The sequence below is a fragment of the Bradyrhizobium sp. SOJA106 genome, from assembly GCF_059448745.1.
Map to the genome: position 1 here is coordinate 114550 of NZ_CM182549.1, position 55125 is coordinate 169674.

Annotated in this window: 56 protein-coding genes, 1 tRNA gene and 1 pseudogene (2 of these 58 cut by a window edge); 31 read left to right on the top strand and 27 right to left on the bottom strand. The window is 65.2% G+C overall.

The window, feature by feature from the left end; translation table 11 throughout:
* The 4 genes from AC5V87_RS00510 to AC5V87_RS00525 all read right to left on the bottom strand — a co-directional run.
* Positions 1-161: the start of an LptA/OstA family protein gene (locus AC5V87_RS00510; RefSeq protein ID WP_495369678.1), read on the bottom strand. It extends 565 nt beyond the left edge of the window; the window shows 161 of its 726 coding nt (coding positions 1-161); it begins with the start codon at positions 159-161; the stop codon falls past the left edge of the window.
* Positions 162-166: 5 nt separating this feature from the next.
* Positions 167-886: an LPS export ABC transporter periplasmic protein LptC gene (gene lptC, locus AC5V87_RS00515; RefSeq protein WP_456841673.1), complete on the bottom strand. Its 720-nt coding sequence runs from the start codon at positions 884-886 to the stop codon at positions 167-169.
* Between the two features lie 227 nt (positions 887-1113).
* Positions 1114-1728: a ribonuclease D gene (locus tag AC5V87_RS00520; RefSeq protein ID WP_456841674.1), complete on the bottom strand. Its 615-nt coding sequence runs from the start codon at positions 1726-1728 to the stop codon at positions 1114-1116.
* Positions 1729-1830: 102 nt separating this feature from the next.
* Complete coding sequence (locus AC5V87_RS00525) at positions 1831-3165, bottom strand: UbiA family prenyltransferase (RefSeq protein WP_495369679.1); 1335 nt, start codon at positions 3163-3165, stop codon at positions 1831-1833.
* A gap of 303 nt (positions 3166-3468) precedes the next feature.
* Here AC5V87_RS00525 and AC5V87_RS00530 point away from each other — a divergent pair, with 303 nt between their 5' ends.
* Positions 3469-4740: an MFS transporter gene (locus AC5V87_RS00530; protein WP_495369680.1), complete on the top strand. Its 1272-nt coding sequence runs from the start codon at positions 3469-3471 to the stop codon at positions 4738-4740.
* Positions 4741-4854: 114 nt separating this feature from the next.
* On the opposite strand, the gene AC5V87_RS00535 is transcribed toward AC5V87_RS00530, so the two are convergent.
* Positions 4855-4941 (bottom strand) — tRNA-Leu (locus AC5V87_RS00535).
* Between the two features lie 149 nt (positions 4942-5090).
* Here AC5V87_RS00535 and AC5V87_RS00540 point away from each other — a divergent pair.
* Positions 5091-6056: a complex I NDUFA9 subunit family protein gene (locus AC5V87_RS00540; protein ID WP_495369681.1), complete on the top strand. Its 966-nt coding sequence runs from the start codon at positions 5091-5093 to the stop codon at positions 6054-6056.
* Positions 6057-6142: 86 nt separating this feature from the next.
* Here AC5V87_RS00540 and AC5V87_RS00545 read toward each other — a convergent pair whose 3' ends face one another.
* The 3 genes from AC5V87_RS00545 to AC5V87_RS00555 form a co-directional block, all read right to left on the bottom strand.
* Positions 6143-6883, bottom strand: coding sequence for an SDR family oxidoreductase (locus AC5V87_RS00545; protein WP_495369682.1), 741 nt, complete (start codon positions 6881-6883; stop codon positions 6143-6145).
* 3 nt (positions 6884-6886) lie between these two features.
* A complete protein-coding gene (locus AC5V87_RS00550; RefSeq protein WP_495369683.1) occupies positions 6887-8212 on the bottom strand; it encodes an FAD-binding oxidoreductase in 1326 nt (441 codons plus the stop codon).
* A 192-nt stretch (positions 8213-8404) separates the two neighbouring features.
* Positions 8405-9211 (bottom strand): undecaprenyl-diphosphate phosphatase, encoded by an 807-nt coding sequence (locus AC5V87_RS00555; RefSeq protein ID WP_456841680.1) that lies wholly within the window; start codon positions 9209-9211, stop codon positions 8405-8407.
* Positions 9212-9380: 169 nt separating this feature from the next.
* Here AC5V87_RS00555 and AC5V87_RS00560 point away from each other — a divergent pair, with 169 nt between their 5' ends.
* The 3 genes from AC5V87_RS00560 to AC5V87_RS00570 all read left to right on the top strand — a co-directional run bounded on the left by AC5V87_RS00560 (position 9381) and on the right by AC5V87_RS00570 (position 12177).
* Positions 9381-10073, top strand: coding sequence for a glutathione S-transferase family protein (locus AC5V87_RS00560; RefSeq protein ID WP_495369684.1), 693 nt, complete (start codon positions 9381-9383; stop codon positions 10071-10073).
* Complete coding sequence (queG, locus tag AC5V87_RS00565) at positions 10022-11197, top strand: tRNA epoxyqueuosine(34) reductase QueG (protein ID WP_495369685.1); 1176 nt, start codon at positions 10022-10024, stop codon at positions 11195-11197. Before AC5V87_RS00560 ends, queG begins: the two co-directional genes overlap by 52 nt.
* A gap of 191 nt (positions 11198-11388) precedes the next feature.
* Positions 11389-12177: an acyl-CoA thioesterase domain-containing protein gene (locus AC5V87_RS00570; RefSeq protein ID WP_495369686.1), complete on the top strand. Its 789-nt coding sequence runs from the start codon at positions 11389-11391 to the stop codon at positions 12175-12177.
* A gap of 119 nt (positions 12178-12296) precedes the next feature.
* Here the strand turns inward: AC5V87_RS00570 and AC5V87_RS00575 are convergent, their stop codons facing one another.
* A complete protein-coding gene (locus AC5V87_RS00575; protein WP_495369687.1) occupies positions 12297-12764 on the bottom strand; it encodes a nuclear transport factor 2 family protein in 468 nt (155 codons plus the stop codon).
* A 73-nt stretch (positions 12765-12837) separates the two neighbouring features.
* Positions 12838-13638 (bottom strand): alpha/beta hydrolase, encoded by an 801-nt coding sequence (locus AC5V87_RS00580; protein ID WP_495369688.1) that lies wholly within the window; start codon positions 13636-13638, stop codon positions 12838-12840.
* A gap of 251 nt (positions 13639-13889) precedes the next feature.
* On the opposite strand from AC5V87_RS00580, the gene infC reads away from it, so the two are divergent.
* The 3 genes from infC (at position 13890) to rplT (ending at position 15437) form a co-directional block, all read left to right on the top strand.
* Positions 13890-14429: a translation initiation factor IF-3 gene (gene infC / locus AC5V87_RS00585; RefSeq protein WP_027574769.1), complete on the top strand. Its 540-nt coding sequence runs from the start codon at positions 13890-13892 to the stop codon at positions 14427-14429.
* A 367-nt stretch (positions 14430-14796) separates the two neighbouring features.
* A complete protein-coding gene (gene rpmI / locus AC5V87_RS00590) occupies positions 14797-14997 on the top strand; it encodes a 50S ribosomal protein L35 (RefSeq protein WP_008539890.1) in 201 nt (66 codons plus the stop codon).
* An 80-nt stretch (positions 14998-15077) separates the two neighbouring features.
* Positions 15078-15437, top strand: a complete 360-nt coding sequence (gene rplT, locus AC5V87_RS00595; RefSeq protein ID WP_027550107.1) for a 50S ribosomal protein L20 — start codon at positions 15078-15080, stop codon at positions 15435-15437.
* 8 nt (positions 15438-15445) lie between these two features.
* Here the strand turns inward: rplT and AC5V87_RS00600 are convergent, their stop codons facing one another.
* Positions 15446-15856, bottom strand: a complete 411-nt coding sequence (locus AC5V87_RS00600) for a hypothetical protein (protein ID WP_495369689.1) — start codon at positions 15854-15856, stop codon at positions 15446-15448.
* 136 nt (positions 15857-15992) lie between these two features.
* Between AC5V87_RS00600 and pheS the strand changes: the two genes are divergently transcribed.
* The 4 genes from pheS (at position 15993) to AC5V87_RS00620 (ending at position 20926) form a co-directional block, all read left to right on the top strand.
* Complete coding sequence (gene pheS / locus AC5V87_RS00605; protein WP_495369690.1) at positions 15993-17075, top strand: phenylalanine--tRNA ligase subunit alpha; 1083 nt, start codon at positions 15993-15995, stop codon at positions 17073-17075.
* A 209-nt stretch (positions 17076-17284) separates the two neighbouring features.
* Entirely contained in the window at positions 17285-17731 is a 447-nt protein-coding gene (locus AC5V87_RS00610; RefSeq protein ID WP_495369691.1) for an endonuclease domain-containing protein, read from the top strand.
* Complete coding sequence (pheT, locus tag AC5V87_RS00615) at positions 17728-20136, top strand: phenylalanine--tRNA ligase subunit beta (RefSeq protein WP_495369692.1); 2409 nt, start codon at positions 17728-17730, stop codon at positions 20134-20136. The genes AC5V87_RS00610 and pheT overlap by 4 nt, the downstream gene beginning before the upstream one ends.
* Before the next feature lie 19 nt (positions 20137-20155).
* The gene (locus tag AC5V87_RS00620) at positions 20156-20926 is read left to right on the top strand and encodes a sulfite exporter TauE/SafE family protein (protein WP_495369693.1); all 771 of its coding nucleotides are present in this window, start codon (positions 20156-20158) and stop codon (positions 20924-20926) included.
* 390 nt (positions 20927-21316) lie between these two features.
* On the opposite strand, the gene AC5V87_RS00625 is transcribed toward AC5V87_RS00620, so the two are convergent.
* A complete protein-coding gene (locus tag AC5V87_RS00625) occupies positions 21317-22714 on the bottom strand; it encodes a flavin monoamine oxidase family protein (RefSeq protein ID WP_495369694.1) in 1398 nt (465 codons plus the stop codon).
* Positions 22715-22901: 187 nt separating this feature from the next.
* Between AC5V87_RS00625 and AC5V87_RS00630 the strand changes: the two genes are divergently transcribed.
* Positions 22902-23885 (top strand): YiiX/YebB-like N1pC/P60 family cysteine hydrolase, encoded by a 984-nt coding sequence (locus tag AC5V87_RS00630; protein ID WP_456841688.1) that lies wholly within the window; start codon positions 22902-22904, stop codon positions 23883-23885.
* Positions 23886-23951: 66 nt separating this feature from the next.
* Here the strand turns inward: AC5V87_RS00630 and AC5V87_RS00635 are convergent, their stop codons facing one another.
* On the bottom strand, positions 23952-24227 hold the full coding sequence (locus tag AC5V87_RS00635) for a metal-sensitive transcriptional regulator (RefSeq protein ID WP_024338640.1): 276 nt from the start codon (positions 24225-24227) through the stop codon (positions 23952-23954).
* A 51-nt stretch (positions 24228-24278) separates the two neighbouring features.
* Here AC5V87_RS00635 and AC5V87_RS00640 point away from each other — a divergent pair, with 51 nt between their 5' ends.
* From AC5V87_RS00640 to AC5V87_RS00650, 3 genes are all read left to right on the top strand, one after another.
* Positions 24279-26729 carry a heavy metal translocating P-type ATPase gene (locus AC5V87_RS00640; RefSeq protein ID WP_495369695.1) on the top strand — a complete coding sequence of 817 codons (2451 nt, stop codon included), beginning with the start codon at positions 24279-24281 and terminating at the stop codon, positions 26727-26729.
* A gap of 226 nt (positions 26730-26955) precedes the next feature.
* Entirely contained in the window at positions 26956-27402 is a 447-nt protein-coding gene (nikR, locus tag AC5V87_RS00645; protein WP_495369696.1) for a nickel-responsive transcriptional regulator NikR, read from the top strand.
* Positions 27403-27636: 234 nt separating this feature from the next.
* Entirely contained in the window at positions 27637-28377 is a 741-nt protein-coding gene (locus AC5V87_RS00650) for a sulfate transporter family protein (RefSeq protein WP_495369697.1), read from the top strand.
* Between the two features lie 33 nt (positions 28378-28410).
* Here the strand turns inward: AC5V87_RS00650 and AC5V87_RS00655 are convergent.
* A pseudogene (locus AC5V87_RS00655) lies at positions 28411-28696 on the bottom strand (HlyD family secretion protein); the annotation flags it as partial.
* Here AC5V87_RS00655 and AC5V87_RS00660 point away from each other — a divergent pair.
* Positions 28602-28796 (top strand): hypothetical protein, encoded by a 195-nt coding sequence (locus AC5V87_RS00660; protein WP_495372044.1) that lies wholly within the window; start codon positions 28602-28604, stop codon positions 28794-28796. The pseudogene AC5V87_RS00655 and the gene AC5V87_RS00660 sit on opposite strands and share 95 nt — an antisense overlap.
* 39 nt (positions 28797-28835) lie before the next feature.
* Here AC5V87_RS00660 and nth read toward each other — a convergent pair whose 3' ends face one another.
* Positions 28836-29606 carry an endonuclease III gene (gene nth, locus AC5V87_RS00665; RefSeq protein ID WP_456841691.1) on the bottom strand — a complete coding sequence of 257 codons (771 nt, stop codon included), beginning with the start codon at positions 29604-29606 and terminating at the stop codon, positions 28836-28838.
* A gap of 22 nt (positions 29607-29628) precedes the next feature.
* Between nth and AC5V87_RS00670 the strand changes: the two genes are divergently transcribed.
* A complete protein-coding gene (locus AC5V87_RS00670; protein WP_495369698.1) occupies positions 29629-30162 on the top strand; it encodes a DUF2244 domain-containing protein in 534 nt (177 codons plus the stop codon).
* 54 nt (positions 30163-30216) lie between these two features.
* A complete protein-coding gene (locus tag AC5V87_RS00675) occupies positions 30217-31113 on the top strand; it encodes a methylated-DNA--[protein]-cysteine S-methyltransferase (protein WP_456841693.1) in 897 nt (298 codons plus the stop codon).
* A 117-nt stretch (positions 31114-31230) separates the two neighbouring features.
* On the opposite strand, the gene AC5V87_RS00680 is transcribed toward AC5V87_RS00675, so the two are convergent.
* The 8 genes from AC5V87_RS00680 to dnaK form a co-directional block, all read right to left on the bottom strand.
* Positions 31231-31854 (bottom strand): 2,3-bisphosphoglycerate-dependent phosphoglycerate mutase, encoded by a 624-nt coding sequence (locus AC5V87_RS00680; protein ID WP_456841694.1) that lies wholly within the window; start codon positions 31852-31854, stop codon positions 31231-31233.
* 25 nt (positions 31855-31879) lie between these two features.
* Positions 31880-32695 carry a 4-hydroxy-tetrahydrodipicolinate reductase gene (gene dapB, locus AC5V87_RS00685; protein ID WP_495369699.1) on the bottom strand — a complete coding sequence of 272 codons (816 nt, stop codon included), beginning with the start codon at positions 32693-32695 and terminating at the stop codon, positions 31880-31882.
* Between the two features lie 175 nt (positions 32696-32870).
* A complete protein-coding gene (locus AC5V87_RS00690) occupies positions 32871-33182 on the bottom strand; it encodes a DUF1330 domain-containing protein (protein ID WP_456841696.1) in 312 nt (103 codons plus the stop codon).
* Between the two features lie 75 nt (positions 33183-33257).
* Complete coding sequence (gene pyrF, locus AC5V87_RS00695) at positions 33258-33971, bottom strand: orotidine-5'-phosphate decarboxylase (protein ID WP_495369700.1); 714 nt, start codon at positions 33969-33971, stop codon at positions 33258-33260.
* A 5-nt stretch (positions 33972-33976) separates the two neighbouring features.
* Positions 33977-34555: an NADPH-dependent FMN reductase gene (locus AC5V87_RS00700; protein WP_456841698.1), complete on the bottom strand. Its 579-nt coding sequence runs from the start codon at positions 34553-34555 to the stop codon at positions 33977-33979.
* Between the two features lie 57 nt (positions 34556-34612).
* Complete coding sequence (locus AC5V87_RS00705; RefSeq protein WP_027561640.1) at positions 34613-35212, bottom strand: class I SAM-dependent methyltransferase; 600 nt, start codon at positions 35210-35212, stop codon at positions 34613-34615.
* 88 nt (positions 35213-35300) lie between these two features.
* The gene (gene dnaJ, locus AC5V87_RS00710; protein WP_456841699.1) at positions 35301-36437 is read right to left on the bottom strand and encodes a molecular chaperone DnaJ; all 1137 of its coding nucleotides are present in this window, start codon (positions 36435-36437) and stop codon (positions 35301-35303) included.
* Positions 36438-36682: 245 nt separating this feature from the next.
* Positions 36683-38584, bottom strand: a complete 1902-nt coding sequence (gene dnaK / locus AC5V87_RS00715; RefSeq protein ID WP_456841700.1) for a molecular chaperone DnaK — start codon at positions 38582-38584, stop codon at positions 36683-36685.
* A gap of 397 nt (positions 38585-38981) precedes the next feature.
* On the opposite strand from dnaK, the gene AC5V87_RS00720 reads away from it, so the two are divergent.
* Complete coding sequence (locus tag AC5V87_RS00720) at positions 38982-39923, top strand: hypothetical protein (protein WP_495369701.1); 942 nt, start codon at positions 38982-38984, stop codon at positions 39921-39923.
* A gap of 164 nt (positions 39924-40087) precedes the next feature.
* Positions 40088-40810 carry a bifunctional nicotinamidase/pyrazinamidase gene (pncA, locus tag AC5V87_RS00725; RefSeq protein ID WP_495369702.1) on the top strand — a complete coding sequence of 241 codons (723 nt, stop codon included), beginning with the start codon at positions 40088-40090 and terminating at the stop codon, positions 40808-40810.
* Positions 40811-40941: 131 nt separating this feature from the next.
* On the opposite strand, the gene grpE is transcribed toward pncA, so the two are convergent.
* Both grpE and hrcA read right to left on the bottom strand, forming a co-directional pair.
* The gene (gene grpE, locus AC5V87_RS00730; protein WP_456841703.1) at positions 40942-41559 is read right to left on the bottom strand and encodes a nucleotide exchange factor GrpE; all 618 of its coding nucleotides are present in this window, start codon (positions 41557-41559) and stop codon (positions 40942-40944) included.
* 109 nt (positions 41560-41668) lie between these two features.
* Positions 41669-42757 (bottom strand): heat-inducible transcriptional repressor HrcA, encoded by a 1089-nt coding sequence (hrcA, locus tag AC5V87_RS00735; protein ID WP_456841704.1) that lies wholly within the window; start codon positions 42755-42757, stop codon positions 41669-41671.
* Positions 42758-42927: 170 nt separating this feature from the next.
* On the opposite strand from hrcA, the gene rph reads away from it, so the two are divergent.
* The 3 genes from rph to hemW are packed head-to-tail and all read left to right on the top strand — an operon-like array spanning position 42928 to position 45488.
* Positions 42928-43641 (top strand): ribonuclease PH, encoded by a 714-nt coding sequence (rph, locus tag AC5V87_RS00740; RefSeq protein WP_235542105.1) that lies wholly within the window; start codon positions 42928-42930, stop codon positions 43639-43641.
* 10 nt (positions 43642-43651) lie between these two features.
* Positions 43652-44287 carry an RdgB/HAM1 family non-canonical purine NTP pyrophosphatase gene (gene rdgB, locus AC5V87_RS00745; RefSeq protein ID WP_495369703.1) on the top strand — a complete coding sequence of 212 codons (636 nt, stop codon included), beginning with the start codon at positions 43652-43654 and terminating at the stop codon, positions 44285-44287.
* Between the two features lie 16 nt (positions 44288-44303).
* Complete coding sequence (gene hemW, locus AC5V87_RS00750) at positions 44304-45488, top strand: radical SAM family heme chaperone HemW (protein WP_495372017.1); 1185 nt, start codon at positions 44304-44306, stop codon at positions 45486-45488.
* 118 nt (positions 45489-45606) lie between these two features.
* Here hemW and AC5V87_RS00755 read toward each other — a convergent pair whose 3' ends face one another.
* Complete coding sequence (locus AC5V87_RS00755) at positions 45607-46842, bottom strand: penicillin-binding protein activator (RefSeq protein ID WP_495369704.1); 1236 nt, start codon at positions 46840-46842, stop codon at positions 45607-45609.
* A gap of 343 nt (positions 46843-47185) precedes the next feature.
* On the opposite strand from AC5V87_RS00755, the gene rsmI reads away from it, so the two are divergent.
* From rsmI to AC5V87_RS00790, 7 genes are all read left to right on the top strand, one after another.
* Positions 47186-48136, top strand: a complete 951-nt coding sequence (rsmI, locus tag AC5V87_RS00760) for a 16S rRNA (cytidine(1402)-2'-O)-methyltransferase (RefSeq protein ID WP_495369705.1) — start codon at positions 47186-47188, stop codon at positions 48134-48136.
* Positions 48123-48524 carry a YraN family protein gene (locus AC5V87_RS00765; protein ID WP_495369706.1) on the top strand — a complete coding sequence of 134 codons (402 nt, stop codon included), beginning with the start codon at positions 48123-48125 and terminating at the stop codon, positions 48522-48524. Before rsmI ends, AC5V87_RS00765 begins: the two co-directional genes overlap by 14 nt.
* A 10-nt stretch (positions 48525-48534) precedes the next feature.
* Complete coding sequence (gshB, locus tag AC5V87_RS00770) at positions 48535-49479, top strand: glutathione synthase (protein WP_495369707.1); 945 nt, start codon at positions 48535-48537, stop codon at positions 49477-49479.
* Positions 49480-49961: 482 nt separating this feature from the next.
* Complete coding sequence (gene cpaB / locus AC5V87_RS00775; protein WP_456841710.1) at positions 49962-50777, top strand: Flp pilus assembly protein CpaB; 816 nt, start codon at positions 49962-49964, stop codon at positions 50775-50777.
* A gap of 13 nt (positions 50778-50790) precedes the next feature.
* Positions 50791-52314 carry a type II and III secretion system protein family protein gene (locus AC5V87_RS00780; protein WP_495369708.1) on the top strand — a complete coding sequence of 508 codons (1524 nt, stop codon included), beginning with the start codon at positions 50791-50793 and terminating at the stop codon, positions 52312-52314.
* A gap of 50 nt (positions 52315-52364) precedes the next feature.
* Positions 52365-53099 (top strand): CpaD family pilus assembly protein, encoded by a 735-nt coding sequence (locus AC5V87_RS00785; RefSeq protein ID WP_495369709.1) that lies wholly within the window; start codon positions 52365-52367, stop codon positions 53097-53099.
* The gene (locus tag AC5V87_RS00790) at positions 53096-54385 is read left to right on the top strand and encodes a CpaE/TadZ family protein (protein WP_456841713.1); all 1290 of its coding nucleotides are present in this window, start codon (positions 53096-53098) and stop codon (positions 54383-54385) included. The genes AC5V87_RS00785 and AC5V87_RS00790 overlap by 4 nt, the downstream gene beginning before the upstream one ends.
* A 31-nt stretch (positions 54386-54416) precedes the next feature.
* Here the strand turns inward: AC5V87_RS00790 and AC5V87_RS00795 are convergent, their stop codons facing one another.
* Positions 54417-55125: the 3' portion of a tetratricopeptide repeat protein gene (locus AC5V87_RS00795; RefSeq protein WP_495369710.1), read on the bottom strand. Its footprint extends 65 nt past the window's final position; the window shows 709 of its 774 coding nt (coding positions 66-774); its start codon lies off the right edge, out of view; its stop codon occupies positions 54417-54419.

Consider the following 55125-nt stretch of genomic DNA (forward strand, 5'->3'; position numbering starts at 1 on the left):
TGATCGCGGTTCTGCGAAAAGCCCTGCAGCGCGTTCGGCGTGCCCTGTATCGTGCTCTGCGCGATCGCTGCACCTGCCGTCAGCGCGATGCCGACAGCTAGCGCCGTCGCACCGAGGATGGCGCACCCTTTGACTTTGCTGCGCGGAAAAAACCTGATCATGAAAATCATCTTGAATTGGCAGACTTGTTCTTTGACTTCGCCGGTGGCGGCGCTGTCTGCTCGACGGGGGCCGCGGCATCATCCGTGCTGATCTTGTCGAGATGCATCACGACATTGCCCTCGAAGCGAATGACGTCGCCGCCTTCCGTAATTCGTAAGCGATCTGCGGTCAGCGTGCCGTTGGTCAGCTTGACGTCGACGCGCTCGTCCGAGGAGACCGTGCCCTTGCCCATGTCGACGAAGGCCGAGTTCAGCCGCGCCTCGTAGCCGGTCGAGGTGCGCAGGAAGATATCCTTGTGCAGGTCGAGCTGCTGCTGCTTGTTGTCGAAGCGGCCGGTGCGGGCATCGAGGAACAGGGTGGATTGATCCTCCATCAGCACTTTGGCGCGCAGATCGGCGAGATCGACGTGATCGGGATCGGTGATGTCCTGCGTCGCGGCCTTGGCCCAGAGCTCGTAGGGCCGCTGGTCCGGTGTGAAGCCGGACATATGCGGGGTTTCCATCGTGATCTTGGTGCCGGTGACCACGAGACTTCCAGAGTCGAGCTTGATCGGGATCTGGAACGGATTGAGGAAGGTCGAGACGGCGACGATCGCGGCCAGGGACACGATCACCGTCACCGGGACCGCGATGCGCAGAATCCGCACCAGACGGCTGTGGCGCGCCGCGCTGGCAAACTTCGCCGCAAGCGCGGCGTCGTAGGTGGGATTCTGGGCCGAATTCACTGCTGCTCCAGAGTGTGCTCGCTCTGTCCGGTTGGGTGCGCCGCATTGTACCCGGCGCCGCCACGATATGCAGCCGGCGACAGGCCGTTACGAAAGTGTCCGAAACGGGGCGATTACCTCGGTCCGCTTGCTCCCGTCGTTCCGGGGCGATGCAAAGCATCGAACCCGGAATCTCGAGATTCCGGGTTCGGCTCTTCGAGCCGCCCCGGAATGACATCGTAGACGCCTCAGGAATGCGCAAAAATGTCCTCTTCGGCCCAGCCCTGCAGGTCGAGCAGGGCGCGGGTCGGCAGGAATTCGAAACAGGCCTTGGCCAGCGCGGTGCGGCCTTCCCGCACCAGCATGGCATCGAGCCGCTCGCGCAGGGCATGCAGATGCAGCACGTCGGAGGCGGCGTAGGCGAGCTGCGGCTCGGACAGGCTGTCGGAACCCCAGTCGCTGGACTGCTGCTGCTTGGAAAGGTCGATATTGAGCACCTCGCGGACGAGGTCTTTCAGGCCATGGCGATCGGTATAGGTGCGGGTCAGGCGGGAGGCGATCTTGGTGCAGTAGATCGGCCCGGTCATGACACCAAACGTCTGGTACAGCACCGCGATGTCGAACCGCGCGAAGTGGAAGATCTTCGTGATGGCCGGATTGGCCAGCAGGGCCTTCAGGTTCGGCGCGTCGGTGTGCCCCTTGGGGATCTGCACCACGTCGGCGCTGCCGTCGCCGGGCGAGAGCTGCACCACGCAGAGCCGGTCGCGGTGCGGGTTCAGCCCCATGGTCTCGGTGTCGATCGCCACCGCCGAGGTGTAGCGGGACAGGTCCGGCAGGTCGCCGCGGTGCAGGCGTACGGTCATGGTGGGTCAAAACCTCGATCGAATCGGTCTGTCGGCATCATAGGCTAATCGGGTGGCCCGCGATGTAGCCACTGGGGGCGGACCGCGCAAGCGCCTGACAGCTCAGATCGCGGCCAGCATGATGCAGATCATTGCCGCGACCGTGATGCGGCTGGGGCCGTCACGGAAAGCGTAGATGATCGGATCATCAGGCATCTCGCGGCGATGCGCCATCATCAAGGCGCGGCCGAACCAGTAGAGCAGCAGCGGGTTGAGCAGCCACAGCATCCAGGGACGGCCGTACAGCGGCGTCACCGCGGTTGACGACACATAGAGCGAGAACACCGTCACCGCGTTCATCGCGCTCGCCGCCGCCATCGCGGCGATGACATGGAGGTCGGTGATCCTGTAATCGCGGTTGGAGGGATCGGCGAGGCCGGCGCTCTCGCGCATGCTGAGCTCGCTGAAGCGCTTGATCAGCGCGAGCGAGGTGAACACGAACAGCGAGAAAATCAGCAGCCATTCCGACAGCACCACGCCGACGCCGACCGCGCCGGCAACGATGCGCAGGCTGTAGAGGCCGGCGAGCGTGACGACATCGACCAGCATCTTGCGCTTGAGCACGAGCGAATAGGCGATGGTGGTGGCGAGATAGATGCCGAGCACGCCGAGGAACAGCGGCGAGATGCAGAGGCTGGTGGCAACCGCGAACAGCCAGAGGGCAGGGATCGCGAGCAGTGCTGAGGAGATCGGCAGATCGCCTGACGCAAGCGCGCGATGGCGCTTGGTGGGATGCTGGCGGTCGGCGGCAAGATCAAGCAGATCGTTCATCAGATAGGCGCCGGATGCACAGGCCGAGAACGCCATGAACGCCAGCAGCGCATAGCCGAGCGTCGCAAGATTCATCTGATGCGCGGTGATCGCAGGCACGAACACCAGCGTGTTCTTGGCGTATTGGTAGACGCGCAGCGCGTTGGCCCAAATCTTCAGACTAGAAGTCTTCAGGCTGACGCGGCTTCGGCCACGGCTCTCGACGCGTTCGATGGAGCCGCGATCGAACGGCAGTCTGTCACCGGCAGCAAGATCGGCCGGCGTCACGACGCCATCAAAGCCGAGATGCGCGGCGATGCCCGCGGCATGTCGGGCGAAACGGTTCGCCATAAGATAGATCTTCTCGCCCCGCGCCCGCGCCGTCAGCGCCTGGTTCAGCACGCCGGACGCGTAGGGCAGGTGGGCGTAGTCGATGTCGGCCTGCGCGAGGACATCCGTGAGCGCTGCCATGCCTGGTCGTCCGCCCGCGCCGAAGCGGGCCAGCAGGCGGCCGGGGCTGGAGAACAGCGCCTCCATGAGCAGTTCGGAGCGCAGCAGCGCGCCTTCGAGGTCGATGACCAGCGTCCGCGCCGCCGCAACCGACGGCTCGGGCGTGCCAAAATCATGCTGCCGGGCGGGCTGCTCCATCCGAAAACGCTCTCAACTGCCGCTAAACTGACCGGCTTCCGGCCGGGGAGCAGGGAAATGGACGGTGGCGAGCCTAGGGGGCATTCGCTAAGGGCGGCTTAATTCGGCCGGAGAGGGCGGCCGGCCCGACGGCACGGTCAAGTCAAATCGGCGTGTCAGGCTGTTGCATCGATCCCACAACCCGGCGTGAGCTTCGTGTTCCGGCACCGCCTTTGCCGTGTGCGCCGTGGAAATCCTCACCATTCACCCTATCTGCCAGTTTCGCGCGGCGCCGTGCCGCGCCCATCCGCGAACCAGGTGCCCATGACCGAACAGACGCTCGCCGCGCCGATCGATGATCAACAGGAACGGCAGCGTGGCTTTTCGCGCTACCAGTCGCTCCTGATCGCGCTGCTCGCTTTCACGCAATTCACGATCATCCTCGACTTCATCATCATGTCGCCGCTCGGCGCCATCCTGATGCCCGCGCTCAACATCACGGCCACCCAGTTCGGCGTCGCGGTGTCTGCCTATGCGTTCAGCGCAGGAATTTCCGGCGTGCTGGCCGCCGGCTTTGCCGATCGCTTCGATCGGAAGCGCCTCTTGCTGTTCTTCTATGTCGGCTTCACGCTCGGCACCCTGCTCTGCGCCGCCGCGCAGAATTACCATGTGCTGCTGCTCGGGCGGATCGTGACCGGATTGTTCGGCGGCGTGATCGGCTCGGTCGTGCTCGCCATCATCACCGATCTGTTTCCGCTGCATCTGCGCGGCCGCGTGATGGGCTTCGTGCAGACCGCGTTCGCCGCGAGCCAGGTGCTCGGCATTCCCGCCGGCCTGTTTCTCGCCAATCACTGGAACTGGCATGTCTGCTTCGTTGCGATCGTCGGCCTGTCGATCGCGGCGATCGCGGTCATCGTCTTCGCGATGGAGCCGGTCGACGCGCATCTGAAGCTGAAGCAGGACAGAAATCCGTTCCGTCATCTGATCGCGACCGTCGCGGAGCCGCGCTACACGCTGGCCTTCGGGGTCACCGCCTTGCTGGCGACGGGCGGCTACATGCTGATGCCGTTCTCCAGCGCCTTCACCGTGCACAATCTCGGCATCGACATCACGCATCTGCCGACGATCTATCTCGTCTCCGGCCTGTTCAGCATCGTCACCGGGCCGCTGGTCGGCCGCGCCAGCGACGCGTTCGGCAAATACCCGACCTTCGTGTTCGGCAGCGTGGTGTCGGTGATCATGGTGCTGATCTACACCCATCTCGGCCACGTCTCGCTCGTGACCGCGATCCTCGTCAACGTGCTGATGTTCGTCGGCATCTTCTCGCGCATGATCCCGTCGCAGGCGCTGATGTCGGCGATCCCCGATCAAAGCCAGCGCGGCTCCTTCAGCGCGATCAGCGCCTCGCTCCAGCAGCTTTCCGGCGGCCTCGGCTCGGTGCTCGCCGGCGCCATCATCGCGCAGGCGCCTGACGGCTCGCTGCTCCATTTCGACCGGATCGGCTACGTCGTCGTCGCATCGGCCGCCGTCGCGCTGGTGGCGATGTATTTCGTGCAGAAGGCGGCAGCGGAGCGGGCGGGGAAGCGGGTGGTGTGAGGGACAGGGCCGATCTGGTTCCACAAGAACCCACGCGCCGATGATTCTACGATCGCCGCCCTGGCATCCCTAACGATCGGAGGTAGCTCTGTTTTGGGTCCAAACCCCGCAAAATGGTGCCCAGGAAAGGACTCGAACCTTCACGGCCGTTAAGCCACTGGCACCTGAAGCCAGCGCGTCTACCAATTCCACCACCTGGGCATGCCGTTTGGGGCACGGAGGCGGTTACTACGGTTCGGTGACGCCGTTGTCAATTCATGCTTGCCCGGTTTTGGCGATGCGGATTGCGCATCGCAAACCGGCCCGATACAAGCCTGATATCTCGCACGCTTCCTGCAGGAATGGACCCCATGGCATCGAATCTGGACACGCTGGTCACGGTTTTCGGCGGATCGGGGTTTTTGGGCCGGAATGTCGTCCGGGCGCTATGCCGGCGCGATTACCGGGTCCGTGTTGCAGTGCGGCGGCCGGAACTAGCCGGGTACCTCCAGCCCTCGGGCAGGGTCGGGCAGGTCCACACCGTGCAGGCCAATCTGCGCTATCCGGCCTCGGTCGAGGCGGCGCTGCGCGATTCGCATGTCGTGATCAATCTCGTCGGCGTGCTCGCCGAGAGCGGCGCGCAGACCTTTGACGCCGTTCAGGCCAAAGGCGCCGAGACCGTCGCCAAGGCGGCCGCGGCGGCGGGCGCCGGCCTGATCCATGTCTCCGCGATCGGCGCCGATGCCGAATCGCCCTCGCACTATGCCAAGGCCAAGGCGGCCGGCGAGGCGGCGGTGCTGGCCGCGGTGCCATCCGCGACGATCTTCCGCCCTTCCGTCATGTTCGGCCCCGAGGACCAGTTCACCAACCGCTTTGCGGCTCTGGCGCGGATGTCGCCGGTGCTGCCGCTGATCGGCGCCGAGACCAAGATGCAGCCGGTCTATGTCGGCGACGTCGCCACCGCGATCGCGGATGCGGTCGACGGCAAGGCCAAGGCGGGCGCGACCTATGAGCTCGGCGGGCCTGAAGTGCTGACCATGCGCGAGATCATCGAGGCCATCCTCGAGATCACCGACCGCAAGCGGATGCTGGTACCGCTATCGTTCAGGCTCGCCCGCTTCCAGGCCGCCTTCCTGCAATTCGCGCCGGGCGCTTTCAAGCTGACGCCGGACCAGGTCACGCTGCTCGAGCGCGACAATATCGTGTCGGATGCGGCGAAGGCTGCCGGGCTCACGCTGGAAGGCCTCGGCATCACGGCTGATTCACTGGAAGCCATCGCCCCGCAATATCTCTGGCGCTTCCGCGCGGCCGGCCAGTTCCAGCGCATGAGCGTGTGAGACGTCTCTCTCCGTCGTCATGGCCGGGCTTGACGAGTTTGTGGGACGAACGGGGCGAGGGGCAGACCGCCGCTGCGGCCACAGCCTCAAAACTTCAGCTTCTTGAAGATCGCCTCAGGCAGCGCCTTGATGATCAGCATCACGAGGCGCCATTTGCCGCTGACATAGATGACGTCGGTCTTCTTCTCGACGGCCTGAAGAATCGCGTCGCCAACGACAGGCGCTTCGACGGTGAGCGGGCCGATCAGCTTCATGCCTTCCGTCATCTTGGTGCGGACGAAGCCCGGTTTTACGGTGACCACATGCACGCCCCCGCGGCTGGCGCGGGCGCGCAGGCCCGAAAGGAAGGCGGAGAAGCCTGCTTTGGCCGAGCCATAGACATAGTTCGAGGCGCGGCCGCGATCGCCGGCGACAGAGGACACGCCGACGATCGTGCCAGCGCCGCGGCCTAAGAATTTTTCCGCGAACAGGCCGAGGATCAGCGACGGGCCTTCGTAGTTGGAACGCATGATCGTGGTGGCGTGGGCGAGATCGCTCTCGGCATCCTGCTGCACCCCGAGCAGGCCGATGATCGAGATGACGACGTCAGGCAGCGCGGGAAGGGCGGCGACGAAGCCATCGAACGAAGCGGTGTCGAGCACATCGAATTTATGGAGACCCACCTCGACGTTGTAGCGCGCGCGCAGATCGGCCGCATCAGGCTCCAGCACCGCGACGTCGCGGCCGGCGAGGGCGACGTCGTATCCGGTCCTGGCAAAGGCGCGCGCGGCAGCGCGGCCGATATCGGAGGAGCCACCGAGCACCAGAACGGTCTTGCGTGACGTCACGGCTTACACCTCATCGAACAGGCGTTGCGAAAGCTTGGAGCGGATGCTGCCCTTGGGGTCGAGCGATTTGCGGATCGCGTTGAAGCGCGACAAAGCGGGATAGCCGGCCTCGAACGTCGCGCGCGACTGGCGCGCGTCTTTCGCCAGATAAAGCCGGCCGCCGGCCGCAACGACGAGACGATCGATCTCGTCGAGAAAATTCAGGATGTCGCCCTTTACCGGGAAATCCAGCGCCAGCGTGTAGCCGGGCAGCGGAAACGACAAGATGCCGTCACCCTGGCCGAGCTTCTTGAGCACTGCGAGGAAGGAGGCATCGCCGCGCCTTGCGACACGGTCGAGGATCTCGCCGAGCACGGCGCGCGCGCTGGCTTGCGGAATCACGCATTGATGCTGGAGGAAGCCGCGCTTGCCATAAATGCGATTCCAGCCGGCGATCGCGTCGAGCGGGAAGAAATAGGGATAGAGCGAGACCACATGGCTGCCGCCGGCGCGCCGCGCGCCCACGCGGTAGTAGAGCTCGTTGAAGGCGCGGATGCTGAAGCGGTTCAGCGTCATCGACGGCAGGTCGACGGGCACGGCGAAGGCGGGATTCTTGCCGGCGGGAAATGCAGCGGCACCTTCCGCGAGCTCGTCGCGGCGCGCGTGCTCGCCGAGATAGATCAGCGAGCGACCGAGATCACGCCCGCGCGCAGCGCAATCGATCCACGCCACCGAATAGGTCGACGCATCGCCCGCATCCAGCGCGCGCATCGCGGCGTCGAGATCGGATGCGGAGATCACGCGCTCGCGGATCCAGCCCGTTTCCACCGCCCGCAGCCGCATCGTCGCTTCGAGGATGATTCCGGTCAGGCCCATGCCGCCGATGGTCGCAAAGAAGGCATCGGAATGTTCTTCGCGCGAAGCTTCGATGATCTCGCCTTGGCCGGTGCGCAGCAGGATGCTCTCGACATAGCGGCCGAAGCCGCCCTCGCAATGGTGATTCTTGCCGTGCACGTCGGCGGCGATCGCGCCGCCGACCGAAACGAAGCGCGTGCCGGGCACGACGAAAGGCAGGAACCCGCGTGGACCCAAGGTGTCGATCAGATCCGACAGGAGCACGCCGGCTTCGAGACGGATACGCCCGGTCGCGGGATCGAACGACCTGATCCGGTCGAACCCGGTCATCCCGATCGTCCTGACAGCGCCGATCGCGGCATCGCCATAGGCGCGGCCGTTGCCCCGCGCCACGGAGCCGGCCACCACGGCTTCACCCAGCGCCGCGAACGAGCGCGGACGCAGCACGTCGCTATCGACGACTGGAAAGCGCCCCCAGCCGCTGACGAGGGTCATGGTTCAGCTCCGCCTGCGGGCCACCCCGCTCCGGAAACTGCCTAGCCGTCAAAAGCTTACATTGCGTTGAAACCACGCATCCAATCGCGAGCTCGACGCCCACCTCTCCCCGGCGGGGACAACCTCTCCCCCGGCGGGGAGGTGAGCCATAGCACAACGCCGGCCCCGACGTTTGGTCCGGCAGTCGTTACTTTACCGCCCCAGCGCCAGCGCGATCAGGCCGAGGGTGCCGACGATGACGCGCCACCAGGCGAACACCACGAAACCGTGGCGGGTGACGTACTCCAGGAACGTCTTGACCACGATGATCGCGGTGACGAACGACACCACGAAGCCGATGGCGACGATGCCCATGTGGTCCATCGTCATCTCGGAGCGGTTCTTGTAAAAATCGTAGGCAAACGCGCCGATCATGGTGGGGATGGCGAGGAAGAACGAGAACTCCGCTGCTGCGCGCTTGTCGGCGCCCAGGAACATCGCGGCGACGATGCTGGCGCCGGAGCGCGACACGCCCGGGATCATGGCGACGCACTGGGCAATGCCGATATAGAGGTACATCAGCAGCGGGAATTTGGTGGCGTCATGCTCGCGCGGCTTGAGGTCGAGCTTGTCGACCCAGAGCAGGATGGCGCCGCCGACGATCAGCGTGAAGCAGACGACCCAGGGATTGAACAGCACGCTCTTGATGTATTTGCCGGCGACGAGGCCGACGATCACGGCGGGCAGGAACGCCACCAGCACGCCGATCACGAAACGGCGCGCATAGACATCGCCCGTGAACAGGCCGATCGCGACATCCCAGAGCTTCCTGAAGTAGAGCCCGACGATCGCGAGGATCGCACCCAACTGGATCAGAACCGTAAACGAATCCCAGAATGCGCCTTCGCCGAGGCCGAAGAAGCGCTCCGCAAGGAGCAGGTGGCCGGTCGAGGACACGGGAAGGAACTCGGTCACACCCTCGATGATGCCGAGGATCACTGCCCGTATTGCATCTGACATATTTACGGTCCATTTCGGCTGGAAAAGCGGGGCTCTTCTCGCCTATTCCCCCCAATGCTGCAATCGCAAAATGCGACGCCGCGCTCTTGCTTCGCAGTTTTGAGGGACTAGTGTGGCGCCGCACAAACATTGATGGATTCTTAAGCACCATCAAATAGTCAAAGGCTTCATGTTTACACTGTTTCATCATCCGTTCTGTCCGCATTCGCGCTTCATCCGCCTGATCGCGGGCGAATACGGGCTCGATCTGAAGCTGATCGAGGAGCGCAGCTGGGAACGGCGCGAGGCATTTCTGCTGCTCAATGCGGCCGGCACCACGCCCGTGCTGGTGGACGAAGAGCTGCCGCCGATCCCGGGCGCGGCTATCATCGCCGAGTATGTCGATGAGGCCTATGGCGCCGGGATGGGGCCCAAGCGCCTGATGCCGGAGACGACCTTCGAGCGCGTCGAGGTGCGCCGGCTGATGGCCTGGTTCAACGAAAAGTTCTTCGAGGAGGTCTCGCACCCGCTCGTCACCGAGCGCATCTACAAGCGCTTCATGAGCGAGGAGAATGGCGGCGGCCCGCCTTCGGCCGACGTGATGCGCGCGGCCAAGGCCAATGTGCGCTATCATCTGGCCTATATCGGCTGGCTGGCGCAGACGCGCAACTTCCTCGCCGGCGACCGGCTGACTTACGCGGATCTCGCCGCCGCGGCGCATCTTTCGGCGATCGACTATCTGGGCGACGTGCCATGGAGCGAGGACGACGCAGCAAAGGCGTGGTACGCGCGGGTGAAATCCCGCCCGTCGTTCCGTCCGCTGCTCAGCGAATGGCTGGCCGGCGTGCCGGCATCGCGCACCTACGTGGACCTGGATTTCTGAACTGCGATCCAACTGAACTGAAGGCGGCGCTGGCGCGCGAGGCGCGCGCGCTCGGCTTCGACTGCATCGGCATCACAGCGCCTGGCACGATCGAAAAGGCCGGCACGCATTTCCTCGAATTCATCGCCGCGGGCGGCCATGGCGACATGGACTGGCTCGCGAACCAACCGGAGCGCCGCGTCGATCCGCGCGGGCTGTGGGCCGACGTGCGCAGCGTCATCATGCTCGGGGTCAATTACGGCCCCGACTCTGATCCGCTAGCGATCCTGAAGGAGCGCACGCGCGCGGCAATTTCGGTCTATGCGCAGGGCGACGACTATCACGACCTCATCAAGAAACGCCTGAAGGCGCTGGCGCGCTGGCTGGTCGCAACCGCGCCGTCGGAAGTGAAAGTGTTCGTCGACACCGCGGCGGTGATGGAGAAGCCCTTGGCGCAGGCCGCGCATCTCGGCTGGCAGGGCAAGCACACCAATCTGGTCTCGCGCGAGTTCGGCTCATGGCTGTTTCTCGGTGCGATCTACACCACGCTGGAGCTGCCGCGCGATGTCGCCGAGATCGATCATTGCGGCTCGTGCCGGGCCTGCCTCGACATCTGCCCGACGGCGGCTTTTCCCGCGCCCTACAAGCTCGATGCGCGGCGCTGCATCTCCTACCTCACCATCGAGAACAAGGGACCGATCCCGCACGAGTTTCGCAAAGCGATCGGCAACCGCATCTATGGCTGCGACGATTGCCTTGCGGCGTGCCCCTGGAACAAGTTCGCGCAGGAGGCTCGTGAAGCCAAGCTCGCCGCGCGTGATGAATTGCGCGCGCCTGGTCTTGCTGAGCTTTCACGGCTCGACGACGCAGCGTTTCGTGCGCTGTTCACGAAGTCGCCGGTCAAGCGCATCGGCCGCAACCGCTTCTTGCGCAATGTGCTGATTGCGATCGGTAACTCCGGTGAGGTGGTGCTGGCCGAAGAGGCCCGGGGATTGCTCGATGATGCGAGCCCGCTGGTGCGTGGGGCGGCGGTGTGGGCGCTGGGGCAGTTGCTGGAGCGACAAGAGCTTGAAGCGATGAAGAGCGCTGCGTTGGACGGAGAGTCCGACGAGGGCGTGCGTGAGGAGTGGCGAGCCGCCTCTTGATCCACGGCCGCCGCGAAGGCGGGGATCCAGTACGCCGCGGCTTCTCGACTCAATCACCGCCTTCTCGGAGTACTGGATCGCCCGCCTTCGCGGGCGATGACACCTGTGTTGTGGCTGCCTCGCGCGCCCGCTCTCACCACCCTTGATTTCCGCGCCCATTCCCTCAAAAGTCGCGCACCATGACAACAAACATGCCTTTCTTCACGCGCGACGGCGATACATTCCATCCGACGGAAGTGGCCAATGGCCCGTGGGACCCGAAGTCGCTGCACGGACGCGTCATCATCGGGCTGCTCGGCTTTGTCATCGAGGAGCGCCATTCGGGGCCCGAATTCGTGCCGGCGCGCCTCACCGTCGACATGTTCCGGCTGCCGACCATCGACAAGCCGATTCACGTGACGACGCGGCTGGTGCGCGACGGGCTGCGCATCCGAGTGGTGGAGGCCAAATTCTTCTCGGGCGGCGTCAGCATGGCGCGCGCCTCATGCCAGCTGCTACGCAAGACGCAGAATCCCGACGGCAACATCTGGTCGCCGCCGAACTGGGACGTGCCGAAGCCGTCAGACATTCCAAAACCTACCGGTCCCAGGCTCGGCATGAACGGCAAATGGACAACGCGTCCCATCGTTGGCCATATGGGCTCGCTCGGCCCGCGCCGGCTGTGGATGAGCGAGGTGCGCGAGCTCGTCGCCGGCGCGCCGATGACACCGTTCGTGCATGTCGCTGTTGGCGCCGACTTCGCCAGCCCGTTCGCAAACGCCGGCGACAAGGGGCTCGGCTACATCAACAGCGACGTCACGATCTATCTGCACCGGCTGCCGGTGACGAACTGGATCGGCTTCGACGTGGTGAACCACCAGGCCACCGAGGGCGTGGCGATCGGCGAATGCTGGCTCTACGACGAAGAGGGCCCGATCGGCACCGCGACGGTGGCGGCGCTGGCGCAGCGCAAGCCGATGGCGAAGCCGTCGTCGCCGTAGCCCACCGTCATTCCGGGGCATCGCGCAGCGATGAACCCGGAATCTCGAGATTCTCAGGTGCGCAATCGCACACCGTAGTTCGATGCTTCGCATCGCCCCGGAATGACGAAAGGAAAGAACTAGCCAAGATGCCGCTTCATCTCCGGCCGCGCCTTCAGCTCGGCGCCCTGCCTGGCGACAATCTTCGCGATCCGCTCCGGCGCGAACTTCAGGTCGACGAAGGCCGGCGCGGTGTTGGCGACCTCGTGATAACAGGCAATCTTGCCGTCACGCAGCGTCATGATCGCGACGCCCTCGAACATCGCCCGCGCGCCATTCGCTTCCGGCAAGGTTGATCTGTAGCTGAATGTGTAGCGCGCGTAGAGCGTGGTGCCGTCAGAGACAGGATCGTGCATGTCCCAGCGGAAATCGGTCGCCGTGCGATAGAACCAATCGTCGATCAGCGCGGCGATCTTCTCACGGCCAGCGAAGGCGCCGTAGAAAACGTCATGATAGACGCCGTCCTGCGTGAAGAGATCCGCGAAGGCACGTCCGTTGCGCTGCTCGACGGCATCGCAGAAGGCGCGCAGCATGGCGGTCGTGGTCATTGGCGTTTCTTCCTTCCCGTTCTCCGTCATGCCCCGCTTCGCGGGCAATGACAGCGAATTCTAAGGCAACACTTCACCCGATCTCGGCCACCGCGGCAAGAATCCGCGCGATGTCCTGCGGGCGGGAGAGGCGGTGATCGCCGTCCTGGATCATGGTCAGCACGACGTCGTCGGCCGGCAGGCGATGCGTCAAGGCAAACGCATGCTGCCAGGGCACATCTGGGTCCTGAGCGCCTTGCAGGATGCGCACGGGGCAGCCGAGATCGATCGCGCTGCCGAGCACGAGATGATTGCGACCCTCCTCGATCAGGTTCCGCGTGATCGGGTAGGGAGAGCCGTCGCCATAATCCGACGGCCGCAGCCAGAAGCCCTTGGTCTCGATCTCCTTCTTCACCTCGGGCGAGAACTTCTTCCACATCAGCTCTTCGGTGAAATCGGGCGCCGGCGCGATCAGCACGAGGCCCGCCAGCGACGCTTTACCGGAACGCTTCCTGATCTCGCGCGCGAGCAGCAGCGCGATCCAGCCACCCATGGAGGAGCCGACCAGGATCTGCGGTCCCTCGCAGAACCGCTCGAACACCGCGACGCTGTCCTCGAGCCAGCTGCCGATGGTTCCATCGGCGAAATTGCCGCTGGATTCACCATGACCGGAATAGTCGAATCGGACCGCGGCACGTCCGTGCTCCCCGGCCCAGGCATCCAGCGCCTGGGCCTTGCCGCCCTGCATGTCCGATTTGAAGCCGCCGAGCCAGACCAGCCCCGGGCCCTGACCATGTCCTTGTCCGCGCCGGCTGCGCACCGCGATTTTGCGCGCGGACGGACCCTCGCCCACATCGATGAAGTCGAGCACGGCATCGGGAATTGCTTGGGTCATGGAACGTTTACTCTGACTGTGCGGTTTCAGCAGTTCGGGCCGCGCGCGATTGAGCGACCGCTGCCGGCATTGTCCCTTTGGGACGCTTGCGGAACAGAAGCAAGGTGTCTATTTCGATCAGCGTGTCGTCAGGCGTGGCCCAAATGCCTCGCATTTGAGGGTTTTTCGTCTCGTGCACACGCGACTTGCTTGCCCGCAAACGCTTCTTCCTTCAAAATAGCCGCTTCTTTCACAACTTTGGAGAACCACCCATTCGCCGTCCTAATAAAGCTCCGCCCGCTGCCAGCAAAGACGGGCCTCGCATCAATGATGATATTCGCAATGCGCAGATCCAGCTGATCGACCAGACCGGTGAGAACAAAGGCACGGTCGAGACCGTCGTCGCCATCCGGATGGCCCAGGAAGTCGGGATGGATCTGGTCGAGATTTCGCCGAATACCAGCCCTCCGGTCTGCAAGATCATGGACTACGGGAAGTACAAGTATTCCGCTCAGAAGAAAGCCGCGGAAGCCCGCAAGCGGCAGAAGACCGTCGAGATCAAGGAGATCAAGCTCCGCCCGATGATCGACGATCACGATTACGACGTGAAGATGCGCGCGATGCAGCGGTTCTTCGAAGAGGGCGACAAGGTCAAGATCACGCTGCGCTATCGCGGCCGCGAAATGGCGCATCAGGAGATCGGCACCAAGCTTTTGGACAAGATCAAGACCGACGTCGCCGAGCTCGCCAAGGTCGAGCAGGACGCGCGGTTCGAAGGTCGCCAGGTCGTCATGGTGCTGGCACCGCGCTGAGACGAGCTTCAGGGGACTTGAGAATTCGACGGCCCGTTCGGATCTCCGGCGGGCCGTTTGGTTTTGGTGCGCGTTGTCGGAAATTATGGGCCATTTTGGTCCTGCTTCCAGCGACACGGCTGGGACATGAGGGTGACAACTTGCAATAGTCGGCGAGCCGGTTCCGGCGGTTCATCATTGCCAATCGGCCTGTCCTCTGTCATAAGCCCAGCCTTCATCGCCCGGCTGATTTAAGGGCTGCCGTGGCGGTGTTCGTGCGGGTGTCGCGCTTGCTCGCGAAAACCTGAGCACAATCAACGCTCTAACGAGCATTTTTGACGGCCAGCCGCCTTCGCGGGCGGATTTCTGTGGCCATTAGGAGAGCCAAATGCCCAAGCTGAAGACCAAGTCGGGCGCTAAAAAGCGCTTCAAGGTGACTGCCACCGGCAAAGTGATGCACGCCCAGCGCGGCAAGCGTCACGGCATGATCAAGCGGACGAAGAAGCAGATCCGTCAGCTCCGCGGCACCCGCGTGCTGTTCAAGACCGACGGCGACAACGTCAAGAAGTACTTCTTGCCGAACGCCTGATCGCGTCGACGATCACTGCCATCCGTGCCGCGCATCCCGCGGCGATCCGATAACCGAAGTCATCTCTGAAGGATTTTGTCATGTCTCGCGTCAAACGCGGTGTGACCGCCCACGCCAAGCACAAGAAAGTCTACAAGGCCGCCAAGGGCTTCTACGGCCGCCGCAAGAACACCATCCGCGCCGCCAAGCCGGCCGTGGAGAAGGCCCAGCAATACGCCTTCCGCGACCGCAAGCGTCGCAAGCGCACCTTCCGCGCGCTGTGGATCCAGCGTCTCAACGCCGCTGTGCGTCCGTTCGGCCTGACCTACAGCCGATTTATCGACGGTCTCGCCAAGTCGGGCATCACCGTGGACCGCAAGGTGCTGTCGGATCTCGCGATCCGCGAGCCCGCCGCGTTCCAGGCGATCGCCGAGAAGGCCAAAGCCGCACTGGCTGCTTAAGGCCTACGCTAGCGGGCCCTCTGGCCCGCAGCCTTCAGCGCGCGTTGTGAGTAACGCTGGGCGGCCTCCGCCCGGCAGAAGGCTGTCGCCGAGATATACATCGTGCCGGACTTGTTCCGGTATTTCCGGTCGCAGCCTGCCAGCTCGCGCTGATAGCTGAGCTTTTGCGGCGGCTTCAATTGCCCGGCGAAATCGGCCTCGCACTTTTTCTCGACCGCTTCGCCGAGCTGCACCTCGCCGCTGGCGCCGTAGGCGCAGGCCTTAAACAGCTTCATGGCACGGTCGCAGCTCGGTGCCGCGTTGAGGACGGCGACGATGTCGTCCATCGACGTCGATTTGGCCGGGCATTCCTCGGCGGCGTGGGTCACGTTTCCGAAAAGAACCATCGCCAGAGCGGCGAGGCAGGATCGCAGACGCATAGTCCCTCCTTTTGACTTCAGGTTGGTCCCAGCCATGCCCATAGGGTTCAAATGCCCTGCATTTACGACGGCTATTCGGCTTGACGTTCCGGCCCGGCTGCGGCCACAACCGGCAGCCTTTTGAAAGGATCCGACCGTGTCCGACCTCGCAACGCTCGAAACATCCATCCTCGACCAGATCGCTGCCGCCGGCGACGAAGCCGCGCTCGAAGCGGTGCGCGTCGCAGCCCTCGGCAAGAAGGGCTCGATCTCGGCGCTGCTGGCCACCCTCGGCAAGATGTCGCCGGACGAGCGAAAGACGCAAGGGGCCGCGATCAACCAGGCCAAGGACAAGGTCACCGAAGCGCTCGCAGCACGGCGCGACATGCTGAAGTCGGCGGCGCTCGATGCGCGGCTCGCCTCCGAAACCGTCGATGTCACCTTGCCGCTGCGCGATGCGCCGGCCGAGGCCGGCCGCATCCATCCGCTGAGCCAGGTCTGGGACGAGCTGACCACGATCTTCGCGGATATGGGATTCTCGGTCGCCGAAGGCCCCGATATCGAGACCGACGACTACAACTTCACGAAACTGAATTTTCCGGTCGGCCATCCCGCCCGCGAGATGCACGACACCTTCTTCTTCCATCCGAAGGAGGACGGCTCGCGCATGCTGCTGCGAACCCACACCTCGCCAGTGCAGGTGCGCACCATGCTGAGCCAGAAGCCGCCGATCCGCGTGATCTGCCCGGGCCGCACCTACCGCATCGATTCGGACGCGACCCACACGCCCCAATTCCACCAGGTCGAAGGCCTCGTCATCGACAAGCATTCGCATCTTGGCCACCTCAAATGGATCCTGCACGAGTTCTGCAAGGCCTTCTTCGAGGTCGACCACATCAACATGCGCTTCCGGCCGTCGTTCTTCCCGTTCACCGAGCCGTCGCTTGAAGTCGACATCCAGTGCCGGCGCGACAAGGGCGAGATCCGCTTCGGCGAGGGCGAGGACTGGCTCGAGATTCTCGGCTGCGGCATGGTGCATCCGAACGTGCTGCGCGCCTGCGGCATCGATCCCGACGAGTACCAGGGCTTTGCCTGGGGCATGGGCATCGACCGCATCGCCATGCTGAAATACGGCATCGCCGATTTGCGCCAGCTGTTCGACAGCGACGTCCGCTGGCTCTCCCACTACGGCTTCAAGCCGCTGGAAGTGCCGACGCTGGCGGGAGGGCTGAGCACGTGAGGGTGGCAAATGGCCCTACGAAAGCTCTCTCCGTTCCCTCCGCGGAGACAAGCCTCCCCCTGACCCGCAAGCAGGGGAGGGAACGGATAGGGCGTGCGCGTGGTGTTCGTCACAAGGGTACATATCCTCTGTCCACCCGACAGCTCGAACTCCCTCCCCCGCTTGCGGGGGAGGGTTGGGGAGAGGGTGTTTCCTCGATGGGGCTGCCGATGGTCGATCCCAAGCCTCCGAACTGGAAAGTACCGGCTAAGCTGCGCGCGAACGCGCGCGCGCTTCGGCGCAATTCGACCGATGCGGAACGTATCCTCTGGTCGGAGCTGCAGGCCGGCCGATTGAACGGCGCGAGCTTCCGCCGCCAATTCCCGATCGAGCACTACGTCGCCGATTTCATCTGCCACGCGGCCAAACTCGTCATCGAGCTCGATGGCGGCCAACATTTCTCGGACGAAGGCGAGCGCGCCGACGCTCATCGCTCTGCCGCGATCGAAGCGAAGGGCTTCAGGGTGCTCCGCTTCAGCAATCTCGATGTCATGACCAACCGCGCCGGCGTTCTCGAAACAATCGCGACTATCATCGCGGAGAGAGCCCCCACCCCACCCCTCCCCCGCAAGCGGGAGAGGGAGCAGACCGTCTCCGAGGAGAAAGAGCAGCCATGAAATTCACCCTCTCCTGGCTGAAGGATCATCTCGACACCGACGAGCCCTTGGAAAAGCTCGCCGACAAGCTCACCATGATCGGCCTCGAGGTCGAGAACATCGAGGACAAGGCGAAAGCGCTTAAAGCCTTCACCATTGCGAAGGTGATCTCGGCGGAGCAGCATCCGAATGCGGATCGCTTGCGGGTCTGCATGGTCGACACCGGCGACGGTGGCGCGCCGGTGCAGGTCGTGTGCGGCGCGCCGAACGCGCGTGCGGGGCTGGTCAGCGTGTTCTCGCCGCCCGGCACCTACATTCCCGGCAAGGACATCACGCTCGGCGTCGGCACCATCCGCGGCGTCGAGAGCCGCGGCATGCTGTGCTCGGCAGCCGAGCTGCAGATCTCCAACGATCATGACGGCATCATGGAGCTGCCGGCGGATGCGCCGATCGGTGCAGGCTATGCCGAATGGGCCGCGCTCGGCGATCCCGTGGTGGAGATCAATCTGACGCCGAACCGGCAGGACTGCACCGGCGTGCACGGCATCGCGCGCGATCTCGCCGCTGCCGACATGGGCAAGTTCAAGGACCCGACGATCAAGTCGATCAAGGGCGAATTTCCTTGTCCCGTGAAGGTCACCGTCGAGGACGCGACGCTGTGTCCGGGTTTCGCGCTCCGCCTCGTGCGCGGGGTGAAGAACGGCCCGTCGCCGGACTGGCTGCAGAAGCGGCTGACCGCGATCGGGCTGCGCCCGATCAACGCGCTGGTCGACATCACCAACTTCATGACCTACGACCGCGCGCGCCCGCTGCACGTGTTCGACGCCAAGAAGGTGAAGGGCAATCTCGTCGTGCGCCGCGCCCGCGACGGCGAGACCCTGCTGGCGCTCGACGGCCGTACTTACAACCTCGATCCCGCCATCTGCGTGATCGCCGACGAGCACGGCGTCGAATCGCTCGCCGGCATCATGGGCGGCGAAGCCTCGGGCTGCGACGAGAACACGACTGACGTGCTGATAGAGTCGGCGCTGTGGAACGAGATCAACATCGCCCAGACCGGCCGCAAGCTCGGCATCAATTCCGATGCGCGCTACCGCTTCGAGCGCGGCGTCGATCCGGCCTTCATGGTGCCGGGCCTCGAGCTTGCGACCAAGCTCGTGATGGACATGTGCGGCGGCACGCCGTCCGAGAACGTCGTGGTCGGCAAGGCCTTTGGCGACGACCGCGTGATCGATTTCCCGGTGACGGAGGTCAAGCGCCTCTCGGGCATCGAGGTGCCGCAGGCAGAGATGAAGCGCATCCTGACCCACCTCGGCTTCATGATGGCGGGCCCCGGCCCGGTCGTGAAGGTCGCGGTGCCGTCGTGGCGCTCCGACGTGCACGGCAAGGCCGACATCGTCGAGGAGATCGTCCGCATCTTCGGCGTCGACAAGGTGCCGATGACGCCGTTCGAACGCGGTGACGACGCGCGCAAGCCTGTGCTGACCCCGCTGCAGCTCCGCACCCGCCGCGCCAGGCGCGCGCTGGCGAGCCGCGGCATGGTCGAAGCAGTGACCTGGTCGTTCATCAGCAAGACTGCGGCAAATTTGTTCGGCGGCGGTCAGGGCGAGCTCGAAGTGGCGAACCCGATCGCCTCGGACCTCTCCGACATGCGCCCAACCCTCTTGGCGGGACTCATCTCGGCAGCACAGGCCAACGCCGATCGCGGCTATGGCGACGTGGCGTTGTTCGAGGTCGGTCAAGTCTTCAAGGGCGATCGTCCGCAGGATCAGTTCATGGCGGCGAGCGGCGTGCGCCGTGGCCTTGCGTCCTCGGAAGGTCTCGGCCGGCACTGGACGGGCTCGGCGCAGGCCGACGTGTTCGATGCCAAGGCCGATGCGCTGGCGGTGCTGGCGGGCGCCGGTGCGCCGATGCAGGCGCTTCAGATCGTGGCCGGTGGCCCGCCGTGGCTGCATCCGGGCCGCTCCGGCACGATCCAGATCGGGCCGCAGAACGTGCTCGGCACTTTCGGCGAGGTGCACCCGCGCGCGCTCGAGGCACTCGGCGCCGACGGCCCGCTTGTCGTGTTCGAGGTGATCCTAGACCGCATCCCCGAGGCCAAGAAGAAGCCGACCCGCGCGAAGCCTCTGATCGAGCTGTCGGCGTTCCAGCCTGTCACGCGCGATTTCGCATTCATCGTGGACCGTGCCGTGAAGGCGGGCGACATCGTGCGCGCCGCACAGGGCGTCGACAAGAAGCTGATCACCGGCGTGAACGTCTTCGACGTCTACGAGGGCAAGGGGATCGATGACGGCAAGAAGTCGATCGCGATCGCGGTGACGCTCCAGCCGCGCGAGAAGACCCTGACCGATCAGGAGATCGAGGCCGTGGCTGCGAAGATCGTGGCGGAGGTCACGAAGAAGACCGGCGGCACGCTGCGGGCGTGATGCTCTGGAATAATGGAGCATGAGTATCGCCGACTTCCTTCCGAAGGACGTCAGCCTCACCATTGCGATGGCGCTTTGCGCCGTCGCCTTTGTTTCGGGCACCGCGCGCGGCTTCTCCGGCTTCGGCTCGGCGCTGATCTTCATGCCGCTGGCAAGCAGCATCGCCGCGCCGCGTCTCGTTGCTGCGCTGCTGCTCGTGATCGATTTCGTCGCCGCCGCGCCTTTGCTGCCGGATGCGTGGCGGAAGGCGGACCGAAGAGCGGCCGCCGTGATCGTGCTGGGCGCGCTGATCGGCGTGCCCGTCGGCACCTATTTCCTCAGCGTGCTCGAGCCCGTCACCACGCGCTGGATCATCTCCTGCTTCGTCGCAGCGCTGCTGCTCCTGCTGCTGTCAGGCTGGCGCTATCGCGGCAAGGACCACCTCTGGCTCTCGGTCGGCATTGGCGGCCTCTCCGGCTTCTGTAGCGGACTGGCGCAGACCGGCGGCCCGCCGATCATCGGCTACTGGCTCGGTCGGCCCATCGCACCCATCGTCGCACGCGCCAACATCGTGCTGTTCTTCGGCGCCTCGGACTTCTTCTCGATGGTGAGCTACGCGACGACGGGCCTGATCAGCCGCGAGTCGCTCGTGCTCTCGCTGATCGTCGGTCCGGTCTATGCGCTCGGCGTCGCGTTCGGCGCATCGCTGTTCGGTCGCGCCAGCGAAAAGGTGTTTCGCGGGATTTGCTACGTGCTGATCGCGATGGCGGTGATCGCCGGGCTGCCGGTGCTGGATGGGGTGCTTCGCTAAGTCTCACTGGGCTGAGACCCGCCCAGCGCCTCGATGGCGGCGCGTTCCCTTTCTCCTTGTGGGGCGGGGCAATCGCATATGCGGATAATGCTGCAGGTTCGATGTATCTTGTGAGCAGTCGATCGCTCCACAAACTCGTCACGCCCGGGCATAGCCGTCCGCAAGGACGGCGTCGCTTCGCTCGCCTATGTCCCGGGCATCCACGTCTTGTTTTGCAGGAGTGAAGACGTGGATGGCCGGGACAAGCCCGGCCATGACGATGTGGAAACGGTAACGCCAAAAATGACGCCGTTTTCATATGCGATAGCGCTGCCTTGTGGGGGAGGGAACGGAGAGAGCGCTGCTGCCTCGCTCGACGGCCGAGTATGTTGCCGCTTGGTTGCCTCTGCCCTATCCCCGCGGCGCCCGCCGCTTCTTCGTCGACTGCGTCGGCACCTCCTGCTCGTCCCTGATCGCGCCGATCTTGCGCAGGGCTGCATCCGCGGCGCGCTCGCCGCTTTCCCAGGCGCCATCGACGGTGCCCCACAGCGTCTCGTGGGTGGCTTCGCCGGCGAGGAACATGCAGCCGATCGGCTCGGCCAGGACCTTGCGCGAGAGCTGGCCGCCGGGCGAGGCAGCCGACATCGCGCCCATGACATAGGGCGAGGCATTCCAGCGCGTCGCGCTGGTCTTCTGCACGGCGGACGCGGCCTCGCTGCCGAACAGCTTTGTGATCCATTCCTTCGCGAAGGCCGCCATCGCCTTCTCGCCCTGCTCGGAGAGATCGCGGCCGAAGGAGCCGCCGACGTCGATCGAGCACAGCGAGGATCCGCCGATATTGGCGTATAGCAGTGCCGTGCGCGTCGAGTTGCTCTGCTCGATCAGGATGTCGTCGCGCGACAGTCCGAGCGGGTTGCCGGGCAGCTGCAGCATGATGTGATCGTAGCTGCCGAGAGAGAGCTTGGACGCGGCGTCCAGCGTCCGCTTGGGAAGATCGGGCCCGAACTTGATCGCGCCCGAGGTCAGCACGTTGGTCGAGACCGTGATGATGGCCGCACGCGCGGCGATCTTGCCGCTTTGCGTCTCCACGCTGACGTCGCGATTGCTCCAGACGATCCGGCTCGCCGGCGTCGACAATGCCACCGGCGCCTGCTCGCCGAGCCTGGTGATGAGCGTGCCGAGACCCTGGCGGCAGGCGATGGGAGCATTGCGGTCCTGCGCGCGGGCCTTGTCGATCGCGGACAGCTCCTTCAAATCCTTGCCGGCGAAGCTGGCCCCAAGCATGAACTCGGCCGCGCCGGCCCAGTCGCCGAGGTCCTTCGGCAGCGCGGAGGCGCAGGAGGTATCGAGCTTGCCGCGCGCGGCCTCGTCGATGGCGCGGTTGGCGCGCACCAGCGCCGCGAGGAATTCCTCGGTCTCGCCGGCCCGCGCATTGCGGCGGCCGATGCGCATCTTCTGCCCCGCCGGCGCCTGCACCACGTCCAGCCCGGCGGCCCGCGCGAGGCGGATCATCGGATTGGTTTCGGGATTGTGCATCCAGCGGGCGCCGCGGTCGAACGGCGTGTCGAAGGTCTTGGCATCAGTGATGCAGCGGCCGCCGATCTGCGATGCCGCTTCCACCACCACGACCTTGCGGTTGGCCGCCATGATGCGCCGCGCCGCAGCTATCCCCGCGGCGCCGGCCCCGATGACGACAATGTCGGCGTCGCGCGGCAGCGGCGCAGCAGTGGCGCGCAAATCCGGCATCAAGACCGGCATCGCAGCGAAGGCCGCGGACGCCGAAAGGAAACCGCGGCGCGTGATTGTCATGTCATGCTTTCCGGGGACTTGCGGCGAACGGGAACAGCCCGCGAACCTTGCCGCATCTGATGCTGCGCGGCAACCATCATGGTGAATCAATCGTGCTTGATCTCACAGACTGATGAACCGAATTGCAACACGTTTCGACCATGATAGAGATGGAAAAAAAGACGGCCAGAAAGGCCCGGGGGAGCTCATGGGGACGGTCCTAGATTCAGTCGGCAAGCTGATTGCCGCGTACCTCTCGAAGGAGGTGCCGGGCTATGAGCCGTTCACGCCGAGCGACCCGGAGCACCTGCGCGGCGTCATCGAGCCCGGCGATGTGCTGCTGGTCGAGGGCAACAACCGCATCTCCGGCATCATCAAATATCTGACGCAGTCGACCTGGTCGCATGCCGCGCTCTACGTCGGCCCGATCGAAGGTGCGGAAGAGCCCAGCGGCGAACCGCATGTGCTGATCGAGGCCAATATCGGCGAAGGCGTCACCTCGGCGCCGCTGTCAAAATACTTCCCGTATCACACCCGAGTCTGCCGCCCGGTCGGGCTGTCCTATGAGGACCGCACCACGGTCTGCCGCTATGCGATCAACCGCATCGGCTTCGGCTACGACACCAAGAACATCGTCGATCTGATGCGCTTCCTGTTTCCGCTGCCGATACCGCAACGCTGGCGGCGCCGCATGATCGCGCTCGGCTCGGGCGACCCGACCAAGATCATCTGCTCGGCGCTGATCGCGCAGGCGTTCGACGCCGTGCGCTATCCGATCCTGCCCAAGATCACCAAGGCCGGCAGCCGCGCCGCGCGCCGCGAGATCCTGCACATCCGCGATTCCTCGCTCTACATGCCCCGCGACTTCGACATCTCGCCCTATTTCGAAGTCGTCAAACCCACCATCGTGCACGGTTTCGACTACACCTCCCTGCACTGGGCCGACAAGCAGAAGCCGCTCGAGGAGGTAGCGGGCACGTTCAGTGTGTTTCCAGAAACGCTCCGTGCGCCGCCGCTCGTTCCTGAAGCGATTGACGAAGAGACGCCGGCTGAAGTTTCGATTGAGGAAGTGAGCGCGCAGCCGGCGGAGATCACCGGGCGTGTTGCTGTCTCCAGGCATTTCCCGCTGCTGAAGAAGCTGACGATGTATCGCACGCGGCGGCGCCGGCGCACACGCGAGATCGCGGCCTAGGCCCCACTGGGTTATAGCGCGATAACGCCTCAACAATCGTCATGTCGCTCGCATCACGGAGCAGACCTACCGCTCCGCGCGCCCTATCACCGCCATCAGCTCCGCGATCTTCTCGCGCTGATCGGCCTTGTCGCCGCTCGCGATCGCGTGCTCGACGCAATGGGCGACGTGATCCTTCAAAATCTCTTCCTCGACCCGACGCAGCGCGGCGCGGACGGCCGAGATCTGCGTCACGATGTCGATGCAATAGCGGTCTTCCTCGACCATCTTCGAGAGACCCCGAACCTGGCCTTCGATCCGGCCGAGACGTTTTCCGACGGATGCCTTGATGTCCTTGCGCATGCGGCCTATATACCCCTACCGGGTATGGGTTACAAGGACCGGAGTGCGGAAATGAACGACGCCAACCACGAGCACCGTCCCGATGCGGAAACGCAGTCCGGATGCGGCCGTTCCACGAAAGCCCCGGCCGCAAAGCCCACCGCTTCCTCGTGCTGCGGCGGAGATGGCGATCACGCCGCTCACAGTCGTCATCACGCGCACGACCAAGACGCCGCGAAAGTGCTTGATCCCGTCTGCGGCATGACCGTCGATCCCGCGACTTCAAAACACCACCTCGCACATCAGGGCGAGACCTTCCATTTCTGCTCCACCGGGTGCCGCACCAAGTTCGCCGCCGACCCCGCCAAGTATCTGGCCAAGGACAAGGCGCCCGACCCGGAGATGCCCGCGGGCACGATCTACACCTGCCCGATGCATCCGCAGATCCGCCAGGTCGGACCGGGCAGTTGCCCGATCTGCGGCATGGCGCTGGAGCCGGAGATGGCGAGCCTCGAGACAGGCCCCAATCCGGAGCTCGCCGACATGACACGGCGGCTCTGGATCGGCGGCGCCCTGGCGCTGCCGGCCGTGGTGCTGGAGATGGGCGGCCATCTCGCAGGTCCTCACAACTGGATTGACCCGACTCTCTCGAACTGGATCCAGCTCGTGTTCGCAACGCCGGTGGTGCTGTGGGCAGGTTGGCCGTTCTTCGTCCGCGGCTGGCAGTCGCTCGCCACCCGCAACCTCAACATGTTCACGCTGATCGCGATGGGCACCGGCGTTGCCTATGTCTACAGCGTGCTCGGCACCGTCGCGCCGGAGATTTTTCCGGCAACGTTCCGCGGCCATGGCGGCGCGGTCGCCGTCTATTTCGAGGCGGCGGCGGTCATCACTGTCTTGGTTTTGCTCGGGCAGGTGCTGGAGCTGCGCGCCCGCGATGCAACGTCAGGCGCAATCAAGGCATTGCTGCAGCTCGCGCCGAAGACGGCGCGCCGCGTCGACGCCGACGGCAGTGAGCATGAAGTCGAGATCGATACGCTTCACGCCGGCGACCGCTTGCGCGTGCGTCCCGGCGAGAAGGTGCCGGTCGACGGCATCATTCTCGAGGGCCGCTCCTCGCTCGACGAGTCGCTCGTGACGGGCGAATCCATGCCGGTGACCAAGGAGGTCGATGCCAAGGTCATCGCCGGCACGCTGAACCAGTCCGGCAGCTTCATCATGCGCGCCGACAGGGTCGGGCGGGAGACGCTGCTATCACAGATCGTGCAGATGGTCGCCGACGCGCAGCGCTCGCGCGCGCCGATCCAGCGGCTGGCCGATCAAGTTGCCGGCTGGTTCGTGCCGATGGTGATCGTTGTCGCGATCGCCGCCTTTATCGCCTGGGCCTGGTTCGGACCGGAGCCGCGGCTCGCCTTCGGCCTCGTCGCCGCGGTCAGCGTGCTGATCATCGCCTGCCCCTGCGCACTCGGGCTTGCTACCCCAATGTCGATCATGGTCGGCGTCGGCCGCGGTGCGCAGGCGGGCGTGCTGATCAAGAATGCCGAGGCGCTGGAGCGGATGGAGAAGATCGACACGCTGGTGGTCGATAAGACCGGGACGCTGACCGAGGGCAAGCCGAAGGTGGTCGCGATCGTGCCTGCGGCCGGCTTTGCCGAAGACGACATCCTGCGCATTGCGGCCAGCGTCGAGCGCGCCAGCGAGCATCCTCTGGCCGACGCCATCGTGCGCGCTGCGAAGGAGAAGCAACTCGCTCTGGGCCAGGTCGAGCAATTCGATTCGCCAACCGGCAAAGGCGCGACTGGCCGGGTGGACGGCAAGACCGTCGTGCTCGGCAATGCCAGATACTCGGACTCGATCGGCATCGACACCAAGGCGCTCGACACGGAGGCCGAACGGCTGCGCGGCGACGGTGCCACGGTGATCAACATGGCCGTCGACGGCAAGCTCGCCGGCCTGTTCGCGATCGCCGATCCGGTCAAGGCTTCGACGCCGGAAGCGCTGAAGGCGCTCGCGGCCGAGGGCATCAAGGTGATCATGCTCACCGGCGACAACCGCACGACGGCGGAAGCGGTGGCGCGCCGGCTCGGGATCGCCGAGGTCGAGGCCGAGGTGCTGCCGGACCAGAAGAGCGCGGTCGTCACAAAACTGCAAAAGGCCGGGCGCAGCGTCGCAATGGCCGGCGACGGCGTCAACGACGCGCCGGCGTTGGCGGCCGCGGAAGTCGGCATCGCCATGGGCACCGGCACGGACGTGGCAATGGAGAGCGCCGGCGTCACCCTGCTCAAGGGCGACCTCACCGGCATTGTGCGCGCGCGAAAACTGTCGCAGGCGACGATGAGCAATATCAGGCAAAACCTCTTCTTCGCCTTCGTCTACAACGCGGCCGGCATCCCGATCGCCGCCGGGATTCTCTATCCCACGTTCGGCCTCCTGCTCTCGCCGATCATCGCCGCGGCGGCGATGGCGCTGTCTTCGGTCAGCGTGGTCGGGAATGCGCTGCGGCTGCGTGCGACTCGGCTGTGAAGCGTAGTAGCCGCACGAAGGCGCACTCCCTCGCGCCGTTCTTACGGGGCCGCGACGAGCTTCGCTCGCGCTGAGAGGGTTGGGGTGAGGGGCTGTCTGCGCAATCACAGTGAGAATTGGACTCGCGGAGAGTCCCCCTCGCCCGGAATTCAAGCTAGGCTTGAATTCCGACCTCTCCCAGCAAGCGGGGCGAGGTAAGAGGAGCGGTGGCCGCGGAGAGGACCTGATGCAGCGAATTACCATCACGATCGAGGACGAACTCTTGGCGGAGATCGATGCCGCGGCCGAGGCGCGCGGCTACCAGAACCGCTCCGAGATCATCCGCGACCTCGCCCGCGCCGGGCTGCAACAGAGCACGGAAGACACCGCGCAGACCGGCCAGTGCGTGGCGGGTCTCGTCTATGTCTACGACCACGCCGCGCGCGATCTTTCAAAACGCCTGGTGCAGGAATTCCATGGTCACCATGACCTCGCGCTCGCGACCCTGCACGTCCATCTCGATCACGACAATTGCATGGAGATGACCGCGTTGCGCGGCGACGCCGCCGAAGTCAGGCATTTCGCCGACCACATCATCGCCGAACGCGGCGTGCGCTACGGCCGCGTGATGATGATCCCGACGGGCGAGGGGAAACCGGCGAAAGTGCGGAAGCACGGGCACCGGCACGAGTAATCCGTAGCTCGCATGCCCCGGACGAGCGCAGCGCGCACTTACGCGGTGCGCTGCAGAGCGCGGGCCATCTCGCCGCAAGCTCCTGGGTCCCGGCTCGGCAGCGCGTCATTGCATGCCGCGCTACGTCCGGGACACGAGAGCCGCAATCCGCAGACCTCCGCTGGGCTACGCGCCCTTGCCGAAGCCGCATCCGGTGTCTACCTCTCGCGAAGTGCTTACCTGAGAGGGTCCCCCATGCTGGATACCGCCGCAAAGGCGCTGTCGCAAATGCTGTCGCCGCCGATGCGCTCGATCCTGTGGCGATCGATCGGGCTTGCACTGGTGCTGATCACCGTGCTGGCGATCGGCTTGCAGCGGCTGCTCAGCTGGTTTGCGACCTCGGGCGAGGTCTGGCTGGAAGGCCTGCTCGGGCCGGGCTGGCATTCGTCGCTGGAAGTCCTGGCCTGGATCGTCTCGATCGCGGCCGGCCTCGGCGTCGTGTTCGGCGGCGTGTTCCTGATGCCCGCGATCACCTCGCTGGTGGCGAGCCTATTCGTCGACGACGTCGCCGAGATCGTCGAGCGCGAGCATTATCCGGCCGAACGGCCGGGCGTGGCGCTGCCGTTCAACCAGGCGATGTTCGAAGGCATCAAGACCGCGCTGCTGACCATCCTGGTGTATCTCGCGGCCCTGCCGCTGGTGCTATTCGCCGGCGCCGGCTTCCTGATCTTCTTCCTCGCCGCCGCCTGGCTTTTGGGTCGCGAATATTTCGAGCTCGCCGCAATGCGCTTCCGTCCGCCGGAGGAAGCCAAGTCGATGCGGCGCGACAATGCCGCGACCATCTTCACCGCCGGCCTGTTCATCGCTGCTTTCGTTTCGATCCCGGTTGTCAACCTGGCGACGCCGATCTTCGGCATGGCCTTCATGGTCCACATGCACAAGCGCCTGTCAGGTCCGCGGCGAGAGCTGATCGAGCCGGCGCGCCAGATGCGGTGACCTCGATCAGGTCACCTTCACCCCGCACTTGCGCAGCACCGTCTTGGCAAAGCTGAACGGCGCCGGGGCCTGCGCGACCTGCGCCTCGTAATCGGCGGGATCGATCTGGATCAGGAGGGTCACCGGCCTTGACGTGCTGGAAGTCGGTCACTCCTACCGCCAGCACCGCGCCGGAGACGCGGCTCGAAAGCCGCGTCAGATCGGCGCGCACATAGGCGTCATTGGTGGTCTGGACCACGGCATTGCCGACCCATTCGTCGAAGCGCAGCGTCGCCAGTGCGACGAAGCCGAGCGCGGCGACGACGGCGAACAGCGGGATCGCGAGCCGGCTCCAGAGCGAGCTGGCCGGCGGCAGCATGGGCTTGGGCGACGCGGCGGGGGTGGCGGCAGGTGCCGACGGTGCGATCTGCTCTTGTTGACTCACGACGTGACCCTAATGCGCTTCGCTCTCACGACCGTCACACCGTCTTCTCCGGCCAGCGGCAGAGATCGTTGATCAGGCACACCTCGCAGCGCGGCTTGCGCGCGAGGCAAGTATAGCGGCCGTGCAGGATCAGCCAATGATGGGCGTGCAGCATGAACTCGGCCGGGATCACCTTTTCGAGACCAAGCTCGACGTCGAGCGGTGTCTTGCCGGGCGCGATCCCAGTGCGGTTGCCGACGCGGAAGACATGCGTGTCCACGGCCATGGTGTGCTCGCCGAACGCCATGTTGAGCACGACGTTGGCGGTCTTACGCCCGGCGCCGGGTAACGACTCGATCTCCGCGCGCGTGCGCGGCACCTCGCCGCCGAAATCACTGAGCAGCTTGGCCGACAGCGCGATCACGTTCTTCGCCTTGGTGCGATAGAGGCCGATGGTCTTGATGTATTCGCGCAGGCGCTCTTCGCCGAGATCGAGCATCTTTTGCGGCGTGTCGGCGACTTTGAACAATTCCCGTGTCGCCTTGTTGACCCCGGCATCGGTCGCCTGCGCCGACAGCACCACGGCGACCAGCAGCGTGAACGGATTGATGTGCTCGAGCTCGCCCTTCGGCTCGGGATTGGCCTTGCGGAAACGGCTGAAGACCTCGTGAATCTCGGCGGGCGTCCACGGCCTGGTGGCTTTGAGCGATTTCTTGGCGGAGGCCCATTTCTTCGAAGAGGCGTTGGGCTTCGCGACGGCCGGTTTTGCCTTCTTCTTCGGCACCGGCGCTTTGCGCGGGGCCGGCTTGCGGGTGATTTTCGCCATGATCGGGATATACTGAGGGACGATGAGCACAGGCAACGAAATTGAGCGCAAGAATTCTGAAGATCCGCGCGAGGCGCGGATCTTCTCCGCGCTGCTGACGCCGCATCGCTCGCTGAACCGCACCGGCTTCCTCGCGGTGATGCTGTTCCTGAGCGTCGTCAGCTTTGTCACCGGCCTTGCCTTCCTGATGATGGGCGCCTGGCCTGTGTTCGGCTTCTTCGGCCTCGACGTGCTGGTGATCTGGTGGGCCTTCAAGGTCAATTTCCGCGATGCGCGGGCGAGCGAGGAGATCGTGGTCACGCCGTCCGAGCTGCGCGTGCGGCGCGTCAGCCATCGCGGCGCGGTCGCCGAATGGACCTTCAACCCGCTCTGGGTCCGCCTCGACATGGAGGTCGACGAGGACTTTGGCATCGAGCATCTCTATCTGATCTCGCGGGGCCATCAGATCCAGATCGCCCGATTCTTGGGCCCAGAAGAAAAATCTAGTTTTTACAAGGGCTTGATCGAGGCACTGAATGCCGCCAAGCGTGGCCCGACCTACAATCCGGTGACCTGAGCGCAGTCAGAAATCGGGTGGTTTCCTAGCCTCCGCCCTCCTACATTTCCGGTCATGATGACACTCGCCATCCATGACCAGCGCCTGGCCAAGCCGGGCCCCCAGAATGCCGCGCTGCGCGACTACGATTCCGTACGCCGGGCGATCGCGTTCATCTCGGAGAACTGGCGCGCCCAGCCGACCATCGAGGCGATGGCGGATGCCGCCGGCGTCACGCCGGATGAGCTGCACCATCTGTTCCGCCGCTGGGCTTCGATCACGCCGAAGGCTTTCATGCAGGCCCTCACCCTGGACCACGCCAAGGGGCTGCTGCGGGACTCCGCAAGCATCCTCGACGCCGCGCTCGACTCCGGCTTATCGGGGCCGGGCCGGCTGCATGATCTCTTCGTGACGCATGAAGCGATGTCGCCGGGTGAATGGAAGAACGGCGGCGCGGGCCTCACCCTGCGCTACGGCTTCCATCCCTCGCCGTTCGGCACCGCGATCGTGATCGCGACCGATCGCGGCCTGTCGGGCCTCGCCTTTGCGGATCATGGCGAAGAGAAGATCGCACTCGCCGACATGACGCGGCGCTGGCCGAACGCGACCTATGTGGAAGATCACGAAGGCACCGCGCCGCTCGCCCACCGCATCTTCGACCCCAGGATGTGGCGGCCGGATCAGCCGCTGCGCGTGGTCCTGATCGGCACCGATTTCGAGGTGCGGGTGTGGGAGACGCTGCTCAAGATTCCGATGGGGCGCGCGGTGTCCTATTCCGACATCGCCTGCAACATCAACAGCCCGAAGGCCTCGCGCGCCGTCGGCGCTGCGATCGGCAAGAACCCGGTCTCCTTCGTCGTGCCCTGCCACCGCGCCCTCGGCAAGAGCGGCAAGCTCACCGGCTACCACTGGGGCATCACCCGCAAGCAGGCCATGCTGGGCTGGGAAGCCGGGCGGATCGGGATGCAGTGACTTATTCAATGTCGTTCCGGGGCGATGCGAAGCATCGAACTACGGTGCGCAATTGCGCACCTGGGAACCTCGAGATTCTGGATTCGCCCTCCGGGCGCGCCGGAATGACGGTGTCTATCAGCCCGCCAGATCCAGCTTCGAGGCCACGGTCGAATCGGCATTCAGCCGGTAGATGATCGGCACACCGGTCGCGAGCTCGCGCTTCAAAATGCCTTCCGGCGAGAGCTTTTCCAGCACCATGATCAGCGCGCGCAGCGAGTTGCCGTGGGCAGCGACCAGCGTGCGCTTGCCATTGAGCACGCCGGGCAGGATCTCCTGCACGTAGTAAGGCAGCGCGCGTGCGAGCGTGTCCTTCAGGCTTTCGCCGCCGGGCGGCGGCACGTCGTAGGAGCGGCGCCAGATCAGCACCTGATCCTCGCCCCATTTCTTGCGCGCATCGTCCTTGTTGAGGCCGGAGAGATCGCCATAGTCGCGCTCGTTCAGCGCGAGGTTCTTCGAGGTCGGCAGACCTTCTTGCCCGAGCTCGCCGAGGATGAGGTCGAGCGTGTGCTGCGCGCGCGTCAGCACCGAGGTGAAGGCGACGTCGAACACAAGTCCCTGCGATTTCAGCTTGCGACCGGCTTCTTTCGCTTCGGTGACGCCGAGCTCGGTGAGATCAGGGTCCTTCCATCCCGTGAACAGGTTCTTCAGATTCCATTCGCTCTGGCCGTGGCGCACGAGCACGAGGAGACGTTCGCTCATTGAGGATTTCCGTTACTTGCTTGATTCAGATGTCGGCGAGACCGAGCACGTCGGCCATGGAGTAATGCCCGGGGCTCTTGCCATGCGCCCACAGCGCCGCCTTGAGCGCGCCATGGGCGAAGAGCATGCGGTCCTCGGCCTGATGCGACAGCGTCAGGCGCTCGAACGGGCCGAGGAAGGTCACGCTGTGGTCGCCGGCGACGGTGCCGCCGCGCAAGGAGGCGAAACCGATATGGCCCGGCCGGCGCGCGCCGGTGATGCCGTCGCGGCCGCGCTCGGAATGGTCGTCGAGAGTGACGCCGCGGCCGCTGGCTGCGGCCTGGCCCAGCATCAGCGCCGTACCGGAGGGCGCATCGACCTTCATGCGATGATGGGTCTCGACGATCTCGATATCGAAAGTCTCATCGAGCGCCTTGGCGACGCGCTTGACCACGGCGGCGAGCAGATTGACCCCGAGACTCATATTGCCCGACTGCACCACGACGGCGCGGTTAGTCACGCTCTTGATCACGGCGTTGTCGGAGCCCGACAGGCCGGTCGTGCCGATGACATGGACGAGGCCGCGCTCGGCGGCGATCGCGACATTGGCGATGGTGGCTGCAGGCACGGTGAAATCCAGGATGCCATCGGCGTCCTTCGACATCGCCCAGAGATCAGCCGAGAGCTTGATGCCATTGGCCGGCAGGCCTGCGAGCACGCCGGCGTCCTTGCCGAGCAGCTCCGAGCCCGGCGCCTCCAGGGCACCCGCCAGCACCGCGCCTTTGCTCTCGGCAATCGCCCGCGTCAGCGCCCGGCCCATCCGGCCGCCAGCTCCTGCAACAATTAAGCGCACGTCGGACATGGTGTGATCCTCTCTCCGGCCGTTGTAGCGGGGGGATGCAGTTCCGGCAACCGAGGGGGATCGGGGCAGGGGCCGCCACGTTCACCGTCATTCCGGGGCGGCTCGCAGAGCCGAACCCGGAATCTCGAGATTCCGGGTTCGATGCTTCGCATCGCCCCGGAATGACAGTCCCGGCTCAGCCGTCCTGCGGCTGCGGGCCGTCATAGCCCTCGATGATGATGAGGTCGGCGGTCGAGTGCGGCTGGCGCACCTTGATGTTGGCCTGGTATTCCGGCGAGTTGTAGCAGGCGATCGCGGTCTCGTAGTCAGGGAATTCGATCACGACGTTGCGGGTGCGGCTGGCGCCCTCGACGGTGGTGAACTTGCCGGCGCGGACGACGAAGCGGCCGCCCCATTTCTTGAAGATCGGACCGTTGGCGACGGCGTAGGGCTTGTAGCCCTCCTCGTTGCTCACGTCGACGCGTCCGATCCAGTAGCCCTTTGCCATCGTTCTTCTCCCTGGTTGTTCGTGCTCTCTATCTGAGCATGCCCTGATCGGAAAACCGCCTCGCACTTCTCCGCATCACGCTCGGAGCGCCTGCGCTATCTCGACCTGGATAGCATCAGCGATCGCCTTGGGGTCGGCGGCTTCCACCACCGGCCGTCCGACGACGAGATAGTCGGCGCCCGCGACAATCGCACGACCGGGCGTCATGATGCGTTTCTGGTCGCCTGTTACCGAGCCCGCCGGACGGATGCCGGGCGTGACGAGGGTCATCTGGTGGCCGACGATCTTGCGAAGGCCGCCGACTTCCTCGGGCGAGCACACGAGGCCATCGACGCCGAGCACCTGCGCCTGCTGTGCGCGCGCTTCGACCAGCTCTGAGACGCCGAGCCGGTAGCCGGCCGCGTGCAGGTCGTCCTCGTTGTAGGAGGTCAGCACCGTGACGGCGAGGATCTTCAGCTTCGAAGAGCCACGGCCTTCGACGGCGCCCTTCATGGTCTGCGGGTAGGCGTGCACGGTGAGGAAGGTCGCGCCCAACTTCGTGATGCTCTCGACGCCTTGCGTCACGGTGTTGCCGATGTCGTGCAGCTTGAGATCGAGAAAGACCTTCTTGCCCATGTCCGCGAGCTTGGCGACGAGCGGCAGGCCGCCGGCATAAGCGAGCCGATAGCCGATCTTGTAGAAGCTGACGCTGTCGCCGAGCCTCGCGATCATCGCCTCCGCGGCATCGACGCTGGACAGATCGAGCGCGACGATCAGGCGGTCTTTCGGGGCGATCTCGGCTGGCGTCATGTCACTCACATCATGCGTTGGGAAATGTCGATCAACTGCGCGACCAGCTGCTTCAACGCGGCGATATCGTCCTCGTTCTTCAGCCTGTCCATATCGTCATAGGCCTGATCGGCAAAGGCGAGCGCGAGCTGATTGGCAATCACGTTGGCGTGGCAGGAGGTCAGGATCAGCCTGAGCGCCTGGAGCGCGCGCGCAGCACCGAGCCGGCTCTGCGAGGCGCCGGCGAGCGCGAAGGACCGGTTGCGGAATACGTCGCCACGCGTCTCATGCAGCTCCTGCACGCGGCTGACCCAGTCGATCGCGTTCTTCAGCAGCGGCGGCACCGAGGCGTTGTATTCGGGCGTGACGAGCAGGACGCCATGATGCGCACCGATCATGCGCTTGAGGTTGATGGCGTGCTTGGGAATGCCTGACTTGGCCTGAAGATCGCCGTCGTAGATCGGCAGCGGAAAATCGGCGAGCGAGATGCGGGTGACGTCGACGCCGGCTTGGGCAAATTCATAAGCGGCTAGCGCCGCCAGCTTCGCATTGTGCGAACCGGTGCGCAGCGAGCCGGGAATGACCAGGATTTTGGGTGCGGGCATCCGATCCAATGCGTGCGGCGAAACGAGCCCGCCGCGCAAAGGGAAATGCCGGCGGAATTAGTCCTTGCGATACACCCAGACGCGGGCCGGCGGAAGGTTCATCCAGATCCGTTCCGAGGCCTCTGTGGACACGCCGGGCAGCGATTTCGGGATCGGCGGCACCACCGCATAGGTGAATTGGACGAAGGGCGCGCCGGGCGCCAATGCCGTGAAGGCATCGCGGATCAGCCTCAGCCGCGTCAGCATCGGTTTTGTCACCAGCGGCAGGCCCGAGACGACCGCGCTCGCCGGCGCGCTCAGCACGTTCCAGAGCGTGTCGCGCAGGCGGTAGGCATCGCCCTGCACCACCTTGGCTTGCGGATAGCGATCGCGCAGCAGAGCGCAGAAGCCGGGATTGTATTCGACGAGGACGAGACGCTTCTGGTCGACACCGCGCTCGACCAGGGCTGAAGTGATGGCGCCGGTGCCGGGCCCGAGCTCGACCACCGGAGCGTCCGAATCGATATCAACGTAGTGCGCCATGGTCCGGGCCAGGAGCTTGCCCGATGGCATCACCGCCCCCATGTGCAGCGGCTTTTCGATCCACGACCTGAGAAAACGCACCTCGTCATCGAGACGGGGCTTCTTCAACGCACGCGCGGACGATGGCAATGGCATGTCAGGACCGGACGGGACCGCGCGACCGCGGCGTGTCAGAAAATGGTCATAAACAGGTATAGGCCGAAGGCGGCACGGTCAAGACAAGTCAGTTCGCCCGATTACTGAAGAGATCCTTCACCTTGGCGAAAAAGCCGACCGACTCCGGCTGGGTATTGCCGGAGGACAGTTTTTCGAATTCGGCCAGCAACTCCTGCTGTTTCTTGGTGAGGTTCTGCGGGGTCTCGACCGCGACCTGGACGTACATATCGCCGGTCTGGCGCGAGCGCAGCACCGGCATGCCCTTTGATGCAATGCGGAATCGGCGGCCCGACTGGGTTCCGGCCGGCACCTTCACCTTGGTCTTCCCGCCGTCGATGGTCGGCACCTCGAACTCGCCGCCCAAGGCGGCCGTCACCATCGAGATCGGCACGCGGCAGTGCAGGTCGGCGCCATCGCGCTGGAACAGCTGGTGCTGCGCTAGGGACAGAAAGATGTAGAGGTCGCCGGGCGGACCGCCGCGAACGCCGGCTTCGCCTTCGCCGGCGAGCCTGATCCTGGTGCCGTCCTCGACGCCCTGCGGGATGTTGACCGAGAGCGTGCGCTCGCGGGTGACCCGGCCCTGGCCCGCGCAGGACGGGCAAGCTTCCTCGATCATCTGGCCGCGGCCCTGACAGCCCGGACAAGTCCGCTCCAGTGTGAAGAAGCCCTGCGACTGCCGCACACGGCCGGCGCCGCCGCAGGTCGAACAGGTCTTCGGCTTGGTGCCGGCCTTGGCGCCGATGCCCGAGCAGGCCTCGCAGGTGACCGAGACCGGGATCTCGATCTGCGCGGTCTTGCCGCCGAAGGCTTCCTCGAGCGTGATCTCCATGTTGTAGCGCAGGTCCGCCCCGCGCTCGCGGCCGCCACGGCCGCGCTGCCCGGCCATGCCGAACAGGTCCTCGAAAATGTCGGAGAAGGAGGAGGCGAAGCCCGCGCCGAAACCGGCGCCGCCGCCAAAGCCGCCACCCTGCTCGAAAGCCGCGTGACCGTAGCGGTCGTAGGCGGCGCGCTTGTCCTTGTCCTTCAGGACCTCGTAGGCCTCGTTGATTTCCTTGAACTTGACTTCGCTGGTCTCATCCCCGGGATTGCGGTCGGGATGGAATTTCATCGCCAGCTTGCGGAACGACGATTTCAGCTTGGATTCGTCGGCGTCGCGGTCGACTTCGAGGGTCTCGTAGTAGCAGCGCTTGGTGGACGTGGACATGTTGAGCTCGGTCTATCCAATCGCGATTCAAGTTGGGGCGAAACAGCGCTGCCACGCACCGATATAAGCGCCCTCCCGCCTCACGGCAGAGAGCAGCCTGGCAGCGCTGAGAATAACGGCTGGAAATTGATCGATCGTAACGGGAGCGTGCCCTGGCGACCTCGACACGGAAGCCTCCCCCGCGAAGGGGGAGGCCATTAGCGCGTGTGGGGTCCAAGCCGTCCGCATCGTCACCCTCTCGGGGTTCAGGCGGACTTCTTGTTGTTCTTGTCGTCGTCGACTTCGGTGAATTCCGCGTCGACGACGTCATCCTTGGCCGCATCCTTCTTGGCGTCGGCCTCGGCCTGCTGCTTGTACATGGCCTCGCCGAGCTTCATCGAAGCCTGGGCCAGCGTCTGGGTCTTGGCCTTGATCGCCTCGGCATCGTCGCCCTTCAGCGCTTCCTTGAGGTCGCTGACGGCATCCTCGATGGCGCGGCGCTCGCTCTCGGCGACCTTCGAACCGTGTTCGGCCAGAGCCTTCTCGGTCGAATGCACGAGACCATCCGCCTCGTTCTTGGCGGTGACGGCCTCGCGGCGCTTCTTGTCCGCCTCGGCATTGGCCTCGGCGTCCTTGACCATCTTCTCGATGTCGGCTTCCGACAGACCACCAGAGGCCTGGATGCGGATCTGCTGCTCCTTGCCCGTGGCCTTGTCCTTGGCCGAGACGTTGACGATGCCGTTGGCGTCGATGTCGAAGGTCACCTCGATCTGCGGCATGCCGCGCGGCGCCGGCGGAATGCCCATCAGGTCGAACTGGCCGAGCATCTTGTTGTCGGCCGCCATCTCACGCTCGCCCTGGAAGACGCGGATGGTAACCGCGTTCTGGTTGTCCTCGGCGGTCGAGAACACCTGGCTCTTCTTGGTCGGGATCGTGGTGTTGCGGTCGATGATGCGGGTGAACACGCCGCCCAGCGTCTCGATGCCCAGCGACAGCGGGGTCACATCGAGCAGCAGCACGTCCTTGACGTCGCCCTGGAGCACGCCGGCCTGGATCGCAGCACCGATCGCCACGACTTCGTCGGGGTTGACGCCCTTGTGCGGCTCCTTGCCGAACAGCTGCTTCACGACCTCCTGGACCTTCGGCATGCGGGTCATGCCGCCGACCAGCACGACCTCTCCGATCTCACCGGCGGTGATGCCGGCGTCCTTCAGCGCCTTGCGGCAGGGCTCGATGGTCTTCTGCACGAGGTCGTCGACCAGCGCCTCGAACTTGGCGCGGGTGAGCTTCATCGTCAGGTGCTTCGGGCCGGTCTGGTCCGCGGTGATGAAGGGCAGGTTGATCTCGGTCTGCGTCGTCGACGACAGCTCGATCTTGGCCTTCTCAGCGGCTTCCTTCAGGCGCTGCAACGCGAGCTTGTCGTTGCGCAGGTTGATGCCCTGCTCCTTCTGGAATTCGTCGGCCAGATAGCCCACGAGGCGCATGTCGAAATCTTCGCCGCCGAGGAAGGTGTCGCCGTTGGTCGACTTCACCTCGAACACGCCGTCGCCGATTTCGAGAATGGAGATATCGAACGTGCCGCCGCCGAGGTCGTACACGGCGATGGTGCCGGCCTTGGTCTTGTCGAGACCATAGGCGAGCGCAGCCGCGGTCGGCTCGTTGATGATGCGCAGCACTTCAAGGCCCGCGATCTTGCCGGCGTCCTTGGTCGCCTGGCGCTGGGCGTCGTTGAAGTAGGCGGGAACGGTGATGACGGCCTGGTCGACCTTCTGGCCGAGATGGGCTTCCGCGGTCTCCTTCATCTTCTGCAAGATGAACGCCGAGACCTGCGAGGGCGAGTAGGTCTGGCCGTCGGCCTCGACCCAGGCGTCGCCGTTGGAAGCCTTCACGATCTTGTACGGAACGAGCTTCTTGTCCTTCTCGACCATCGGGTCGTCGTAGCGGCGGCCGATCAGGCGCTTCACCGCGAAGAACGTGCGCTCGGGATTGGTGACGGCCTGGCGCTTGGCAGGCTGGCCGACGAGGCGCTCACCGTCGTCCGTCACGGCGACGATCGAAGGCGTCGTGCGCATGCCTTCGGAGTTCTCGATGACTTTGGCGTTCTTGCCATCCATCACGGCGACGCACGAGTTCGTGGTGCCGAGGTCGATCCCAATGACCTTTCCCATGGTCCTGATATCCTTCTTTTTGCGGCAGGTTGGCTGGGCCCAGAAGGCACCCGAACCGAAACCCCCTAAGATCAAACATCCGCGATATTGCGATGATTGAGGCTCATATAGGAGGGGGGAGGGGGCCGCAAGGACCGAACGCAAGTTTCGGCCGTGAAAACATTGAGTTTTGGAAGATCATATCCGGGCTCAACCGCCCTTGCGGGTGAGGAAATATTAACAGGTTCGGCGGTCCGCCAGCCCCCGGCACCGTGATCCGGCCCGCCCTGTTACCGGCGGGCCAAACCCGCTACAAGGCGGACCGGCCGGACAGCCTCGTCATCGGGCTGCTTCGCGCGACAAAGCGGCCCAATCGCCGACCATTGAACGGCCTCAATGTGAACCAATCAGAGTGCCCATGAAGCTGATCCGCCCCCTCGCCGCGCTCGCTCTCCTCGCTGCCTCAGCGCTCCCGGCCTTTGCCGCCGACGCCGTTTACCCGCCCGGACTTCGTCTCGGCATGGTGCCGCTGGTCGGGCTCAACACGGCCAAGAGCTTTCCGGGCTTCGAAAGCGAGGACGGCAGCGTCAAGGTGCTGATCACGGAACTGCCGCCGGCGGCCTATGGCGAGGTCGTCAGCGCCTTCAATTCCAATCCGGCCGGCACTGGTGGCGTCAAGCAGGACAAGATAGAGACCCCTGCGGGCCTTGCCTATTTCACCACCGAAAGCGGCAAGGCGGGCGACACCCCGGTGAAGCGCTATTCGATGATCGTGCCAGGCGCCGGCTTCTCCGGCTATGTCGCGGTGCAGATTCCGGAGAACGCGACCAAGATTTACACCGACGAGGCGGTGCGGCAGATGTTTGCCAGCGCCACCACCCGCAGGGAGGTGTCGGCCGAAGAGCAGATCGCGCTGATGCCGTTCAAGATCACTGATCTTGCCGACTTCAAGGACATCCGCACGCTGGCGCCGGGCTCCAGCATCATCCTGGCCGACGGCAGCGAGAGCACCGGCTATGAGCAGAAGCCGTTCATGATCCTCGGCCTGATCGGCGCCACCCCGCAAGCCGCCGACGACCGCGCCCGCTTCGCCCAGGAGGCGGCGCTCCAGATCCCCGGCGTGCGCGAGGCGCGCGTCACCATGTCCGAGCCGATCCGCATCAACGGCCAGCAGGGTTTTGAGACCCGCATCGACGGCGTCAGCGGCAAGGACAAGGTCCCGGTGACCGTGGTGCAGTGGATCCGCTTCTCGACCGGCGGCGCCTCGCTGCGCATCATCGCCAGCGCCCCGCGCGACCAGTGGCAGGCCGCCTTCACCCGCTTCCGCGCCGTGCGCGACGGGATCCAGCCGAAGGGGTAGCTGCAGACGGTCCAACACACTCGGCGCGCGCCTGTGAAGGCGCGCCTATCCGGGACGGGCTGGCAGCCCAACCCCTTACCAAATCGGGCTGCATTTTCGGGCTTCAGTTCGTTCGCGCGCGGAACTAGGCTTTGTCTCCATTGGCTCACAAGGGGAGGCGAACGATGCTGGATCGGCGACAAATCCTGGCGGCGCTTGGAACGACGGCGCTCGCGGCTCTCACTCCGACCGCACTTTTCGCAGCGGCATCGATCAAGCCGGACGACACCTCCGCGCTGCTAGTGATCGACGTGCAGAACTGCTTCCTGCCCGGCGGCAGCCTTGCGGTGAAGGAGGGCGAGCAGGTGGTGCCCGTCATCAACAGAATCGCGAAAGGTTTTGCGAATGTGGTGATGACGCAGGATTGGCACACGCCCGGTCACGTCTCGTTCGCCTCGGTGCATTCCGGCAAAAAGCCGTTCGAGACCATCGATCTTCCTTACGGCAAGCAGGTGCTGTGGCCCGATCATTGCGTACAGGGCACCGACGGCGCGGCACTGTCGAAGGACCTTAACATCCCGCACGCCGAGCTCATCATCCGCAAGGGCTTTCACAAGGACGTCGACAGCTACTCGGCCTTCCTCGAAGCTGACGGCAAGACCTCGACGGGTCTGGCCGGCTATCTGAAGGGGCGCAAGATCAAGCGCGTCTTCGTTGTGGGATTGGCGACAGATTTCTGCGTCGCATGGACCGCACTTGACGCGCGCAAGGCTGGCTTCGAGGTCTACGTGGTGGAAGACGCCTGCCGCGGCATCGACACCCAGGGCTCGCTGGCAAAAGCCTGGGCCGATATGGCCAAGGCCGGCGTGAAGCGGATCCAGTCGGCGGATATCGCGGTGAGTGCGTAGGCTTCACGCAGTCATTCCGGGGCGACGCGAAGCATTTAACTCAGGTGCGCAATTGCGCGCCTGAGACCCTCGAGATTCCGGGTTCAGCCCTGCGAGCCGCCCCGGAATGACGCTTCGCCCATTTTCGCCGCTCAGTTCGGCGCGTCGCTCGACTCGTTGTTGTTCGCGGCCGGCGCGGCCTTCGCGCCGCCTTTGGCCACGCCGACGAGAGCCGGACGCAGCACGCGCTCGCCGATGGTGTAGCCGGCCTGCACGACCTGCACCACGGTGCCCGACGGCACCGACGCATCCGGCACTTCGAACATCGCCTGCTGGAAGTTCGGGTCGAACTTCTGGCCCTGCGGATCGAACTTCTTTACGCCGTGCTTCTCCAGCGCGTTGAGCAGCGAGCGCTCGGTGAGCTCGACGCCCTCGATCAGCGAGATCAGGCCGGGATCGGCCGCCGCCCGCGCCTCGGCCGGAACGGCATCCAGCGCGCGCTGGAGATTGTCGGCGATGTCGAGCACGTCGCGGGCAAAGCCGGTGATGCCGTAGAGGCGGGCGTCGGCGACCTCCTTGGTGGTGCGCTTGCGCAGATTCTCCATCTCGGCCAGCGTCCGCAGCATGCGGTCGCGCGCTTCGGCAGCTTCCTTCTGCAAGGTCTCGACCGAACCCGGCTCGGGATCGTCGGGCATGACGTAGGGCTTTGACACCACGGGCTCGCCGGTCGGCGCGGTCGTGTCTTCGGGTTGCCGGTCTCGATCGTTCATCGGCTCAAATCTCGAACTGGTTTCCAAGGATTGTTAGCAAGGATTGTTGGGCCGGATATCGTGCCTAAGCGCGCGAAAATCAAGCGCCCGTGATCGGCGCAAATGCCGGTCAGCCCCCCAGGAGACGGCTGACGATGCGGGCGGCGTAGTCCACGGTCGGGATGACGCGGGCATAATTCAGCCGCGTCGGCCCGATCACCCCCAAAACGCCGACGATATGACCGGCGGCATCGCGATAGGGCGAGATGATCGTGGAGGAGCCGGACAAGGAAAACAGCTTGTTCTCCGAACCGATGAAGATGCGCACGCCCTCGGCGGTCTCGGCGCGGCCCAGCAGGTCGATGACGCCGCGCTTGGTCTCGAGATCGTCGAATAGGAGGCGAACCCGCTCCAGATCCTCCAGCGCGTGCAGATCCTCGAGCAGATTGGCGTGGCCGCGGACGATGAGCTGGCGGTCTTCGTTCTCGCCGCCGGACCAGCTCGCAAGTCCAGCCGAGATCACCTTCTGCGTCAGCTGATCGAGCTCGGCGCGAGCTTCCCCCAGCGCGGTTTCGAGCTCAAGGCGAGCCTCGGCGAGCGTCCGGCCGCGGATGCGCGCATTGAGGAAATTGCCGGCCTCGGTGATCGCCGAGGAGGGAACTCCGGGCGGCAGCGTCAGCACGCGGTTCTCGACCTGGCCATCTTCGCCGACCAGGATCACCAGCGCCTTCTCCGGTTCCAGGCGGACGAATTCGATATGCTTCAGCCGCGCATTTAATTTTGGCGTCAGCACCACGGCAGCGGCACGGGTCAGGCCCGACAGCCGCATCAAAGCCTGGTCGAGCGCCGCCTCGACCGACTGCGCCTCGCCGACGGAGGAGAGCTGGCTCTGGATCGACTGCCGCTCGGCCTCGTTGAGATCACCGACCTGCATCAGGGCATCGACGAAGAAGCGCAGGCCGAGTTCCGTCGGCAGCCGGCCGGCGGAGGTGTGCGGGGCATAGATCAGGCCGAGCTGTTCCAGATCGGCCATGACGTTGCGGACCGAGGCCGGCGACAGCGGCATGGCGATCAGCCGCGAAATATTCCGCGAGCCGACGGGCTCGCCGGTCGCGAGATAGCTTTCGACAATTTGACGAAAGATATCGCGGGAACGCTCGTTGAGCTGGGCGAGGCCTGCGCGCGGCGCGATCAGATGGATCGGATCGTGATGGGCCACAGACGGTAACTCCTCTCAGATGCTCATAATTTGTCCATCCTCGACGCGTCTGACAAGCGTGGCATTTGCGGGGTGGAAAACCGGGGGCGAATAAGGCCTTGCCGCCCACCCTCACCCCACCTACAAGCACCGCGAACAGCCCTTTTCCGTGAGTTTTTGGAGGATTTCCCATGCGGCCAAGCCGCCGTGCGCCCGACGAATTGCGCCCCGTGACGCTGGAGCGTGGCGTGGTCAAATATGCGGAAGGCTCGTGCCTGGTGAAATTCGGCGACACCCATGTGCTGGTCACCGCCACGTTGGAGGACCGCCTACCGCCATGGTTGAAGGGCCAGGGCCGCGGCTGGGTCACCGCCGAATACGGCATGCTGCCGCGCGCGACGTCGGAACGCACCCGCCGTGAGGCCTCTGCCGGAAAACAAAGCGGCCGGACCGTCGAGATCCAGCGCCTGATCGGCCGCTCGCTTCGCACCATCGTCGATCTCGAGGCGCTCGGTGAGCGCCAGATCACGGTCGATTGCGACGTGCTCCAGGCCGACGGCGGCACCCGCACGGCCTCGATCACCGGCGCCTGGGTCGCGCTCGCCGATTGCATCAACTGGATGAAGGCGCGCAACATGATCAAGGCCAATGTGCTGCGCGACAACGTCGCTGCGATCTCCTGCGGCATCTACAACGGCACGCCGGTGCTCGACCTCGACTATGCCGAGGATTCGGAAGCAGAAACCGATGCCAATTTCGTCATGACCGGCGACGGCCGCATCATCGAAGTGCAGGGCACCGCGGAACGCGAGCCGTTCACGCAGGACGAGTTCCTGAAGCTGATCGCCCTGGCGCAGAAAGGCATCGCGCGTCTGGTGGACTTGCAGAAACTGGCCGTGGCGTAGTCAATAAGCCATGCACCGCCGAATCACTGGAAAGCTCGTCATCGCGACCCACAATCCCGGCAAGCTCGCCGAGATGAAGGAGCTGCTCGCGCCTTACGGCATCGAGGCGGTGTCGGCCGGTGAGCTCGGTCTGGGCGAGCCCGACGAGACCGGCAACGACTTCCGCAGCAACGCCGCGCTCAAGGCGATCGCGGCGGCAAAGGCGACCGGGCTTCCCGCATTCGCCGATGATTCCGGCATCGTGGTCGACGCGCTCGACGGCGCGCCCGGCATCTACAGCGCGCGCTGGGCCGGACCCAGCAAGGACTTCACCGCGGCCATGGCGCAGATCGAGCGGCTGCTGCAGGAGCGTGGCGCGACCACGCCCGACAAGCGCACCGCGCATTTCGTCTCCGCGCTTTGCGTCGCCTGGCCCGACGATCATCTCGAAGAGGTCGAGGCGCGCGTCGATGGCACGCTGGTGTGGCCGCCGCGCGGGAGTGCCGGTTTCGGCTACGATCCGATGTTCCTGCCGAACGGACACGATCGCACCTTCGGTGAGATGACCAGCATCGAGAAGCACGGCCTGCCGCCGCTCGGCCTCGGCCTGTCGCACCGCGCCCGCGCCTTCGTGAAACTGGCGGAGATCTGCCTTGAGCCGCGCTAGAGCGTTTTCGAGCGAAGTGGATACCGGTTCGCGCCAGGAAAACGCGTCAAAACAGGAATCTGAAGCCTTCGGCGTCTACGTGCACTGGCCGTTCTGCCTGTCGAAGTGCCCCTATTGCGACTTCAACAGCCATGTCCGCCACGCCGCGATCGACGAGGCGCGGTTCGCTTCCGCTTTCGCGCGCGAGATCGCAACGACGGCCGAGCGCGCGCCCGGCCGTGAGGTCACCTCGATCTTCCTCGGCGGTGGCACGCCGTCATTGATGCAGCCAGCCACTGTCGGCGCCGTGCTCGATGCGATCGGCAAGCACTGGTCCGTTGCCGACGATGTCGAGGTCACGCTGGAGGCGAACCCGACCAGCGTCGAGGCCACGCGCTTCGCCGGCTATCGCACGGCGGGCGTAAATCGCGTTTCGCTTGGCGTGCAGGCGCTCGACGATGCCTCGCTGAAGGCGCTTGGCCGCTTGCACAGCGCACGCGAAGCGCTCGATGCCGTCGCCATCGCGCGCCGCTCGTTCGAGCGCTATTCGTTCGACCTGATCTATGCCCGCCCCGACCAGACGCCGGCGATGTGGGCCGACGAGCTGCGGCACGCGATCGATGAAGCCGCCGAGCATCTGTCGCTCTATCAACTGACGATCGAGGAAGGCACGCCGTTCTTCGGCCTGCACCAGGCTGGCAAGCTGAAAACGCCGGACGAAGCGGTCGCGCGCGCGCTCTACGACGTGACGCAGGAGACCTGCGACAGGTTCGGCCTGCCCGCCTACGAGATCTCCAACCACGCGCGGCGCGGTGCCGAGTGCCGGCACAATCTGGTGTACTGGCGGGGCGCGGAATATGCCGGCATCGGCCCGGGCGCACATGGCCGCCTCGATATCGACGGCGTGCGCCATGCCACTGCCACGGAGAAACGTCCCGAAGCCTGGCTGCTGCGGGTGGAAACCAACGGTCACGGCGTCGTCACCGACGATCTCCTCAACAGCGAAGAACGGGCCGACGAATTTTTGCTGATGGGATTGCGCCTCGCCGAGGGCATCGACCCCGACCGTTACAGAGCCCTGGCCGGCCGTCCACTCGACGCCGGCCGCATCGCGCTGCTGCGCGAGGAAGGCGCGATCACGGTCGACGCGACGGGACGTTTGCGCGTGACGAGCAGCGGATTCCCGGTGCTGGATGCGGTGGTCGCGGATTTGGCGGCGTAACGAGCTCTCGTAGGGTGGGCAAAGCGAAGCGTGCCCACCATTCCATGCGATTTAGCTGAGAGATGGTGGGCACGGCGCAAGTGCGCCTTTGCCCACCCTACGGCGACTTCGTCCTGAGCTACGCTCCAAAGCTCTTCGGCGAACCCGCCACCGCAACGCCACCGCCGGTCGTCACCTTCATCACCGCGAGGCCTCGCTCATTGGTGCCATCCGCGCGGAAGCGGAACAGGCCGTCAATGCCGGCAAAGCCTGAGGGGTTGGTGAGCACGTCGGCCGAGAACCGCGTGGTGCCCTGGGTGCGCGCGAGCGCGGCGACGAGGGCGACGGCGTCATAGGCGAGTGTCGCGGTGCGGATCGGCTCAGCGCCGTATTTGGTGCGATAGCGGCCGGAGAACGCGCGGAAGCCGGCCGGATCCGGTGCGGCATAGAGGCCGCCTTGCAAGTTTTGGCTGGCATAGACGCGCGGATTGTCCCACAGCCCTGTGCCGAGCAGCTGGATATTGCGCAAATTCGCGCCGGCCGCGGTCATCGCATCGGCCACCGCGACCACGGCATCGCCGTCGTCGGCAATGAACAGCGCATCGGCACTGCCGAGCTGCTGTGCCACGGAGCGCGCCGGGGTGCCGCGATCCGCACCATATCTTTCGAAGGCGACGACGCGTCCGCCACGCCGCGGCACCGCTGCCTTCACTGCGGCCTCGACGACATTGCCATAGGCATTGTCGGGCACGAGCACGGCGACGGAGCGCTTCCCGATGCTGGCGGAATATTCAATGATCCGGTTGACGTCGGACTCCGGCAGGAAGCTCAGCAGATACACGCCGCGGCCGGCGATGCTGGAATCGGTCGAGAACGCGATCACGGAGATGCCGCGCGTGCGCGCGACCTGGGCGACCGCGGGCACGGATTGCGCGAACAGCGGCCCCAGAATAATCTCGGCGCCTTCCTCGGCCGCCTGCTGCGCGCCGGCCTGCGCGCCCTGCGGGCTGCCATTGTCGTCCTTGATCAGCAGCTGGATGTTCGGATTCTGGAACTCGGCCAGCGCCATCTCCGCGGCATTGCGCATGGATTGCGCGGCGAGGCCGGCATTGCCGGCGGCCGAGAGCGGCAGGATCACGGCAACCTTGACCCCACCGGTGCCGGCGGTGGTCGCCTGTTGAGGCGGACCGGCCGGCTGGGCCGGCGGCGGGGAGGAGCCACTGAAGGGATTGGAGAACTGGCTGAGGCTCTGCTGCACGCCGGCGCAGGCCGAGAGCAGGGGGGCGCCGAGCAACAGGCCGAGCGCACTCCGCCGGGTCGCCCCGGACGTTCGGGGCTCCTCAACGGGAGACTTCGGATCACGCGGGCCCAGCATCGCAACTTCTCTTCTGACCAGCGGTCGCCAGCCGGTCACAACATTCACGGCCGCGACGGAAGCCGCGGATTCAGGCATATTGTCGGCAAATAGTTAACCAAAACAAAAGGATAACGACCTCTTAACACGGCCGCACCTTAAGTCCTGGCTGGCTGTCCGCCGACCGTCTCGACAGCGTTTCCGCCGCGAATACGATGTTGAAGCTTCATATCCTCTCACGCGTGCCCTGGTGAATCACATTCCTGTCCTTCTCCGCCCCACCAAGTCAATCTTGGGCTTGGCCGCGATCTTTTTCGGAGAACCGGTTCCCAGCCCCGGGGATCATGCCTAAGTTCGATTCATTATGCGCGCAAAGCCGGCCCCGATAAATCCGCCTGAAGGCCCAGACGCCGCTCCGCGCGGTTTCTCCATCGACGCCCATCGGCTTCCGGCCGCGAAGGCGGCGCCGGGTCTGTATCTGGTCGCAACCCCCATCGGCAATCTCGGCGATATCACGCTGCGGGCGCTCCAGACGCTCGCAGGCGTCGACGTCATCGCCTGCGAGGACACAAGGATCACGCGACGGCTCACCGAGCGCTACGATATCTCCGCGCAGCTCAAGCAATATCACGAGCACAACGCCGAGGCCGCGCGCCCAAAAATCCTGGAGGCGCTTGCGGCGGGCGGCTCGGTCGCGCTGGTGTCGGACGCCGGCACGCCGCTGATCTCCGATCCCGGCTTCAAGCTGGTGCGCGAGGTCTGCGCCGCCGGCCACGCGGTCTATGCGCTGCCGGGTCCGTCCTCGGTGCTGGCTGCGCTATCGGTCGCCGCGCTGCCGACCGATCGCTTCTTCTTCGAAGGTTTCTTGCCGGCCAAAACAGCCGCGCGAAAATCGCGTCTTGCCGAGCTCGCCCGCATCGATGCGACGCTCGTGATGTTTGAATCCGGCAACCGCGTGCAGGATACGCTGGCAGATCTCGCCGAGATCATGGGCAGCCGCGAGGCCGCGATCTGCCGCGAGCTGACCAAGCTGCACGAGGAGATTTCGCGCGCGAAGCTCGACGAGCTGGCGCGTGACGCCGACGGGCTGGAGACGCGCGGCGAGTTCGTGCTGGTGATCGCGCCGCCAGCGGCCGGCGCCGAGGTGCTGACGCCGGATGCGCTGGACGATCTCCTCCGCGAGCAGCTGGCCGCGCACAGCGTCAAGGATGCGGTTGCGCATGCGGTCGCGCTCTCGGGCCGGCCGAAGCGCGAGGTCTATGCCCGCGCGCTCGAGCTTGCGAAAAACCTGCGGGGCGGTGATGGCCAAGACTAGGGGCGATGCGGAACCGAAAGTCGCCTCGCCCGAGCGCGTCGCGGCGTTCCGCACCGGCATCTCCGCCGAGAGCCGCGCCGCCGCCTATCTCATGGCCAAGGGTTACCGCATCCTGGCCAAGCGATACCGCACGGCGCATGGCGAGATCGATCTCGTCGCCCGCCGCCGCAATTTGATCGCCTTCGTCGAGGTCAAAGCGCGCGCCAGCCTCGATGATGCCGCCTATGCGGTCACCCCGCGCCAACAGCAGCGCATCATCGACGCCGCGCAAGGCTGGCTCGTGGCGCATCCCGAGCATGCCGAATTCGAATTGCGATTCGACGCCATGCTGATTGCGCCGCGCTCACTTCCGCGCCATGTGTTGGCGGCATTCGACGCCTCGACCTGAAAGGCAGACCATGAAACTCAACGTCGCCGTCCAGATGGACCCCATCGCCCGCATCAACATCAAGGGCGATTCCACCTTCGCGCTGCTCCTGGAGGCGCAGAAGCGCGGCCACGGCCTGTCCTATTACACCCCCGACAAGCTTTCGATGGTCGGCGACGAGATCGTCGCGCCGGTCCAGCTGCTCACGGTGCGCGACGAGCCCGGCGACCATTTCACCCTCGGCGAGCCCAAGCGCGAGGCGCTCAACGGCTTTGATGTGGTGCTGCTGCGCCAAGACCCCCCGTTCGACCTCGCTTACATCACCTCGACGCACTTCCTGGAGCGCATCCATCCGAAGACGCTGGTGGTCAACGATCCCGCCTCGGTGCGCAATGCGCCGGAAAAGCTGTTCGTGATGAACTTTCCGCAGCTGATGCCGCCGACCCTGATCTCGCGCGATCTCGACGAGATCAACGCATTCCGCGACAAGCATGGCGCCGTCGTGATGAAGCCGCTGCACGGCCATGGCGGCGCGGCGGTGTTCCGCGTGATGCCGCAGGACATGAATTTCGGTTCGCTGTTCGACATGTTCTCGGTGACGTTCAAGGAGCCCTGGGTGATCCAGCAATTCATCCCCGAGGTGAAGCACGGCGACAAGCGCATCATCCTGGTCAACGGCGAGTTCGCCGGCGCGGTGAATCGCGTGCCGGCTACCGACGATCTCCGCTCCAACATGGTGCGCGGCGGCGCGGCCAAGGAGACCGAACTCACGCCGCGCGAGCGCGAGATTTGCGCGACGATCGGTCCGGCGCTGCGCGAGCGCGGCCTGTTGTTCGTCGGCATCGACGTCATCAACGGCAATCTCACCGAGATCAACGTGACCTCGCCCACGGGCATCCGCGCCATCGCGCGGCTCGGCGGCCCTGACGTCGCGGCGAAGATCTGGGACGCGATCGAGCAGAAGCGAACGAAATAAGGCTCTGCCATGACTGCGCTGGGGAGCCCGCGATCTCTCGCCATCGGCGTCCCGGACAAGCGAAGCGCCGGTCCGGGGCCCGTACACAGGGCGTGCTTTGGCGAAGACTAGTCGTGGGTACTTCTATGTTCTACAGCAGAGAGATCACGCGGTATGGGTCCCTGCGTTCGCAGGGACGACACCGATGTTGTGGCGCGCTGCTGCGATCTCGCTGTCATCACGGGATGCCATCACGCATCCATCACTAACCACCCGTTCACCAAGACGCCTTGCGCCTCGTGCGAACGCAGGAGCGCACCGCGTGAAACTACGGGGCCGCTGGCCGACCGGATAACGCGGCGTTCACCATTCGCCCAAAACCAGCAGCGTGACCGGCGATCACATTCGACCTCGCAACACCCCTTATACTTTTACTCCCTACTCATCGACGCAGGGGAACCCGCCAGGTGCGGTTCGAGTGCCCCGCGTAAGAGTAGAAGCGTATGAACACCGCACGCATTGTCGTTCTCGTCATCGCACTGGGCGCCGGCGGCGTCGCTGCGTATCTGGCGAGCGGCTATCAGAATGCGCCCGCGCCCGTCCTTCCCGTCGTCGAGAAGCTGCCGACGATCGAGGTTCTGGTCGCCAAGAACGACATCCAGCTCGGTCAGGCCGTGAAGCCCGACGACCTGCTATGGCAGGCCTGGCCTGCGGCGACCGCGAGCAGCGCCTTCATCCGCCGCGACAGCAGGCCCGAGGCGCAGACGCAGCTCGCCGGCTCGATCGCGCGCGTGCCGCTGATGCAGGGCGAGCCGATCCGCGAGCAGAAGCTGGTCAAGGCCGAGGGCTCCGGCTTCATGGCCGCGATCCTGCCGTCGGGCATGCGCGCCGTCTCCACCGAGATTTCCGCCGAGACCGGTGCCGGCGGCTTCATCCTGCCGAACGACCGCGTCGACATCGTGCTGACCCGCCGCCTGAAGAATCCTGACGGCGCCAACAACGGCCCGACCGGCGGCAACGACCTCATCCTGTCCGAGGTCATCATGACCAATATCCGCGTGCTCGCGATCGACCAGGCGCCGAAAGAGAAGGACGGCCAGAACGCCGTGATCGGCAAGACCGTCACGCTCGAGCTCAGGCCCGACCAGGTCGCCACGCTCTCGGCCGCGCGCCAGGGCGGCACCCTGACACTCGCGCTGCGCAGCATCGTGGATGCCAACGCCATCGACGGCACGCCTGAGGAGGCGGTCAAGCGTCCGGGCGGCGTCAACGTGATCCGCTACGGGGTGCAGGCGCGGCAGCTGACGTCACAGAAGTGATGATGGGGATAGCATGAACTACGGGGAAGATCGGATGGGCCTGCGCCTTCGGGGGAAGCGCGGGCGCTCATGCTTAGCAGGGGTGATGCTGGCGCTGGGGCTGGTCGCGGCCCCCGGTTTCGTCGCTGCCGCAGATGCGCCGGTCGGCGACCAGGCGCCGATGCAGGCGCCGGCGGATCTCAGCGTATCGCCGGTTTCGACCATCGCGCCGGCGCGGACGCGTTTCCTCTCGCTTGGCGTCGGCAAATCCGTCGTCATCGACCTGCCGCGCGAGGTCAAGGACGTGCTGGTCGCCGATCCCAAGATCGCCAACGCGGTGATCCGCTCGGCCCAGCGCGCCTACATCATCGGCGGCCAGGTCGGCCAGACCAATGTCGTGTTCTTCACCGCCGACGGCCAGCAGGTCGCCTCCTACGACATCGCCGTGAAGCGCGATCTCAACGGCATGCGCGCGGCGCTGCGCCAATCGCTGCCGGGCGTGCAGATCGAAGGCGTCGGCGACAGCGTGATGCTGACCGGTTCGGTGTCGAGCCCGGTCGAGGCCCAGCAGGCCGGCGACGTCGCCGCCAAGCTCGTCGGCGGCTCGGACAAGGTCGTCAACAACATCGTCGTACGCGGCCGCGACCAGGTCATGCTCAAGGTCGTCGTCGGTGAAGTCCGGCGCGACATCGTCAAGCAGCTCGGCGTCGACCTCAGCGCCAGCCTGAACGCCGGCACCGCGGTCGTGAATTTCAACAACTCCAACCCGTTCTCGGTCTCCGGTGGCCCGCTCGTCAGCAGCAACGGGCTCGGTGTCACCGGGCTCGCAAAAGGCGTGGCCACGGTCAACGCCACGATGCGCGCAATGGAAAGCGCCGGCGTGATGCGGACGCTGGCCGAGCCGAGCCTGACGGCGATCTCCGGCGAGTCCGCCACTTTCATTGCCGGCGGTGAATTCCCGATCCCTGCGGGCTATTCGTGTGATCCGGTCACCCACGTCTGTACCACCCAGATCACCTACAAGAAGTTCGGCATCTCTCTGAACTTCACGCCGGTCGTGCTCAGCGAGGGACGTATCAGCCTGCGCGTGATGACCGAGGTCTCGGAGCTGTCGAATCAGAACGCCATCTCCGTGACGCAGGCGGTGTCCGCGGGCCAGGCCAGCTCGATCACCATCCCGTCCATCCAGACCCGCCGCGCCGAAACCACGCTGGAAATTCCTTCGGGCGGCTCGATGGCAATGGCCGGCCTGATCCAGCAGCAGACCAAGCAAGCTATCAACGGCCTGCCCGGAATCGACCAGGTGCCGATCATCGGCGCGCTGTTCCGCAGCCAGGATTTCGTCAACAACGAGACCGAGCTGATGGTGATCGTGACGCCCTATGTGGTGCGCGCGGTCGCCCAGAAGGAACTGTCGCGGCCCGACGACGGCTTTGCGCCGGCCTCGGATGCACAGACCGCGCTGCTCGGCCGCATCAACCGCCTCTATGGCATCGCGGCCCGCCGCGTCGATCCGATCGACGGCGTCCACGGCGATTTCGGCTTCATCATCGACTGAGACGGACGGCTTGGGGGCCGGGCGAGACACGGGGCAAGAGGGGACAAGCGATGACGAAAACGACAGCCGATCGACGTCGCAGCTTACGGATCGCGCTGGCGCTGACGGGGCTCTCCGTCCTGCTCGGCGCCTGCAACACCACCGGCGAGATCGTGACCCAGACGGTGCCGACCGACTATCGCCAACGTCACCCGATCGCGGTGCAGGAAGGCAAGAAGTCGATCGTGATCTTTGTCGGCAAAGCCAGGGGCGGCCTCACGGCCGCGCAGCACGCCGACGTCGCGGGGATCGCCCGGGACTGGGTGCGCGAAGGCACCGGCTCCGTCGTGGTCGACGTGCCGGTCGACACCGCGAATTCGCGCACCGCAGCGGCGACCTATCAGGAGATCCGCTCGGTGCTCGCCTCCGGCGGCGTGCCGTCGCGCGCCATCGTCCAGCATCGTTATCGCCCTGAGGATCCCGGACTGCTGCCGACGATCCGCCTGAGCTATTCCAAGATCACGGCTGTCGCGGGTCCCTGTGGGCTGTGGCCGGAGGACGTCGGTCCGTCCATCCTCGACCCCGGCTACAATGAGAACCAGCCCTACTTCAATCTCGGCTGCGCCAGCCAGCGCAACCTTGCGGCCATGATCGACAATCCTGCCGACCTCGAGCAGCCGCGCGCGGAGACGCCGGCCTATACCGCACGGCGCGAGATCGCCTTCGACCGTTACCGCAAGGGCTCGACGACCACGACCACCTATCCGGAGGCCGACAGGGCCAAACTGAGCGACACAGGCAAATGACCAGCGTCCACGACGAAGAGGCCGACGATCCGCAGCACCCCGAGGAACATATTGCGCCGGTTCCTCGCATCTCCGTGCAGGCCTTCTGCGAGACGGAGCAGACGCTCGCCGCGGTGACCGCCGCCGGGCAGGACCGCCGGCTCGCCAAGGCGCATCTCACCGCCAAGAGCGGCGGCCTCGCTGCCGCGATCGAGGTCTACGACTCGATGCCGACGCCGAACGTCATCGTGATCGAGTCCGACGGCACGCGCGACATCCTCGAGGGCCTCGACGATCTCGCCGGCGTCTGCGATCCCGGCACCCGTGTGGTGGTGATCGGCAATCCCAACGACACCGCGCCCTATCGCGAGCTGGTCCGCCGCGGCGTCAACGATTATGTGGTGGGACCGGTCGAGACGCTCGACGTCGTCCGCTCCATCTGCAGCCTGTTCTCGGCGTCCGAAGCCATCATCACCGGCCGCGTCATCGCGGTGGTCGGCGCCAAGGGCGGCGTCGGCGCATCCACGGTCGCGCACAACGTGGCCTGGACCATTGCCCGCGATCTCGCGCTCGATTCCGTTGTGATCGATCTCGACCTCGCCTTCGGCACCGCGGGCCTCGACTACAACCAGGACCCGGTGCAGGGCATTGCCAATGCGGTGCTGTCGCAGGACCGGCCCGACACCGCGTTGATGGAGCGCCTGCTCGCCAAATGCACCGATCGCCTCAGCCTCCTTGCTGCACCAGCCACCCTTGAGCGCGTCTACGATTTCGGCGCGGAAGCATTTGATGCGGTGTTCGATACGTTGCGCATGACCACGCCCTGCATCGTGCTCGACGTGCCTCATCAATGGTCGGGCTGGACGCGGCGTGCGCTGGTCAATGCCGACGACATCGTGATCGTGGCCGAGCCTGATCTCGCCAACCTGCGCAACACCAAGAACATGCTCGGCGTGCTCAAGGCGGCGCGGCCGAACGACCGGCCGCCGCTGTACTGCCTCAACCAGGTCGGCATGCACAAGCGTGCGGAGATCGAGGTCAAGGCATTCGCCAAGACCATGGAGAGCCAGCCGCTCGCGGTGATCCCGTTCGACTCCAAGCTGTTCTCGACCGCCGCCAATAATGGCCAGATGATCGCGGAGGTCTCCAGGAGCCACCGCACCACCGAGCTTTTCCAGATCATGGCGAACCGCCTCGCCGGCCGCGGCGACGTGAAGAAGCCGACGCGCTCGCTGCTCGGACCGCTGCTGAAGAAATTGAAGGGCAGATCCGGCCGCAGCTCCGCGCCGCATCGCAAGGCGTCGTAGGGACCAGGAACTGGACGATGGAGAGGGCGGACTATTTGTCCGCCCGCTGCTGCTTCTTGGCCAGGAGCTGCCGCAGCGCGGTGACCTTGGCCGCGGCCTGATCCGGCGGCAGATCGGCCTTCACGAGAATTTCAGCCTCGGCCTCGCGGCCCTGCAATCCCAGCACGAGCGCAAGATTGGCACGGACCCGCCCATCGTTCTGGTTGCGCTGATAGGCGCGGCCGAGCACCTGCTCGGCCTTCGGCAGATTGTTTTGCAGCATATAGGACAGGCCGAGATTGGACAGCACGGTCGGCTCGTCGGGCACGACCTTCAGCGCTGCGGCGTAATATTGCTGCGCTTCCTCGTTGCGGCCCAGCTGATCGAGCGCGGCGCCCTGCGCCGAGAGGATGCGCCAGTCGGGATCCTCGGGCGAATGCGCGCGGCCGAGCACGTCGAAGGCCTGCTGGAAATTGCCGTTGTCGGCGAGCGCTCGGCCGTAGCCAGCGAGCAGCGCCTTGTTGCTGGGATGGCCGAGCACGGCCTGCTCCAGCACCGCGACCGCCTGCGCGCGCTGCCCGGTCTCGCGCAGCGCCTTGCCGTATTCGAGCCCGATATTGGCGTCACCGGGCTTGGCGCGATAGCGCTCGCGCAAGATGTCAATGTCCGATTTCGGATCGGCCTTGCCCGCCGTCTCCGATTTGCCGCCGAGCGCACCGGTCACATCCTCAAGGCTGGTGGTCTGGCAACCGCCGAGCACG

Bases quoted from the DNA above. Each gene is read 5' to 3' on its own strand.
- AC5V87_RS00520 (WP_456841674.1), bottom strand. From the start codon at position 1,728: ATGACCGTACGCCTGCACCGCGGCGACCTGCCGGACCTGTCCCGCTAC.
- AC5V87_RS00525 (WP_495369679.1), bottom strand. From the start codon at position 3,165: ATGGAGCAGCCCGCCCGGCAGCATGATTTTGGCACGCCCGAGCCGTCG.
- AC5V87_RS00530 (WP_495369680.1), top strand. From the start codon at position 3,469: ATGACCGAACAGACGCTCGCCGCGCCGATCGATGATCAACAGGAACGG.
- AC5V87_RS00540 (WP_495369681.1), top strand. From the start codon at position 5,091: ATGGCATCGAATCTGGACACGCTGGTCACGGTTTTCGGCGGATCGGGG.
- AC5V87_RS00550 (WP_495369683.1), bottom strand. From the start codon at position 8,212: ATGACCCTCGTCAGCGGCTGGGGGCGCTTTCCAGTCGTCGATAGCGAC.
- AC5V87_RS00555 (WP_456841680.1), bottom strand. From the start codon at position 9,211: ATGTCAGATGCAATACGGGCAGTGATCCTCGGCATCATCGAGGGTGTG.
- AC5V87_RS00560 (WP_495369684.1), top strand. From the start codon at position 9,381: ATGTTTACACTGTTTCATCATCCGTTCTGTCCGCATTCGCGCTTCATC.
- queG (WP_495369685.1), top strand. From the start codon at position 10,022: ATGGCTGGCCGGCGTGCCGGCATCGCGCACCTACGTGGACCTGGATTT.
- AC5V87_RS00570 (WP_495369686.1), top strand. From the start codon at position 11,389: ATGCCTTTCTTCACGCGCGACGGCGATACATTCCATCCGACGGAAGTG.
- AC5V87_RS00575 (WP_495369687.1), bottom strand. From the start codon at position 12,764: ATGACCACGACCGCCATGCTGCGCGCCTTCTGCGATGCCGTCGAGCAG.
- AC5V87_RS00580 (WP_495369688.1), bottom strand. From the start codon at position 13,638: ATGACCCAAGCAATTCCCGATGCCGTGCTCGACTTCATCGATGTGGGC.
- rpmI (WP_008539890.1), top strand. From the start codon at position 14,797: ATGCCCAAGCTGAAGACCAAGTCGGGCGCTAAAAAGCGCTTCAAGGTG.
- rplT (WP_027550107.1), top strand. From the start codon at position 15,078: ATGTCTCGCGTCAAACGCGGTGTGACCGCCCACGCCAAGCACAAGAAA.
- AC5V87_RS00600 (WP_495369689.1), bottom strand. From the start codon at position 15,856: ATGCGTCTGCGATCCTGCCTCGCCGCTCTGGCGATGGTTCTTTTCGGA.
- AC5V87_RS00610 (WP_495369691.1), top strand. From the start codon at position 17,285: ATGGTCGATCCCAAGCCTCCGAACTGGAAAGTACCGGCTAAGCTGCGC.
- pheT (WP_495369692.1), top strand. From the start codon at position 17,728: ATGAAATTCACCCTCTCCTGGCTGAAGGATCATCTCGACACCGACGAG.
- AC5V87_RS00620 (WP_495369693.1), top strand. From the start codon at position 20,156: ATGAGTATCGCCGACTTCCTTCCGAAGGACGTCAGCCTCACCATTGCG.
- AC5V87_RS00625 (WP_495369694.1), bottom strand. From the start codon at position 22,714: ATGACAATCACGCGCCGCGGTTTCCTTTCGGCGTCCGCGGCCTTCGCT.
- AC5V87_RS00630 (WP_456841688.1), top strand. From the start codon at position 22,902: ATGGGGACGGTCCTAGATTCAGTCGGCAAGCTGATTGCCGCGTACCTC.
- AC5V87_RS00635 (WP_024338640.1), bottom strand. From the start codon at position 24,227: ATGCGCAAGGACATCAAGGCATCCGTCGGAAAACGTCTCGGCCGGATC.
- AC5V87_RS00640 (WP_495369695.1), top strand. From the start codon at position 24,279: ATGAACGACGCCAACCACGAGCACCGTCCCGATGCGGAAACGCAGTCC.
- nikR (WP_495369696.1), top strand. From the start codon at position 26,956: ATGCAGCGAATTACCATCACGATCGAGGACGAACTCTTGGCGGAGATC.
- AC5V87_RS00650 (WP_495369697.1), top strand. From the start codon at position 27,637: ATGCTGGATACCGCCGCAAAGGCGCTGTCGCAAATGCTGTCGCCGCCG.
- nth (WP_456841691.1), bottom strand. From the start codon at position 29,606: ATGGCGAAAATCACCCGCAAGCCGGCCCCGCGCAAAGCGCCGGTGCCG.
- AC5V87_RS00670 (WP_495369698.1), top strand. From the start codon at position 29,629: ATGAGCACAGGCAACGAAATTGAGCGCAAGAATTCTGAAGATCCGCGC.
- AC5V87_RS00675 (WP_456841693.1), top strand. From the start codon at position 30,217: ATGATGACACTCGCCATCCATGACCAGCGCCTGGCCAAGCCGGGCCCC.
- AC5V87_RS00680 (WP_456841694.1), bottom strand. From the start codon at position 31,854: ATGAGCGAACGTCTCCTCGTGCTCGTGCGCCACGGCCAGAGCGAATGG.
- dapB (WP_495369699.1), bottom strand. From the start codon at position 32,695: ATGTCCGACGTGCGCTTAATTGTTGCAGGAGCTGGCGGCCGGATGGGC.
- AC5V87_RS00690 (WP_456841696.1), bottom strand. From the start codon at position 33,182: ATGGCAAAGGGCTACTGGATCGGACGCGTCGACGTGAGCAACGAGGAG.
- pyrF (WP_495369700.1), bottom strand. From the start codon at position 33,971: ATGACGCCAGCCGAGATCGCCCCGAAAGACCGCCTGATCGTCGCGCTC.
- AC5V87_RS00700 (WP_456841698.1), bottom strand. From the start codon at position 34,555: ATGCCCGCACCCAAAATCCTGGTCATTCCCGGCTCGCTGCGCACCGGT.
- AC5V87_RS00705 (WP_027561640.1), bottom strand. From the start codon at position 35,212: ATGCCATTGCCATCGTCCGCGCGTGCGTTGAAGAAGCCCCGTCTCGAT.
- dnaJ (WP_456841699.1), bottom strand. From the start codon at position 36,437: ATGTCCACGTCCACCAAGCGCTGCTACTACGAGACCCTCGAAGTCGAC.
- dnaK (WP_456841700.1), bottom strand. From the start codon at position 38,584: ATGGGAAAGGTCATTGGGATCGACCTCGGCACCACGAACTCGTGCGTC.
- AC5V87_RS00720 (WP_495369701.1), top strand. From the start codon at position 38,982: ATGAAGCTGATCCGCCCCCTCGCCGCGCTCGCTCTCCTCGCTGCCTCA.
- pncA (WP_495369702.1), top strand. From the start codon at position 40,088: ATGCTGGATCGGCGACAAATCCTGGCGGCGCTTGGAACGACGGCGCTC.
- grpE (WP_456841703.1), bottom strand. From the start codon at position 41,559: ATGAACGATCGAGACCGGCAACCCGAAGACACGACCGCGCCGACCGGC.
- rph (WP_235542105.1), top strand. From the start codon at position 42,928: ATGCGGCCAAGCCGCCGTGCGCCCGACGAATTGCGCCCCGTGACGCTG.
- rdgB (WP_495369703.1), top strand. From the start codon at position 43,652: ATGCACCGCCGAATCACTGGAAAGCTCGTCATCGCGACCCACAATCCC.
- AC5V87_RS00755 (WP_495369704.1), bottom strand. From the start codon at position 46,842: ATGCTGGGCCCGCGTGATCCGAAGTCTCCCGTTGAGGAGCCCCGAACG.
- rsmI (WP_495369705.1), top strand. From the start codon at position 47,186: ATGCGCGCAAAGCCGGCCCCGATAAATCCGCCTGAAGGCCCAGACGCC.
- AC5V87_RS00765 (WP_495369706.1), top strand. From the start codon at position 48,123: ATGGCCAAGACTAGGGGCGATGCGGAACCGAAAGTCGCCTCGCCCGAG.
- gshB (WP_495369707.1), top strand. From the start codon at position 48,535: ATGAAACTCAACGTCGCCGTCCAGATGGACCCCATCGCCCGCATCAAC.
- cpaB (WP_456841710.1), top strand. From the start codon at position 49,962: ATGAACACCGCACGCATTGTCGTTCTCGTCATCGCACTGGGCGCCGGC.
- AC5V87_RS00780 (WP_495369708.1), top strand. From the start codon at position 50,791: ATGAACTACGGGGAAGATCGGATGGGCCTGCGCCTTCGGGGGAAGCGC.
- AC5V87_RS00785 (WP_495369709.1), top strand. From the start codon at position 52,365: ATGACGAAAACGACAGCCGATCGACGTCGCAGCTTACGGATCGCGCTG.
- AC5V87_RS00790 (WP_456841713.1), top strand. From the start codon at position 53,096: ATGACCAGCGTCCACGACGAAGAGGCCGACGATCCGCAGCACCCCGAG.